At 47.0% G+C, this 47,764-nt stretch carries 57 protein-coding genes and 1 pseudogene; 46 read left to right on the top strand and 12 right to left on the bottom strand.

Annotated features, from left to right (window positions below):
• Window positions 1-632 precede the first annotated feature (632 nt).
• The 13 genes from HWW83_RS25005 (at window position 633) to mobP1 (ending at window position 7,726) form a co-directional block, all read left to right on the top strand.
• The gene (locus tag HWW83_RS25005) at window positions 633-1,325 is read left to right on the top strand and encodes a hypothetical protein (RefSeq protein ID WP_085337700.1); all 693 of its coding nucleotides are present in this window, start codon (window positions 633-635) and stop codon (window positions 1,323-1,325) included.
• Between the two features lie 69 nt (window positions 1,326-1,394).
• The gene (locus HWW83_RS25000) at window positions 1,395-1,646 is read left to right on the top strand and encodes a type II toxin-antitoxin system Phd/YefM family antitoxin (protein ID WP_085337699.1); all 252 of its coding nucleotides are present in this window, start codon (window positions 1,395-1,397) and stop codon (window positions 1,644-1,646) included.
• Window positions 1,636-1,917 (top strand): type II toxin-antitoxin system RelE family toxin, encoded by a 282-nt coding sequence (locus tag HWW83_RS24995; protein ID WP_074031970.1) that lies wholly within the window; start codon window positions 1,636-1,638, stop codon window positions 1,915-1,917. The genes HWW83_RS25000 and HWW83_RS24995 overlap by 11 nt, the downstream gene beginning before the upstream one ends.
• 41 nt (window positions 1,918-1,958) lie before the next feature.
• The gene (locus HWW83_RS24990; protein ID WP_176589721.1) at window positions 1,959-2,519 is read left to right on the top strand and encodes a hypothetical protein; all 561 of its coding nucleotides are present in this window, start codon (window positions 1,959-1,961) and stop codon (window positions 2,517-2,519) included.
• Window positions 2,512-2,781, top strand: coding sequence for a hypothetical protein (locus HWW83_RS24985; RefSeq protein WP_176589720.1), 270 nt, complete (start codon window positions 2,512-2,514; stop codon window positions 2,779-2,781). Before HWW83_RS24990 ends, HWW83_RS24985 begins: the two co-directional genes overlap by 8 nt.
• Window positions 2,778-3,209, top strand: a complete 432-nt coding sequence (locus HWW83_RS25755) for a helix-turn-helix domain-containing protein (protein WP_230298461.1) — start codon at window positions 2,778-2,780, stop codon at window positions 3,207-3,209. Before HWW83_RS24985 ends, HWW83_RS25755 begins: the two co-directional genes overlap by 4 nt.
• Window positions 3,210-3,691: 482 nt before the next feature.
• Window positions 3,692-3,898, top strand: coding sequence for a hypothetical protein (locus tag HWW83_RS24970; protein ID WP_176589719.1), 207 nt, complete (start codon window positions 3,692-3,694; stop codon window positions 3,896-3,898).
• Between the two features lie 122 nt (window positions 3,899-4,020).
• A complete protein-coding gene (locus HWW83_RS24965) occupies window positions 4,021-4,536 on the top strand; it encodes a J domain-containing protein (RefSeq protein ID WP_176589718.1) in 516 nt (171 codons plus the stop codon).
• A gap of 114 nt (window positions 4,537-4,650) precedes the next feature.
• Window positions 4,651-4,836: a hypothetical protein gene (locus tag HWW83_RS24960; RefSeq protein WP_139831044.1), complete on the top strand. Its 186-nt coding sequence runs from the start codon at window positions 4,651-4,653 to the stop codon at window positions 4,834-4,836.
• A 126-nt stretch (window positions 4,837-4,962) separates the two neighbouring features.
• Window positions 4,963-5,172 carry a hypothetical protein gene (locus HWW83_RS24955; RefSeq protein WP_085337717.1) on the top strand — a complete coding sequence of 70 codons (210 nt, stop codon included), beginning with the start codon at window positions 4,963-4,965 and terminating at the stop codon, window positions 5,170-5,172.
• A 195-nt stretch (window positions 5,173-5,367) separates the two neighbouring features.
• Window positions 5,368-5,571 (top strand): hypothetical protein, encoded by a 204-nt coding sequence (locus HWW83_RS24950; protein ID WP_085337694.1) that lies wholly within the window; start codon window positions 5,368-5,370, stop codon window positions 5,569-5,571.
• A gap of 462 nt (window positions 5,572-6,033) precedes the next feature.
• Window positions 6,034-6,591: a DNA distortion polypeptide 1 gene (gene ddp1 / locus HWW83_RS24945; RefSeq protein WP_085337693.1), complete on the top strand. Its 558-nt coding sequence runs from the start codon at window positions 6,034-6,036 to the stop codon at window positions 6,589-6,591.
• Window positions 6,581-7,726: a MobP1 family relaxase gene (gene mobP1, locus HWW83_RS24940; protein WP_176589717.1), complete on the top strand. Its 1,146-nt coding sequence runs from the start codon at window positions 6,581-6,583 to the stop codon at window positions 7,724-7,726. Before ddp1 ends, mobP1 begins: the two co-directional genes overlap by 11 nt.
• A 482-nt stretch (window positions 7,727-8,208) precedes the next feature.
• On the opposite strand, the gene HWW83_RS24935 is transcribed toward mobP1, so the two are convergent.
• Window positions 8,209-8,490: a helix-turn-helix domain-containing protein gene (locus HWW83_RS24935; RefSeq protein ID WP_072274604.1), complete on the bottom strand. Its 282-nt coding sequence runs from the start codon at window positions 8,488-8,490 to the stop codon at window positions 8,209-8,211.
• 221 nt (window positions 8,491-8,711) lie between these two features.
• On the opposite strand from HWW83_RS24935, the gene HWW83_RS24930 reads away from it, so the two are divergent.
• From HWW83_RS24930 to HWW83_RS24795, 28 genes are all read left to right on the top strand, one after another.
• A complete protein-coding gene (locus HWW83_RS24930) occupies window positions 8,712-9,179 on the top strand; it encodes a transcription termination/antitermination NusG family protein (RefSeq protein ID WP_060452212.1) in 468 nt (155 codons plus the stop codon).
• 82 nt (window positions 9,180-9,261) lie between these two features.
• A complete protein-coding gene (locus HWW83_RS24925; RefSeq protein WP_085337691.1) occupies window positions 9,262-9,501 on the top strand; it encodes a hypothetical protein in 240 nt (79 codons plus the stop codon).
• Window positions 9,485-9,634, top strand: coding sequence for a hypothetical protein (locus HWW83_RS24920; protein ID WP_176589716.1), 150 nt, complete (start codon window positions 9,485-9,487; stop codon window positions 9,632-9,634). Before HWW83_RS24925 ends, HWW83_RS24920 begins: the two co-directional genes overlap by 17 nt.
• A gap of 152 nt (window positions 9,635-9,786) precedes the next feature.
• On the top strand, window positions 9,787-10,419 hold the full coding sequence (locus HWW83_RS24915; RefSeq protein ID WP_085337690.1) for a lytic transglycosylase domain-containing protein: 633 nt from the start codon (window positions 9,787-9,789) through the stop codon (window positions 10,417-10,419).
• Window positions 10,420-10,429: 10 nt separating this feature from the next.
• On the top strand, window positions 10,430-10,720 hold the full coding sequence (locus HWW83_RS24910; RefSeq protein WP_176589715.1) for a TrbC/VirB2 family protein: 291 nt from the start codon (window positions 10,430-10,432) through the stop codon (window positions 10,718-10,720).
• Between the two features lie 17 nt (window positions 10,721-10,737).
• Window positions 10,738-13,482, top strand: coding sequence for a VirB4 family type IV secretion/conjugal transfer ATPase (locus tag HWW83_RS24905; protein ID WP_176589714.1), 2,745 nt, complete (start codon window positions 10,738-10,740; stop codon window positions 13,480-13,482).
• Window positions 13,483-13,494: 12 nt separating this feature from the next.
• On the top strand, window positions 13,495-14,220 hold the full coding sequence (locus tag HWW83_RS24900; protein ID WP_176589713.1) for a type IV secretion system protein: 726 nt from the start codon (window positions 13,495-13,497) through the stop codon (window positions 14,218-14,220).
• Window positions 14,217-14,471, top strand: a complete 255-nt coding sequence (locus HWW83_RS24895) for an EexN family lipoprotein (RefSeq protein WP_176589712.1) — start codon at window positions 14,217-14,219, stop codon at window positions 14,469-14,471. The genes HWW83_RS24900 and HWW83_RS24895 overlap by 4 nt, the downstream gene beginning before the upstream one ends.
• Window positions 14,472-14,516: 45 nt before the next feature.
• On the top strand, window positions 14,517-15,566 hold the full coding sequence (locus HWW83_RS24890) for a TrbL/VirB6 family protein (RefSeq protein ID WP_176589711.1): 1,050 nt from the start codon (window positions 14,517-14,519) through the stop codon (window positions 15,564-15,566).
• Window positions 15,567-15,737: 171 nt separating this feature from the next.
• Window positions 15,738-16,424, top strand: a complete 687-nt coding sequence (locus HWW83_RS24885; RefSeq protein WP_060452218.1) for a VirB8 family type IV secretion system protein — start codon at window positions 15,738-15,740, stop codon at window positions 16,422-16,424.
• Window positions 16,421-17,335, top strand: coding sequence for a P-type conjugative transfer protein VirB9 (virB9, locus tag HWW83_RS24880; RefSeq protein ID WP_255326682.1), 915 nt, complete (start codon window positions 16,421-16,423; stop codon window positions 17,333-17,335). Before HWW83_RS24885 ends, virB9 begins: the two co-directional genes overlap by 4 nt.
• Window positions 17,328-18,605, top strand: a complete 1,278-nt coding sequence (gene virB10, locus HWW83_RS24875; protein ID WP_176589710.1) for a VirB10/TraB/TrbI family type IV secretion system protein — start codon at window positions 17,328-17,330, stop codon at window positions 18,603-18,605. The genes virB9 and virB10 overlap by 8 nt, the downstream gene beginning before the upstream one ends.
• A gap of 1 nt (window position 18,606) precedes the next feature.
• Window positions 18,607-19,638 carry a P-type DNA transfer ATPase VirB11 gene (gene virB11 / locus HWW83_RS24870; protein ID WP_176589709.1) on the top strand — a complete coding sequence of 344 codons (1,032 nt, stop codon included), beginning with the start codon at window positions 18,607-18,609 and terminating at the stop codon, window positions 19,636-19,638.
• Window positions 19,625-21,448, top strand: coding sequence for a type IV secretory system conjugative DNA transfer family protein (locus tag HWW83_RS24865; RefSeq protein ID WP_176589708.1), 1,824 nt, complete (start codon window positions 19,625-19,627; stop codon window positions 21,446-21,448). The genes virB11 and HWW83_RS24865 overlap by 14 nt, the downstream gene beginning before the upstream one ends.
• 18 nt (window positions 21,449-21,466) lie before the next feature.
• The gene (locus HWW83_RS24860; RefSeq protein WP_218035874.1) at window positions 21,467-21,859 is read left to right on the top strand and encodes a cag pathogenicity island Cag12 family protein; all 393 of its coding nucleotides are present in this window, start codon (window positions 21,467-21,469) and stop codon (window positions 21,857-21,859) included.
• 35 nt (window positions 21,860-21,894) lie between these two features.
• Window positions 21,895-22,362 (top strand): conjugal transfer protein TraL, encoded by a 468-nt coding sequence (locus tag HWW83_RS24855; protein WP_176589707.1) that lies wholly within the window; start codon window positions 21,895-21,897, stop codon window positions 22,360-22,362.
• A gap of 169 nt (window positions 22,363-22,531) precedes the next feature.
• On the top strand, window positions 22,532-22,822 hold the full coding sequence (locus HWW83_RS24850; protein ID WP_176589706.1) for a hypothetical protein: 291 nt from the start codon (window positions 22,532-22,534) through the stop codon (window positions 22,820-22,822).
• A 107-nt stretch (window positions 22,823-22,929) separates the two neighbouring features.
• Window positions 22,930-23,460, top strand: a complete 531-nt coding sequence (locus HWW83_RS24845; protein WP_176589705.1) for a restriction endonuclease — start codon at window positions 22,930-22,932, stop codon at window positions 23,458-23,460.
• An 11-nt stretch (window positions 23,461-23,471) separates the two neighbouring features.
• Window positions 23,472-24,179 (top strand): hypothetical protein, encoded by a 708-nt coding sequence (locus HWW83_RS24840; protein WP_176589704.1) that lies wholly within the window; start codon window positions 23,472-23,474, stop codon window positions 24,177-24,179.
• A gap of 28 nt (window positions 24,180-24,207) precedes the next feature.
• On the top strand, window positions 24,208-24,573 hold the full coding sequence (locus HWW83_RS24835; protein WP_085337680.1) for a hypothetical protein: 366 nt from the start codon (window positions 24,208-24,210) through the stop codon (window positions 24,571-24,573).
• Window positions 24,574-24,597: 24 nt separating this feature from the next.
• Window positions 24,598-26,748, top strand: a complete 2,151-nt coding sequence (locus HWW83_RS24830; RefSeq protein ID WP_176589703.1) for a type IA DNA topoisomerase — start codon at window positions 24,598-24,600, stop codon at window positions 26,746-26,748.
• Window positions 26,748-27,185: an H-NS family histone-like protein gene (locus HWW83_RS24825; protein ID WP_176589702.1), complete on the top strand. Its 438-nt coding sequence runs from the start codon at window positions 26,748-26,750 to the stop codon at window positions 27,183-27,185. The genes HWW83_RS24830 and HWW83_RS24825 overlap by 1 nt, the downstream gene beginning before the upstream one ends.
• Window positions 27,186-27,256: 71 nt before the next feature.
• The gene (locus HWW83_RS24820; RefSeq protein WP_176589701.1) at window positions 27,257-27,460 is read left to right on the top strand and encodes an Hha/YmoA family nucleoid-associated regulatory protein; all 204 of its coding nucleotides are present in this window, start codon (window positions 27,257-27,259) and stop codon (window positions 27,458-27,460) included.
• A 280-nt stretch (window positions 27,461-27,740) separates the two neighbouring features.
• On the top strand, window positions 27,741-27,956 hold the full coding sequence (locus tag HWW83_RS24815) for a hypothetical protein (protein WP_176589700.1): 216 nt from the start codon (window positions 27,741-27,743) through the stop codon (window positions 27,954-27,956).
• Window positions 27,957-28,011: 55 nt separating this feature from the next.
• Window positions 28,012-28,263, top strand: a complete 252-nt coding sequence (locus tag HWW83_RS24810) for a hypothetical protein (RefSeq protein ID WP_097103362.1) — start codon at window positions 28,012-28,014, stop codon at window positions 28,261-28,263.
• A 12-nt stretch (window positions 28,264-28,275) separates the two neighbouring features.
• Window positions 28,276-28,563 (top strand): hypothetical protein, encoded by a 288-nt coding sequence (locus HWW83_RS24805; RefSeq protein WP_085337711.1) that lies wholly within the window; start codon window positions 28,276-28,278, stop codon window positions 28,561-28,563.
• Between the two features lies 1 nt (window position 28,564).
• Complete coding sequence (locus tag HWW83_RS24800) at window positions 28,565-28,723, top strand: hypothetical protein (protein WP_176222044.1); 159 nt, start codon at window positions 28,565-28,567, stop codon at window positions 28,721-28,723.
• 780 nt (window positions 28,724-29,503) lie between these two features.
• Complete coding sequence (locus tag HWW83_RS24795) at window positions 29,504-30,286, top strand: tyrosine-type recombinase/integrase (protein WP_255326681.1); 783 nt, start codon at window positions 29,504-29,506, stop codon at window positions 30,284-30,286.
• An 84-nt stretch (window positions 30,287-30,370) separates the two neighbouring features.
• On the opposite strand, the gene yjeJ is transcribed toward HWW83_RS24795, so the two are convergent.
• Both yjeJ and HWW83_RS24785 read right to left on the bottom strand, forming a co-directional pair.
• A complete protein-coding gene (yjeJ, locus tag HWW83_RS24790) occupies window positions 30,371-31,228 on the bottom strand; it encodes a YjeJ family protein (RefSeq protein ID WP_176589699.1) in 858 nt (285 codons plus the stop codon).
• A 421-nt stretch (window positions 31,229-31,649) separates the two neighbouring features.
• Window positions 31,650-31,955, bottom strand: a complete 306-nt coding sequence (locus tag HWW83_RS24785; RefSeq protein WP_176589698.1) for a hypothetical protein — start codon at window positions 31,953-31,955, stop codon at window positions 31,650-31,652.
• Between the two features lie 518 nt (window positions 31,956-32,473).
• On the opposite strand from HWW83_RS24785, the gene HWW83_RS24780 reads away from it, so the two are divergent.
• Complete coding sequence (locus HWW83_RS24780; RefSeq protein ID WP_176589697.1) at window positions 32,474-33,289, top strand: SprT-like domain-containing protein; 816 nt, start codon at window positions 32,474-32,476, stop codon at window positions 33,287-33,289.
• A 323-nt stretch (window positions 33,290-33,612) separates the two neighbouring features.
• Here the strand turns inward: HWW83_RS24780 and HWW83_RS24775 are convergent, their stop codons facing one another.
• The 5 genes from HWW83_RS24775 to HWW83_RS24755 all read right to left on the bottom strand — a co-directional run bounded on the left by HWW83_RS24775 (window position 33,613) and on the right by HWW83_RS24755 (window position 38,948).
• Complete coding sequence (locus HWW83_RS24775) at window positions 33,613-34,212, bottom strand: DUF1120 domain-containing protein (RefSeq protein WP_176589696.1); 600 nt, start codon at window positions 34,210-34,212, stop codon at window positions 33,613-33,615.
• Window positions 34,213-34,221: 9 nt separating this feature from the next.
• The gene (locus HWW83_RS24770; RefSeq protein WP_176589695.1) at window positions 34,222-36,657 is read right to left on the bottom strand and encodes a fimbria/pilus outer membrane usher protein; all 2,436 of its coding nucleotides are present in this window, start codon (window positions 36,655-36,657) and stop codon (window positions 34,222-34,224) included.
• A 16-nt stretch (window positions 36,658-36,673) separates the two neighbouring features.
• Complete coding sequence (locus HWW83_RS24765) at window positions 36,674-37,381, bottom strand: fimbria/pilus chaperone family protein (protein WP_176589694.1); 708 nt, start codon at window positions 37,379-37,381, stop codon at window positions 36,674-36,676.
• Window positions 37,382-37,472: 91 nt separating this feature from the next.
• Entirely contained in the window at window positions 37,473-38,162 is a 690-nt protein-coding gene (locus HWW83_RS24760; RefSeq protein WP_176589693.1) for a DUF1120 domain-containing protein, read from the bottom strand.
• A gap of 105 nt (window positions 38,163-38,267) precedes the next feature.
• A complete protein-coding gene (locus tag HWW83_RS24755; protein WP_176589692.1) occupies window positions 38,268-38,948 on the bottom strand; it encodes a helix-turn-helix transcriptional regulator in 681 nt (226 codons plus the stop codon).
• A gap of 823 nt (window positions 38,949-39,771) precedes the next feature.
• On the opposite strand from HWW83_RS24755, the gene HWW83_RS24750 reads away from it, so the two are divergent.
• The 4 genes and pseudogenes from HWW83_RS24750 to HWW83_RS24735 all read left to right on the top strand — a co-directional run bounded on the left by HWW83_RS24750 (window position 39,772) and on the right by HWW83_RS24735 (window position 43,935).
• A complete protein-coding gene (locus HWW83_RS24750; RefSeq protein ID WP_176589691.1) occupies window positions 39,772-40,476 on the top strand; it encodes an IS6 family transposase in 705 nt (234 codons plus the stop codon).
• Between the two features lie 41 nt (window positions 40,477-40,517).
• A pseudogene (locus tag HWW83_RS24745) lies at window positions 40,518-42,200 on the top strand (Tn3 family transposase); the annotation flags it as partial.
• A 597-nt stretch (window positions 42,201-42,797) separates the two neighbouring features.
• Window positions 42,798-43,445: an AAA family ATPase gene (locus HWW83_RS24740; RefSeq protein WP_158524131.1), complete on the top strand. Its 648-nt coding sequence runs from the start codon at window positions 42,798-42,800 to the stop codon at window positions 43,443-43,445.
• Between the two features lie 172 nt (window positions 43,446-43,617).
• Window positions 43,618-43,935 carry a hypothetical protein gene (locus tag HWW83_RS24735; RefSeq protein WP_176589690.1) on the top strand — a complete coding sequence of 106 codons (318 nt, stop codon included), beginning with the start codon at window positions 43,618-43,620 and terminating at the stop codon, window positions 43,933-43,935.
• Window positions 43,936-44,131: 196 nt separating this feature from the next.
• On the opposite strand, the gene HWW83_RS24730 is transcribed toward HWW83_RS24735, so the two are convergent.
• The 4 genes from HWW83_RS24730 to HWW83_RS24715 all read right to left on the bottom strand — a co-directional run bounded on the left by HWW83_RS24730 (window position 44,132) and on the right by HWW83_RS24715 (window position 46,961).
• Entirely contained in the window at window positions 44,132-44,953 is an 822-nt protein-coding gene (locus tag HWW83_RS24730) for a HEPN domain-containing protein (protein WP_176589689.1), read from the bottom strand.
• A 10-nt stretch (window positions 44,954-44,963) separates the two neighbouring features.
• Window positions 44,964-45,329: a DUF2726 domain-containing protein gene (locus tag HWW83_RS24725; protein ID WP_176589688.1), complete on the bottom strand. Its 366-nt coding sequence runs from the start codon at window positions 45,327-45,329 to the stop codon at window positions 44,964-44,966.
• Window positions 45,330-45,560: 231 nt separating this feature from the next.
• Window positions 45,561-46,013: a hypothetical protein gene (locus tag HWW83_RS24720; protein WP_176589687.1), complete on the bottom strand. Its 453-nt coding sequence runs from the start codon at window positions 46,011-46,013 to the stop codon at window positions 45,561-45,563.
• 9 nt (window positions 46,014-46,022) lie between these two features.
• Entirely contained in the window at window positions 46,023-46,961 is a 939-nt protein-coding gene (locus tag HWW83_RS24715) for a replication initiation protein (protein ID WP_176589686.1), read from the bottom strand.
• Window positions 46,962-47,764: the final 803 nt, after the last annotated feature.

Raw genomic sequence — 47,764 nt, 5'->3', positions numbered from 1 at the left:
CGGCATAGGCGTTCACCTTTAACGGCATAGGCGTTCACCTTTAACGGCATAGGCGTTCACCTTTGAAGCTTAGATGGCACCCTAAACAAACAATTACCCATTGAAAAATAAAGATATAAATATGTTAATAAAATGTTACTTAAGTCTATTAAGTTAAGATCAAGTTTAAGTAAGTTTTGAATTAAGTCTTTTAATAAGTAAAAAAAGATCAGTAATACAAACCCCTGTGGATAACCCGAAACCACAAAACCCACGGTCTGACCTCCTGATCGCCCCAATATGCTAAGGTGTGAGCGTGCTCTCATAACGTCCGGTAGCTATTCCGCTTCCTCGTTTTGACAGACTCCGGCGGCGCTTTGCTTGCCTCCGCTAGTCAAAACTGCGGCGAGCGGTGGGGAAGATCCTAAAAGGATCCTTTTGACTCTCTCTGTGAAGCTCTCAGAGGCGCTATACGACATTCTGTAATGCAACCCCTTCGCCAAACCGTCCAAAACGCTCAAAAGCCCGCTGAGAGCGTTTGAGCATTATCAGCATTGTCGCTTTGCTTTTGCTGGCCGGTCGCATAGGCTTACTGGTCGCCGAGCCTCCAGGTAGTTCGGCTGTACTTGTTTACATTGCAAGGATAATTATTAATGGCTGGAATCAATAACATACAGATGCATCGCATTGAGATGAGCATACTGTCACAGTGCGAGTTGTTGGACTTTGCGATCCTGGAAGCGATCAGCGCCGGTGATGTTGACTACTACGAGCAAACTCAGGAACAGACGATAATTGCCGATGAGCGGTTGTCTGAAAAAAACGCGTTAACTGATTTAGTCGAGTTTTGTAAAAGCCATTATGACCGTGATTTAGGGTTTCAATCAAAAATGGATGACGGCATTGATTGCTTTTATACCTGTTCAGTCCCTGCTGATAAATTTATTTCGTTTGCTCAAGTTTATCCTTCCTTCTCTGAATTCCTCGATAAAATTAAAGGGGAAAAAATAGATTTTATTGAGGTTAGCTTTCCAGAGAAAACAAAGAAAATTGTTCTTGAACAATTTGACTATGATGAAGATTCGCAAGCAACCATTTTTATGGAAAAGTTCAACGATAAAGAAGGGGGGAAGTTTTTAATTTACGCCCATTCAAAATACGGTTCAAATATAACAAAAATAACATACATGCTAGAACGCCTTTATGATTGCCAAATCGAAACGGCAGCTAAAACCAGCGCCGTCAAATTAATCTGCCAGCGATTGAAAGAAGATATAAAAGATAAAGTCGGTGTTAAATATATTAATGAATTAATGGAACCGTTTGAAGATGAGTTCCACAGCTAGAACACATTGAAAGGTGCTTTTAATGGTGCTAATATTGGTGTTCTAACTTGATTTAAAGGAGGGGTGCATATGGCTTACCAGATCTTAACCACTACGGCGGCGTCTATCACCGACCTGAAAAAAAATCCGATGGGAACCGTTGCTGACGGAGACGGTGAAGCGATCGCGATCCTCAATCGCAACGAACCAGCGTTCTACTGCGTTCCCCCTGAGCTTTTTGCATACTATCGCGAACTGGCCGAAGATGCGGAGCTCAATCAAATCGCTGATGAGCGCATGAAAGATGCCGAGTACGTGAGCGTTTCTCTCGATGACTTATAAACTCAAGTTTGAGAAGCGGGCGCTGAAAGAGTGGGAAAAGCTGGGGCATCCGATCAGGGAGCAGCTGAAAAAAAAGCTGGCCGAGCGATTAGAGAATCCACATGTCCCAGCGTCCCGACTCAGTGGCCGCCAGAACCGCTACAAAATCAAACTACGTTCGTCAGGCTATCGACTGGTTTACGAAGTCATCGACAACGAAATCGTCCTGCTGGTGATCGCTGTTGGCAAGCGGGCAGGGGATGAAGTCTATTTAACCGCCGACAAACGATAATATTAAACACGGTACGCCCCGATTGGCGATAGGAGTACAACATGAAAGAATTTTCAAATCAGCAAATTACCACCCTTGAACAAGTCTGCTTGCTACTTGGCAACGGGTGGCACATCGACCGCCTAAAGTCTGAACAATGGCGTCAAGTCTTGCGCTCTCCTGAATACCGGCATTACAGCATCATAATCACCTGCTCATATCATCAGTTTCACCTTCTGGCCGTCATCGACAACAGCAGCGACAACGTGATTAATATTTCCCACAGTAGAACACCAACGGCGATCAGTCGTGATATTCGCAAGCGGCTTTTGGACGGTGCCCAGGACAAGCTCGCTAAAGCGGTCAGCGATCGGGAAAGAGAGGCCGAACGGCAGCAGGTGAAGGGATGGTTTATCGATGCGCTGGGGCGCTTAGTCAGCGTAGAGCGGCCTCGTTACGGTCACAGTGACAGAGTCTGTGAATTGAATCACGAGGGGATCGGCGGTGAGGTTCAGCGCTACTGCTACGATAACTATAAAATTAACCTTAAAGGGTTAACGATGGATGAAATTATCCGGCTCGTTGGATTTATTAGTCAATTAAGAGGGCAAAGTAATGTCTAAGACCTGCGTCTATTATCATGCCGGTTCCAGCGGCATGAACACATTCAAAACAGAAGTTTTTAAATTGGATGACGGCAAGTTAGAGGCCGTATTCACACGGATTAAACGCAAGCGCTTTCCTGACGGTACGGAAAAAGAATTTGTGGATCAGGTTACTCAGTTTACCGCAAACAGTAAAAAAGAATTAAAAGGGATGGATTTACCTAAATTGCGCTCAACCAAAATTTTACTCGATTCTGAATTCTTTAAGGGCGAAGAATGATAGCTACCGGCACCGAAATTGCTAAGTTGAGAAATCAACTTGGCCTGACGCAAAAAGAATTGGCGGCCTTGTTCGGCGTGACGCTTGCAACGTGGCAGAAAAAGGAGTCTGAAACGTCAAAAGAGACGATCGGCATACGCCCCGGAGAGTTCCAGTTTCTGCTGTTGCTGGCCGGTGAACATCCGCAGCATGTTTTGACGCAGAAACAACCGGCATTGATGACGGTACAGCACAAACCGTCTGCTGATGAGGTTAAGCGGACACGGGAAGAGGCCGGATTGAGCGTCGAACAAGCCGCTGAACTATTTGGCTGCTTGCCGCGTAGCTGGCAGTCCAAAGAGAATCCAAACACGCGCGGAACCTTAACCGTAGGAGAGTATAACTACTTGCTCTTGCTGGCTGGTAAACACCCGTATCTGTCAATTTGACATCAAAATAGCGTCCTGCAGCTGGGCGCCAGGTGTAAAAAGACCATCATTTTTGGCGTTGGCGCCCAGGCGCCGGCGACAATTGTGATGGCATTCTTTCCCTTCTGTTCGTCCTCTGCATCTTCCCCCGTAACCGTCTGCGCAAGCGCAGCCGCTAACGCCTCGGAAATCACGCTCAAAACGTCGCTGCACGACGTTCTGACCGCTCACCGAGGGAAGGGGAAGTGTTACGCATTATCCGCCTGTGAGGCCGTATGGGCTTTGCAGGGAGGGGATGGGTGATGTTGCCTATGAAAAATCGTACCGCCCCAGGGCGGGCTTCAGCGGTTTAACCGCGGTGTAATATATAACTCTTTTATGCCGCTTTTCATGCGCTTACGCGCATAATAACATTGATTTAGACATCAAGCGATGTATAATGGATTTATCAAATCAGCAGTGATTTGAACGGTACGCCCCGAACGGCGATAGGATAATTAAATATGTATGAGATTCCCAAGTTAGAGGTTAAGTTTTATAGAAAAAAATGGCGGATAATGGTTGGAAAATCAAGCCTGTCCGCTTTTTCAAAAGAAGAAGATGCAATAAAAGAGCTTGCTGCAAAGCAAGGGTTTTATGAATATTGGGCTGGATCTGCATCAGTACAAGCGGAAAATACAGAACCAGTCATCGTTATAATAGATAAATAGAATTTATAGGCGGGGAAACCCGTCTTTTTTATTTACTTCTCGATATCAAACGATGTATAATAAATTTATCAAGTCAGAAGTGATTTGAACGGTACGCCCCGAACGGCGATAGGAACAAAATCATGAATATTCAAGAAGCCCTCAATGTTTTCGGTTTAACTGGTGAAGTTAATCAGGCAGAACTCAAAAAAGCGTTTAAACGCCTCGCTGTTAAGTATCATCCAGATAAAAAACCAATCGGCGCAGAGATGATGAAAATGGTCAATGCAGCGTATGAATTTCTCGTCAATAATTTAGAGAAGATCAAGCAATTTCAATCCGTGAATGAAGATGATATTTATAATTATGGAGAAGAAATTGAGAGTGTTTTAAAAACACTTGTGACAATGGAGGGGGTGATTTTCGAGGTTATTGGCAATTGGGTGTGGATTAGAGGGGAAACCCGAAACCATAAAGACATGCTCAAAGCGTTAAAATGCAAATGGGCACCAACCAAAAAAGAATGGTATTACAGACCGGAAGAGCATAAAAGCGTGTACAACAGGAAAACACATACAATTGAAGAGATCCGCGAAATGTATGGAACAAGCGGACAAAGAAAAGCAAGAGGTAAAAAACAGTTAGAAAAAACAAATTAATAAAAAGGCGGGGAAACCCGCCTTATTTTTGTCATCATATATTGAAATCGACATCAAACGATGTGTAATGGATTTGTCGAATAGATAATATTCACTACAGCAGAGGGCTACATAATGGAAAAGAAAACTAAAGAATTAGTGGTGGGTGATATGGTTCTAAATATATTAAACCGGTCTTATTATCCGTTAGAAGCCGTGGAAAAATCAGGCTCCGGGTATATCGTTACCCTGACCCCAGCAAATATAGACGGCAATCGATACTACGCAGAATATACAACCCGACATCAAATTAAAGTTTGACACACGCCATTAAATTTAAATTTATGAATATAAAAGTTTGCATCTGATATCAAACGATGTATAATGAATTTATTGAATCAAGAGCGATTCGATCGGCACACCCCGAAGGTGATTGGAGTTTACGTTATGAACAATATTACCCGCAACATTGACACCCTCCGCTTAACTCGTTTTGACGTGGTTTTCATTGCTGAGAATGTAAATGGTGAATTGGTTGAATGCCACTTTATCACCAATGCATTGAATCAATATGATGCCGCATATGTTTTCGGTCAGAACAACCCTCAACAAAAATATGTCATCAAAGAAGTGAATGAAGTGATCCAACCGTTCTAAAAATGAAAGCCGGGTTGCGCTAACAATCCGGCTCTCAGGCAAATCTAAGACTGTCGAGGAATTAAAGATGCCAATTGACATTATACAGCTAGCAAATCAGCTCGCAAGCGGTAAACAAACGCGCATACCGGCAATGAAAGCGCACGCATGGGACGACTTGCGTTGGTGGGTAGACTATCTGCGAGGGTATGCACTATGACCGACAAGCCGTTTTACATGAAGTCAATTCACTACTACAAGGCAGGCGTCAAACGGATTTTTGAGCATAAATACGGGGTGACGATGGAAGATGTGTCGTTAAGTGAGGATTTCATTCTACAGGCATTTGAGGCAAAAGAGACTCCGGCGCAATTAGTCGAATGGTATGGACGAAAATACGATTTGACGCAAATTCGATAAAGTTGGATTGAGGGGGCTTAGGCTCCCTCTTTTTATGCCCGAAAGGGCATGTCAGGGGGAAAAGAACGTCACAGAAGATCACCCTTGTTTCATTCCCCCGCAGCCGCCGAAGGCGTTACATACTTGCATAGCGCGAAACCCCTCCCTCCGCCCTGCTAAGCCTATAATTAATCTAAGCGACACAGTGCCATTTCTAACGCACCTGCAACGGTGAGCGGCCAGGTTGACGCATAGCGGCGACCTGGGCGTGATTTCCGTTGTCTTGATGGTTTCGCGTAGCGAAAACATCTAGATGCGTTAACTACTTGCTTTATCAGCGAATAATAAAATAAATCAGCAGTATGTGGGCGGTAAGCGGGCTTGCAAAGGATCACAACTCGATGCAAGATAGGCAAATTAGCCACATATGACGTCATTTCATTCCGTATATGTAGCCATTTTCCATGCTGCCGGAGGCTCTCGATGAAAGATGAAAGCAAAAAAATACAAATACGGTTAGACCGCGATGACGACGCAATTTTAAAATTAGAGGCGGCTAAGGCTGGATTAACCCCAGCCTCATTATTAAAAAAAATAGCCATGACAATTATAACCAATAATGAAGGGTTTAGCTATGAAGCAAAGGATTTTGACTTTGCTGATAACTCTGAAAAATTGAATATAAAGGTTAGCCAGGAACTTAAAGAGAAATTGCAGAGTGAAGCCATTAAAAATGGTTGGTCTTTGTCAAAGGAATCAAGGTTTAGGTTGGCTTCATCATTAAGTAGCGATCCGGCGCTTTACCCGGATGAGGTTGCAGAACTCCGGCGTGCGCGAAATGCTGTAGATGTAGTAGGAAGGAACCTTCACTACATCATTTCAAAAAAGCAAATGTTAACTATCAATGATGATGGTTTTTTAGAGGATGTGCAGCGGCTTAATGAAAATATTGAAGCGCTAAAAGCGCAGGTTGATAAGCTAACCACACTTGGAATTAATAGAAGCAATTACCGCAAGAGAGGTACACGAAATGGGCGTTAGCATTGATAAGGAGTATAAAATCAAGAAAGCCCGAAGTGAGCGGGCTGCTAAGAACCCTTTAGCGCATAAAGCCAGGAATGGCGGTGATGCTTATCAGAAAGGGGTAAAACAGCGTATCGCTTCTAAAGGGGCTAGTCGCGAAGTGATGGTGAAGATCACCGGTAACGCTAAAACCGCCAAGGGTATAAAAAACTCTATAAATTACATTAGCCGCGATGCCGATCTCAAGCTGAGGGATGATGAAGGTCGTGAGTATGAAGGTGGAAAGGATATGTCGGATGCCTACGACTATATGATCTCCCCCGAAGACCGGCTAAGAATTGATGATGATAAAAATCCAAATATTTCGCATAACATGATGTTTAACACTAATGCCGTTGTTGGTGTTTCCCAGGAAGATATGCTTGATTCGGTTCAGAGCGTCATTAAAGAAAAATATCCTGACAACCGCTTCATTATGGCTTATCACAAAGATACTGATAATCCTCACGTTCATGTGGTTTTGCGCATTCCCGATAATTCTGGTGTGAGAATTAATATCCGAAAAGCAGACTTGCGAGATTTGCGCTCTGGCTTCGCTCATAAATTGCAGGAAAAAGGCTATAACGTAAAAGCTACACATAAGCATGATTTTGCCTTGAAACATAAGTTAAAGTCTGAACCTGACCGCACCAGGAATCTGTATGAGGTTGTAGACTTTGGGAGGACTCATTTTAAAAATGACCCGAAAAACAAACGCCAGAACTATATTCAGTTGAAGACTATAAAGGGCGGCAAAGAGGTTACGATTTGGGGGACAAATCTTCCTGGGGAGCTATTGCGTGAGAAGGTGAATAAGGGAAGCGTTATCAAGATCAAGAAGGAAGGTGAGACAACGGTTAAAGTGCCTTTGTTCGATAAACAAGGCGAGGTTAAAGGTTACAAGGAGACTAAGCGCAACAATTGGGTGATAGAGAATAAAGGTGTCATGGGAATCGACCGCAGCGTTAACTTCAACAAGGTTGAAGTGCTGAATGATCCACAAAGAGCTATCAAGCAAGGCATGAGCATCAAGCAGTTCCAGGAAGCGAAGATGAGCCTCATGAAACAGGAGAAACAAAAAGTGGGCGTCAGAGTCGGCTTATTCAAATTCTAAGGTATGTCATCTGTTTATGTAGAATTGCTCTAAATGGTTTAGGAGATATATTTGATATATTCCATAGGATATATATTGGACATCTTAAGATATTTCTGTCTTTGTTCTGTTTTTAAAGGTGGGTTTGATGTACTTGCTGTTATCACCTTTGGTTGCAAGTTATTGATATTGATCGGTTAACCTTAGCGATAAAATGATGAAGTAAAAAAGTATTTTTGTTTGTGTTTTAGCCGCAAGCCGATCGATTGATCTAGATATGATTTTTCACATGGATGAAACGACTGGTTTAATGGTAATAAAGTGGCTTATTACACTGTCATATCTTTAAAATCTGGCATAGTGTAAATGATTTTTATACTTTCCTTGGCCGGAAGTTTTGATATTATATGAATGTAGTAGTGTATAGATAGATAACAACGTGATCGAGTCCTACCCGCTTCCCCTCCAATCTGGATCGGAAATGGCGTCAGCGTGGTAAAGCATCAATAGAATGCGCGCGGCGGCATAGCAGGGTTATACGTCTTGTCATACAGCGCTAAGACCTGGTTGGCGAACTCATCGTCATCAATGTAGAAGTAGCATGTAGGGACGTTTAAGACTCTGGCAAAGAGGCGTGTTTGCTCATAGGTAGGGCGGTTAACACCGTGTTCGTACCGTGAGATCCGTGCACGGGCAGACGCTTCATCGATGCCGCTAAGAACGCCTAGTTTTTCTTGGGATAACCCAGCGTATAATCTGGCAGTTCTCAATCTCTTCGGAACCATTGCAAACCTGATAAGTAATTGAAACAGAGGCTCACGTTTACCATCACTTATCATTTTTGATGTTACGAATTACGTAACACCAGGGAATCACCAAACACAACGACTGTTGCACATGTCATAGATTTACATAATACTGTATATGTATACAGTTATGACGTGGCGCGTATTGGGGATATCCACCTGGATCGCTCAGGGCGTCAGCGTGGAAAAGGAGGTTCTAAATGAAGGGTTGGTTTCTGCTTTACCACAGCCCGAAAGCGTACCAGCAAATCCTGGCTGGGTTCGAACGCTTGTCGGTCACACATTACACACCTAAGCTCACGGTCATTACGAAGAGAGCAGACAGTAAGACGAGCGTGAGAATCAATAAGCGTCCGTTGTTTCCTGCATATCTGTTTGTGTACTTCGATCCAGAGGTCGTCCACACCACCAAAATCACACAGCTGATCGGTGTGAATGAGTTTGTTAAGATTGGCGGCCAAGTGCGGCCTTTGCCGGAAGCTGTTATCGACGGCCTGCGCAACCTTGAGTTTGCGAAAGTTGATCAAAGTGACCAATCAGTTTCCTACAGTAATGTGCCTGATGACCTTATGGCGAAACTGGAAGAAATTAACGGGCAAAGCGAGCCTGTAAATCGAATGGCTTCTCTCATCAGCTTTCTGGACGGGTATGTAAGAAACGCCCACTAGTTTTTACTCCCATCACGTAATTTATTCATCACCGCTGACCACCATCAGCGGTGCTTTTTTTGCATCTATATCAGGAGTATCCATGTCATCGAATACAGGTCTTGAACGTATTAAAAAGCCATCCACGGCTTATGGCGTCGTTTATGTTGGCGCTGCCCGAAAACAGGTAGTAGAAAAACTGGCAATTGAAGTTTCATTTATGACCGGCAAGCAAATCACAACGGCTCAATTCTTCCAGTATCTAATCGATCTGCATGGGGAAAAGGCCAAGAACGATATCATCAAAGCGTTTGAGGGCGATCGCAATGGAAAACAAACCTAAAGCTATTATTTGTTTAGCTGTATCTTCGCCTGTTGATTTAACCCAGTGCAAGAGTATTGGCGGTAAGGCAATTGTCGATAACAATAAATTCAAGGTGGTTTATAAGCCTAGCATTAAAGATACGTCTAAATAATTAATGTAACTAATTTTCTATTTGAGAGGGTCTTTATGAATTCTCTAATTAGATACGCATGGCATTATACCTTACTTGGATGCGCCCTGTTTTGGCTCTCGGTTATCCTCATCTACGTTATTCAATAAAACGTCATATTTGGAGTTTCTAACGTGATTTCATCTACAACATTTATCGCGCTTGCGATGCAGTGCGCGGCCTCTGTGCACCCTGATACAGCGATGGATGTTGTCAGGGTGGAGTCAGGATTTAATCCGTATGCCATAGCGGAAATAATTCCTAAAAGCCAAAGATTGAAAGACGGGAAAAGCGTCATATCGCATATGCCGAGCAATAAATTCGATGCTTTATCTATCGTCAAGGCAATAGAGGAAAAGAAAAGACGTTACTCGGTCGGGCTTATGCAAATTACGAGCACTAACTTTAAGCAATTTAACGTTGATGCTGAGAAGCTATTCGACCCATGCACAAATCTTTCTGTTTTCGAGAAAATCATCACCGACTGCTACACCAGGGGAAAAACGCTCAAGAACGCTTTGAGCTGCTATTACACCGGCAATTTTGATGCTGGGAAAAAGAAAGAGTCTGAATTTAATCAGACGAGTTACGTTGAACGTATTGGTTATAAAAACTCACCAGGGAAAACTTTTGCTGTGCCTAGCACTAAGGAAGATAAGGGGGAAGTAAAGAAAGAGGAAGAAGCTAAAGAGTCACGTTCTAATTCACCAATCATCATTTATCCATCACGACTGATTCGTGGTGATATACAACTGTCTAAAAATTGAAGGAAATCCTATGTTTATTAAAAAACACCTGTCTGCTCTTAACACTGCTGTTCTGTTAGCCCTGGTTTCCGTGAGCGTCAATGCAAACGCGGCCAACGGTTTTCAAAAAGTAAACCAGATGCTGAATGCGATCATTGCGGGGTTACATACCATTGCTATCGCGACTGCAACCCTGGCTGGTCTTTGGGTTGGTTTTAAAGTGTTCTTTGATGGTCGTTCACTGATGGAAATGAAAAACGTCATCATTGGTGCCGGTATCGTGATTGGTATCTCCGAATTCGTGGCTTTGGTCATTTCCTAAATCGGCAAGGGGTAACTATGGCTACCGTTTTTAAAGCGCTAACCAGACCTCCGCTATTAATAGGGGTGCCTGTTGCCCCTGCTTTAATAGTTTTTTTTGTTCTCTTCATGGCTGGTCTGGTTTTTACTAAGTTCCTATGGGTACTGATCCCCATCGTTTTTATATACATGCGAAGAAAAACATCACAGGACGAGCATTTCTTCGACCTGATGCTTCTTTGGCTAAAAACCAAAGGGAACTCAGTCAATAATAATTTCTACGGTGTTTCAACGATCAGTTGCCAAAGTTATGATGCCGTGGACGTTACGGAGTTTATAGACGCTATGAAGTTAAACCAAAGAGCACCATTAGAAAAAATCATTCCCTATTCGTCACACATTGACAAAGCTATTATTAAAAATCGCGGTTCTGACTTAGTGGCAACGTGGGAAGTTGACGGTGAACCGTTTGAGTGCCAAACGCAAGATGTGTTGGATATGTTGGCTACTCAACTTAATAAAGGTATTGTCTCTTACTCGGGCGAGGCAGTGACTTTCTATGTACATAAACCACGTTGTAAATTTTATGATGACCTTGATTCGCCTTCGGGTAATCCATTTGCTGATAAAGTATCCTCTCTTTTTTATGGGGGCATAAAATCCAAACCCTTCTACAAGACCCGAATTTATGTAACCTTGTGCTTTATCCCTTTTAATAAGGAGGAAAAGGCAGAGAGAAAGACGAAGGGCGACAAATTCAAAAAGAAAACACAACAGGATGCGATACTACGCATGAACGAGTTACGTTCTTCTGTTGAAAGCATGTTGCAGCGCTATCGGCCTAAAGCGCTGGGACTTTTTGAAAAAAACAACCGAGTCTATTCTTCGCAACTTAGCTTTTACAACTATCTCATTACTGGTGCGTGGCAGGATGTTTTGGTCACTAACACACCCTTTTATGAGCTCCTTGGTAGTTCTGACGTATTTATTAGTTCTGACTCTGCACAAGTTAATAATTTCGACTCCCGTCGATATTTCCGCTCCATTGAAATTAAAGGTTTTACAAAATTAACTGAGCCGGGGTTATTGGATTCACTTATCTACGAGCCCATTGAGTATGTGCTAACTCAGTCGTTTACCAGCATGAGTAAGTCTGAGGCCAAAAAAGCCATCCATGATCAGGAAAAACGGCTGAGTAGTACGCAGGACGACGCTGTAGAAGAGAAGGAAGACCTTGAAATCGCCAAAAGTATGCTGACTTCTGGCGATATCAGTTTTGGGTTGTATCACTATTCTCTTTTGGTTTATGCCGATTCGCTTGAACAGTTGATTAAAGACACCAACCAGATCCGCTCTACGCTGACGGATATCGGCCTGATCGTGACGCTCTCAACGTTGTCGTTGCCAGCGGCTTTTTGCGCTCAATTGCCGGGTGTTTACCATTTACGGCCTCGTCTGGTGCCGGTGAGTAGTCAGAACTTCGTTGAGCTCACTTCGCTTCATTCTGTGCTGAGTGGTAAGCGGGATAAAACCCCGTGGGGTGAAGCGATTGTGATTGCTAAAACGAACAGCCAGGCACCGTATTATCTGAATGTTCATAACACGATGATGGGGCAGGATGATTTCAATAGGAAAACCTTAGGGAATACCAAGATCATCGGTACAGCCGGTTCAGGTAAAACCATGCTCCTATGTTTGTTGGCGTGTGCAATGCAGAAATACCGGGCACCAGAATCTTTCTCACCGCAGGCTAAAACGAAACGTCTTACCACCGTCTTCTTTGATAAAGACCGCGGGGCTGAACTAAACGTTCGTGCACTTGGGGGCGAATATTTCCGCGTCAAAGCAGGCGAGCCTACAGGATGGAACCCTTTTAAACTGGAGCCAACGAAGCGTAATCGGGTTTTTGTCAAAAACCTGATGAAGCTCATCGTCACCAGGCGTGGTGAGGTATTGACGGCCAGGCAGGAAATCGACTTATACCAGGCTGTCGATGATGTGATGGACTTGCCAAAGGAATTACGCTCTTATGGCATAACTCGCGTCCTCGAAACCCTGAACGAATCGACTACTGTGCAGGCACAAGAGAATGGATTGCGTATCCGTTTATCACAGTGGAAAAAAGGTGCCGATTTTGGTTGGGTTTTTGATAACGATGAAGATTCGTTTGATATTAGCCATATTGATAATTTCGGCATCGACGGTACAGAGTTCCTCGATGATGAAGATACACGCTCCCCGATCGCTTTCTATCTGCTTTACCGGGTGACAAGTTTGTTAGATGGCCGTCGTTTGGTTCTTATTCTCGATGAGTTCTGGAAGTGGCTGGCAAATGATGCGTTTGCTGATTTTGTTTATAACAAACTCAAAACCATTCGCAAGTTGAACGGTGTCGTGATTTTTGCAACGCAATCCTTAGATGAAGTGTTAAAGCATAAAATCTCTAAGGCGACGCTTGAGCAGACTTCCACTGATATTTATTTGGCAAACCCAAAAGCAGATTATGCCGAGTATGTTGAGGGTGCAAAAGTTGACCCCGCGCATTTTGAAATAATCAAGAATATAGACCCGGAGTCTCGCCAGTTTTTAATCGTTAAAACTGCGCTGCGTAAAGGTGATGTTCAGAAATTCGCGGCGTTGGTTTCTTTCGATTTATCTTGCCTTGGCGTTTATACAAAAGTCTTGAGCGGCAGCGAAGATAATCTCGAAATATTTGACTCTATTTTCAAACCGGGCATGAAGCCGGAGCAATGGCTCGATGCTTATCTTAACTTGGCTCTATAGAAGGTGATTAAAATGGCTACGCGTAAATTACTCGCTGGTTTTGTTATGGCTGCTTTATTGAGTAGTTCTATACCTGCGATTGCAGGTATACCTGTTATGGTTGATGCTGATCCGCTACGTGAGGCTGAATGGGTTAAGGAAGCCAAGCGGTGGATGGATACCGCGCAGCATTACCGCTCTCAAATCCAGGCTTATAAAGACCAGCTGATGACGGCAACCGGGTTAAGGGATATTCAGGCGCTTGTGGCGCAGGGGCAAAGTCTTAAAAACGATATCGTCAACCTTCAAAAGCAGGGTATCAGTCTCAATGATCTGCTGACTTCGAACAGCGCCCCGGCTGGGGCTTTGGACAGTCTTTATAATAAGTATAAAGACTTCGATATTTGTGACGTGAAGCAGGCGCAGAGCTACATCAATATCTGCAAGCAAGAAACGGTCAATAAGGCGTGGGCGATTGAACAGACCACTGAGGTGCAGGGGCAGATCAACACGGCACTGAATGATATCGCCTTGCTTTCAAGCCGCATCGCCGGTTCGAAGGATTCGAAAGAATCGCAAGACCTGGCTAATGCCATCCAGGCAAAAAGCGTTCAGCTCAACGTGCTATCAAATCAGTGGGAAATGAACATGAAGGCATCGGAGCAGCGTGATAAGCTGTTGCAACAGAAACGCGAGAAAGCGTTTCGGCAGCAGCAAATAAATGCACCGTTACCAAAATTCGGAGATTTGGGTTCATGAAAAAAATTATTACTGTAGGAATTGTATCTATAGCGGTTGGTTTTTTATCGGGATGTAAAGACGAACCAAAATCGGAAAGTTGGTATAAAGACCATCCAGAAGAAACCTTCAATGTCTATAAGAAGTGCATTGATTCTGGCGAGGCAAGTCAAAACTGTGAGAACGCAAGAAAAGCTGCTATCAGTTTTGCTCGTTCTGGGGATGCCGAATTAGAAAGCAAGTTCCTACCACTAATGCGTAAGTCGGCGTAACAATCTAGCCCTGATTATTCAGGGCTGATTTTTTAGGAGGCACTCATGCCTGGTGAAGCCACAGATTTTTTCCAATCTATGGATAAGCTTGTCATGAATACGATTGAAAGCTCAACACAAGGTAAAATGGCCTTTTATGCTGGGCTTTTTTCTACATTGATTCAAGCATCAATAACAATTTACATGCTTGTTCAAGGGTATCGTATTATGGCGGGCAAACTTCAACGACCTGTTGAAGATACTGTTTTCGAAGTTGGTAAGATGAGCATTATTATAGCATTCTTACAGAATGGAGGCGGATATTTAGATTTGGCTATCAGCGCACTTGACGGCCTGAAAACAGGTTTGTCTGGTTCTGATAACGTTTGGCTCTATCTTGATCAACTTTGGTTCAAAGCTCAACAAATTAGTGGGACTTTGTTAGATCTAGATTCTTCTACCTATGTTAAAATGGAAGGTGGTATAGGTTCTATCTTAGTGTGGGCTGGGGTACTGGTAGCCCTATTATTGACAACCATTGTTTTCTTAAGTGCTGAGATTACAATTCTTCTTTTAACTGTTACAGCTCCAGTGTTTATTTTTTGTTTGATGTTCGGTTTCTTAAGGACAATGTTTAATAACTGGCTTCAATCTATTTTCTCTTCCATTCTAACGCTGATGTTTGCGACCCTAGTTCTATCTTCCGGTATAAAATATCTAAATGGCGTTCTAGAAACTATAAAAGCCTCAGCAAATGAGTCCAATTTAATTACTATGGGAGCTATGGCCGGTGCTGCTGGCGTTATATGTGCTTTTGTCGTCTGGTTATCATCGAAGTTTGCCGCACAACTAGCAGGCGTTGGTCTTGAGGGCGCTGTTCAAGGTATGGCGGCAGTAGGGCTGTCTATTGGCGGTTTTGGAGCTGCTAAAGCCGCTGGCGGTGTTATGCGGGGAACTGTCAACGCTGGGCGCGGCACTATCGAAGGGGCTAAAGGTACTTCCTGGAAGCAAAGAGAGTCCTCCGGCCTTTCTGCCGGTACGGGTTATGGTGCTGGCCGCGTTGGTCGTGCTGTCGTACAAAAGGTTATTGCGCGGAACAACTCACGCGCGTCTTGATATTCATTCATCAGTTTCACAGCAATTCCCATTCTAATTAGGTAATTCACATGAATAAACTCATTGTCATGGCGCTTATCTGCGTCTTAGCTGGCTGTGCTTCAAATTCACCGTTGCCACCTTCGGCATCGGGTGAATTGGTTCCTGTTAATTCGGCGGAGGTAATCAATAATGTCTAATATCGAAAAGACAATAAAAGCCGCTCAGGGTTTTGAGAAAAAAAACATGGAGCGGGATGAGCGTGATAAAAAAGTAGGCTTTTTTATCGGCGCTGTCGGTGTGCTTATCGCCATTTTGTCGATAGTCGCCATTCTTATCCTGCTGCCGCTGAAAGAGACTAAAGTCAGCCTTTACGTTTTGGATAAGGCAGCAGGAACCATTAGTAAGGTGAGCGAATTTACCGAAGAGAGTATCTCCGGGGATTTGGCAACCAATAAAGTGAACGCCGAAAATTATATCGAACTTCGGGAGCGGTATAACTACTTCTCTTTGCAAGACGACTATAACCGTGTTCAAGCTTATAACTCGGATGATGTGAATAAGGAGTATCTCGCCGTATTTAATGGCAAGAACGCTCCTGATGTGATTTATCACAATGCTGATAACACAGTTCGAATCAATGTGATTTCAGATTTTATCACCGAAGCGACAAAACCTGATCTGCTGGCAACCATCCGATTTAAGAAAACCATCCGTAACATTAAATCCGGTATGGAGCGCGAAGAATATTGGGTTGCGCGTATCACTTTCCGCTATGTGCCGACCAAGGATCTCACTGAGGAACAGCGTGAAATCAACAAGCTCGGCTTTGTTGTGACCAGCTATGAAGCCGAAAAAGAGAACGGGGTGACGCCATGATGAAGTATGGAACCATCGCGCTTGTGCTGAGTAGTGTCTTGCTGATGCAAACGGCCGGGGCGGCTGTTTCGCCAAGCAGTCGAGGCTATGACAGCAGAATGCAGCAGGTCAGCTATAACGCGTCTAACACGACGGTGATCACTGCCGGTGTCGGATATCTTTCTACCCTGGTGTTTGACGATGAAGAGACGGTGCTTGATGCCCGTCCAGGCATGGAAAAAGGCTGGGATATTAAGCATGACGCTAATCGCGTCTATATCCGGGCTGTTCCGATCGCCCAGCCGGTTCCTGGCGAGAACGGCCAGCAGGTTAACCAGGTGTTTGAGCCGACGAGTAAGGATTGGGTGACGAACCTCTTTATCGTCACGACCAAACGATACTACAGCGTCGAGCTGCATGTTCAGGAGGCCGGTAAGCCATCGGGAACGATCTCCTATGTGGTCAGCTATACCTACCCACAGGAAACCCGCGCTAAAGCCGCAAAAATGGAAGCTGCGCGGTTAAAAGAGTTGCAGCAGCAACAAGAGAACCAGCGCATAGAGAAAGCCCTGGCTAACGCCCAGGCACCGCGCAATTGGGAATACTACATGCAGGTTGGTAAAGACAGCGGCATGATCACGCCTGATTTTGCCTATGACGATGGTCGGTTTACCTATATCGGTTTTTCGCCGGTGAAAAAGCTGCCTGCCGCGTTTATGTATTCCAATGGGAAAGAAATTGCGACCAACCCAGGGATTAAACAAAAGGGGAATTACAAAGTCATCGTTATCCCGCAAACCAATCCATCTTTTGTCTTGCGTTATGGCAATGCAGTTATTGGATTGGTCAATAAAGGCTTTGGGAAGGTTACGGTGAGTGATGGTTCGACGGTTTCACCAAATGTCGAGCGCGTGGAGGTTGACAATGAGTAACGAAAATAAAACGCCTGATGAAATCGAACAAGAATTAAGGGAAAGAGAAGAAAAAGCGAAGGTTGATAACTCACCAACGCAACAGCGAGAAAAAACCGTCGCCGAAATAGAGCAGGAGTTACGCGAGCGACAGGAAAGAGAAGCGCGGGAAAACGATGTTGAAGAAGAGGTGTTAACTCACCAGCCGGAAGTTATTAAGCTCAAAAAAAGCAAAAAAGACCGGGTATTAAAAGGGCTGATTTTCATCACATTGGCGCTGATAATTGCCACGGTCGTCGGCCTTAAAATCTATTCAAAATACAAGTCGCCGGATAATACGGATAAACCAGAAACCGTAAAATCCACGGAAAGCAGCGTTAACCGGCGTAGCGATCTCGGTCAGGGTGTTGACCCCTTCAAGCAAGAAGAGCCGCCGAAAGCGGAGTCGGTAGAAAGCACACCTGGTGCTGAAGCCACTGCCGCTACACCTGGCGCACCGGCACCTATTACATTCTCCAGGGCGTTGGCGGTCGTCAGTGATAACACCTCATCAAGTCAATCGAGTGGCTCTAGCCGCAAGCAGGAGACGCAAGAGGACGCCGAGAAAGCTGAGGCTGTACCGTCTAAAGGCGCAGACACTAACGCGGCATCTGAGGGCGATGAGGGGGCTTTAGAGGCGGTACGGCGCATACCGTATAACCCAGACCTTTACTTACCGGAGAACACCTCGCTGCCGTGTGCGTTGACTCGCCGCTTTATTTCGGACGTCGCCGGTAAACTGCAATGTCAGCTGACGGAAGATGTGTATAGCGCCAGTAAGAACACCAAGCTGCTCGATAAAGGCACTGTGGCGACATTGGTCTACAAGACGGGAACGCTTCGCCACGGCCAGGCGCGCGCGTTCGTCATCGCTACCAAGCTGAGAACCCAACAGAAGCCGTTCCTGGATATCCCGCTGGTTGATACAGCGGCGGCCGGTGAGCTCGGCGAAGCGGGTATGGACGGCTGGGTTGATACACATTTCTATGATCGGTTTGTTGGGGCGATGATGCTGGGGATCATCCCTGATATTGCGAATGCCGCGACAGACAGCGCCGGTAAAAAAGACCGCAATACCGATTACACGGAAAACAGCCGTCAGGCGTTTGCCGATATGGCGAAAACCGCGTTTGAAAACAGCGTCAATATCCCACCGACGATTTACAAAAATCAGGGTGAGATCATCACGCTGGTCACTGGCCGGGATATCGACTTCTCAAAAATCTACCGATTGCAGTATAAGCGGGGATAACATGGCAAAAAATGAGAGCCTTGAGTATCAGAGAAACAAAATGTTTGGCGATTTTCTAGACCTTCCAGGGTTGACAGAAATCGCTGTTAATCGTCCCAATGAACTATTTACAAAAATCGCCGGTAAATGGAACCGACATGAAGTTAAATTGCCGCTTGATGATTGCGAAAAGTTTGCACGTCAATTAGCTAACTTTCATAAAGATGAAATTAGCAATCTAAAGCCGATTCTTTCCGCGACGTTAGAATCAGGTGAACGTGGTCAGGTGATATTTAATCCCGCTTGCGAGCGGGATACAGTCTCCATTACGCTTCGAAAACCATCGTATGTCCAAATCCCTCATCAACAATACATTGATTCAGGTTTCTACAACCGAATATCTGGAAAGGAACAGCAAAGCAGTCGTAATGCTGAGTTATTGCAATTGTATTTGGATAAAGACTTTCCTGTTTTTATGGAAAAGTGTATCGAATACGGCAAGACGATGGTGTTTGTGGGGGAAACCGGCTCGGGGAAAACAACCTATTTAAAAACGTTGGTTGATTACATTCCTCTCGACCTACGTATCACTACGTTGGAAGATAACCCGGAGGTTAAGTTCACAAAGCATAAAAACTACGTTCATCTGTTTTATCCGAGTGAGTCGGGTAATGGTGAAAATGAAATCGTCACATCCAGTTCGTTATTACGCGCCAACTACCGTATGAACCCCGATCGCATCCTGCAAACAGAGGTGCGCGGCGGCGAGGCATGGGATTTTTTGAAAATCGTTACCTCGGGGCATGAGGGAGCAATTACGAGTCTCCATGCCGGGAGCCCTTACGAGGCGATCATGGGGTTAATCGAGCGCTGCTATCAGAACAGCGAATGCCGGATGTTGCCGTACAGCGTCATTCTCAGCAAGGTTTTGAACTGTATTGACGTGATAGCCAGCATCCAGGTTGAGGGGGATGTTCGGCGGATCGGGGAAATTTACTTCAAGGACGCCGATAAAGAGGCGTATCAGAAGAGGTTCCGAGATGAAATCTTTTAACAAACAGCCGTGGATATTTTTAATCGTTGTTTCACTGCCGATTGTCTGGATGATAGCTACCGTTGCCGTTTACCCGTTAAACGGCATCGGGGTTAAAGGAATATTTAAATCCTATCGATTTGGCATGTTATGGCAGGTGTTGACCGGTGATAATATTCGCTTTGATATTCGATTAAGCGCAATTAAGGCATTGGGGATCGGGTTTCTTGGTTCAATCATTCTTTTTGCTGTTGCGCTATTGTCCGGGAATAAAACCAAGAGCAATTTATACGGTGATGCAAAGTTTGCCTCAGAGTCTGATATTCGTCGCTCGAAGGTTGTGACCTGGGGGGACGAGTCAAAAGGCGGCGTTATCATCGGCAGATACAAAGGCAAACTCATTAGATACATTGCCCCTGATTTTATCTCGATGGGCGCAGGTACACGCGCCGGTAAGGGGGCGGCTGTTGTAATACCGAACCTATTGAGCTGGCTTCACTCGATGATTGTGCTGGATCCGAAGCAAGAATGTTACATGATAACCAGCAAGTTCCGGCAACGTGTGCTGGGTCACTCAGTCTACCTGCTTGACCCGTTCAGCAGTAAAACCCACGGATTTAACCCGCTTTTTTATATAGATCTCGCATCGGAGAAAGGAGCGGGCTATTTAAAGAACCTCGCGGAAACATGTTGGCCGTCAATCGGATTGACCGGGCCTGAAGCCCACTTTAACAGTGCCGCGAGCCGGGTATTTGTAGGGTTTACAGAGTTGCTCTACTTCCTTATCAAGTATGATAAAAAGTACCTTGAAAACATCGGTGTAAAACCCGTGTTTTCAATCGGTACGGTTCTTGATCTCTACTATGCCGTAGACCAGGAGGCGCTACTGAGCGATCGGGAAGAACTGGTTACGCTTGCTGATGGAAACATGAACGATACCTACGTCATCACCGACGCACTCAACAAAATAAAAAAATTGTTTGAGGCTGAGGGGGAAGCAAAATCCAGTACAGAGGAGACGTTCCAGAAAAAACTCGATTCGTTTACGTTACCGCTTTTTCGTGCAGCTACCGATCGCAACGATTTTGATTTGCGCGAACTGCGCAAAAAGAAAATCACTATCTATATCGGTGTTAACGCGGACGATGCAAAGATTGCGGACTCATTCTTAAATCTGTTTTTTAACTTTGCAATCGACGTGAGTATGCGAGAAAACCCCGACTTTGTACCGGAAAACAAAAACGATGTTTTGTTTTTACTCGATGAGTTCCCTTCAATTGGTGCGATGCATTACATCAAAAAAGCGTCCGGCTTTATTGCGGGTTTCAAATTGAAGCTGTTGACCATTTATCAAAATATCGCCCAGCTCATAGAGATTTATGGTTTGTATGGCGCGAAGTCGTTGATGGCTAACCACCCGTGCCGTGTGATTTATGCGGTCAGTGAAAAAGAAGATGCCGATGAGGTGTCCGCAAAGCTGGGTTATACCACGGTAAAAAACAAAGGGAAAAGCCGGAGCATGGCGAAAAGTTCGACTACCCGAGGGGAATCAGAATCAGATGCGCAACGTGCATTGGTATTGCCACAAGAGCTGGGTACATTGAAGTTTGAAGAAGAATTTATACTTCTTAAAGGTGAAAACCCGATTAAGTGTGATAAGGCCTTCTACTTCAACGATCACTACTTTATGGATAAGTTAGTATCTGTTTCTCCTAAACTTGAAAACGAAGTGAAAAAAAGGAACAAAGGCGTGGCCTTTGGTAAAGGCCTCGACTACCCATCAAAAGAAGTCATGCTCTCATTAGGCGAACTGGAAGCAGAGCTGTTTTAAATTAAGTGAGGAATAATCATGAAGCTGATTAAATTGATATTGGTGTCGGGGCTGCTCGCTGGGTGTTCTTCTCCGCCGCCTCCGACGCCTGTTGATTGGGATAAGACACCGACAGCGATGAACGGAACGCTGCCGGAATGGCGTGAAAATTATGTTGTTAACCCGGCACCACATGTAGACGGGAAATGGTCGCGTGTTATACGAAATTTTTCCACCGATACGCCGTATGGCGTAGACGTCTATTATGCAGTGGTTCATTCGCCGTTTGTTATGGTGACGGCCAATAATGCCGATGATTTTTTTAATGCGAAATCGTGGCTGCGCACGCACGGTGCTAAGGGGGTAATCAGATATCAAAAGAGCGAATACAGTTGGTCTGGTCGAAATACGGATATTTATCTCTCTCGCTAAATACCTTTCAGTAGTAATCATATCTAGAGGTGAAAATGAAAACTTTGCTTGCAGGGTTGGCTTTGTCCGCCCTTTTTTTGATGTCTGGATTTACGCCTAAAGTCGCTTATGCGGCATCACAAGATGAATGCGCTATTTGGCTTTGCCTACCTGGTGGTTTTCCTGATGGGTGTGGCGGTGCGCATTCAGCGATGTTAAAGCGGCTCAAGAAGGGTAAGTCTCCGCTGCCGAGTTTTTCTTCCTGTGCGGTGGATAGTGGGAGCAGCGGCGACGCCAGTATGGGTAAAGGCGCATGGCTTCCAGAACGTAAAGAGTGTGTCCGCTGGGCGCATGGTCACGGTGATGAATGGTGTACCAAGTACGAAACCAAGCCCGCCGAATTCAAACGGGATCAGCTGTGCATAATCAATAACGGGAACCACTACCCACCAGGGTGCCGGAGCAAAAACTACGTCGATATTTATATCGACGGGAAGAAGGTCGGCGAAACGTACTACTGGTGATGCACCGCGTTAACCAACGAACTCCACAATCGCCCCTGATAGCCTTGCACCGGCTATCAGGGCGCTCCCGTTCGCGGAGGTGGCTGGTTGGCTTCTCCGCTTCACTGGCTTCGCTCATGTGGATTTGTGGATAACGCTATGTTGCTTTTCTCTATAGAGGGCTATTTTTGTGGCAAAAATCCAATGCAGGAATTTTCCAGATCATTTATTCGAACAGTTGATGACGGATGCTCAAAAAAATGAGCGTTCTCTAGAAGGACATGTCCGGTTTCTTCTCACTGATGTTCTAAATAACCCCACGTTAAACGAAGGAACCGAGTTACCTGAGTGGATGCTTAACGCATTGCACGAATCGGCAAAGAAGGGTTTCCGAAGTCTCAGGTATGAAATTATCAAGCGTCTAACCGAATCGCTTGCCGCCGAGCATGTTTATGCTCCAGACGCAAGTGATAAGGCATGATTTGATAGCAAACCTTTCTCAGCTGCAGCTGACCAGGCAAAGAAAATACTGTCATTTTCGCGTTGGCCATCGCGCCGGCGCCGCCACTTTTGATAGCGAATGCAACGATGAATTTTCACTTACTCCATGCCATAGCCTTTATGGCTGTGTTGCTGTTTTTCACCTGGTTGTCCTGGCGGCGCAGAACGCGGCGGCATCGCCGCAAGATCCGCCAGGCTGGCCGGGTATTGGCGAAACTCAGCGAGATACCGCATCCAGGGCAGCGCCTGGCGTATCTGCGAAAGATTGACCCGTATACGTTTGAGGAATTGTTACTCGAAGTCTTTGAACGGCGTGGCTTCAAGATCCAGCGCAACAAACGCTACTCCGGTGATGGCGGTATTGACGGCAAAGTTTGGCACGATGGCGAGCTCTATTTCATCCAGGCCAAGCGTTATAGCAATCAAATCAACAAGCGCCATGTAGAGGACTTTATCGAGCTGATCGAGGTGTTTCAGTGCAGGGGTATTTTCTGCCACACAGGACGAACGTCGAGCGGTTCTAAAAGCCTTGTTAACAACCACCCTAAAATCTTGATGCTCTCCGGTAGCCGATTGCTGGACTTCATCGATTTAGATATCCCCTTTTCGATTACTTAAGTGAGGTCGTTATGGAACTGGATCGCCGAATGCTTAAAAGGTTGAACCGTCAATCCGAAGCAAGCGTTAGATTAGGTCGAAGCGGTTTTGAATTAATTCGCTATTTGGTTAGAAACGAATTGGGGTTGGATATTACAACCGTTAATAAGGCGGTTCTGATCGTATCAGAAGCCCTTCATAACCTCCCGTCTGTGGGTAATGATATTACTGCTGGCTTAACAGTAAAAAGGGTACGCAATGCAGTAGTTGAATTGTCTAAAATCGTGCCAATGGTAAATATTAACGGTTTGAATGCCAGTTTTAACGCGTTTGAGCTGGAATGCATGAAGTCGTCGTTTTTGAAATGCATTTGTGAGCATGTTGTCAGTATCGATGAGCGATTGTGGAATAAATTCATCAAGAAAACGATGACAGGGGCAACTGTCTCTTTTGGCATAGATATGAAAACGGGGGAGGTTGTTGATCCAGAAGACTTGCGGCATGAAATCGTTTCACTGTCTCGTGTTGAAATTGTTGAAAAGAATCTTATGGATTCACATGAGCCGGACTTTTATGTCGATGAGTTGAAAAAGGGTGCTGACCAGATAGGCGAAATTGACGGCTCCCCTATCTGGTTTCATACATCGGGATACTACTTTTATTGGGATTCAGAATCGGAGAGATTTCTGGAAAGTTGGCTAACGTTCCCTGTGTGTCCCTATAAATTGACTTTTAAATAAAGATAAACATCATTTTTTGAGGTGTTACATGCAATATGAAAACGTAAATTTTAACGGTAAGTGTTATGTGAGTTTGTTGATCGGTGAATATGGAGAGGTAGGCGGGATGGCTTTCACCGATAAAGATTCTCTTTCAATTCTCGCTGGTCTTTTCAAAAACTCTCATGATTTCCAGTCAATATTTAATGATCGCGACACTTCTTATCTTACAGGGTTTATTGACCCAGGGGATAAGGTATTCCAGAAGTTTATGCTGGACAACGTAAAGATCACCAGGGAGCGGGATGAGGAACTTTACGCGATCGACGGATTTTACCATCAGTCGAGTGATTTTTGGGACGTGTGGGAAGATAACGATATTGAAGAAGTAAGAGTTTCATTCCCTGTCATTTAAACGATTATAATCTAGGAATAACAAATGAGACTTTTTATTGCAGAAAAACCAGCTGTAGCTAAAGACATTGCCGCCGCCCTGGGCGGAGGTAGCCATAAAGGCGCATATATTGATTGCGGTAACGATAAAGTGTCCTGGTTGTTCGGTCATGTTTTACAAACGGTGCAGCCGGAAGTGTATAACCCGGCGTATAAACAATGGAACAAAGAAGATTTACCTTTAAAACTTTACCCCCCGCAATATGAAATTGCGCCGGATAAGGTTGAGCATGTAACCAAAGTGCTCGACTTGATTAAACAAGCTGACGTCATCGTTCACGCTGGCGACCCGGACGACGAAGGGCAACTATTAGTTGATGAGCTGTTGATTTATAGCGGCTGCGATAAGCCGGTAAAGCGCGTGTTGATTAACGACAACACCGATAAAGGCGTTAAAAAAGCGTTGGCTGATTTGCGTGACAACAAAGAGTTTCACGGTGATTACCTCAAGGCGCTTTCCCGCAGCGTCGGGGATGAGATTTACGGTTTAAGTTCAACCCGTGCATACAGTATCGAGGCGCAATCCCAGGGTTATCGTGGTGTGCTGTCGGTTGGTCGTGTCCAAACGCCAACCCTGGGGCTCATCGTTCGGCGCTGGCGTGCTAATAAGGCGCACAGTAAGTCCTATTACTACATGCTCGATGGCTCGTTTACATTCGGTGCCGGTAGCCTGACTGCGCGCCTGCAATTCCCGGAAGACGCCCCGGTTGATGAAAAAGGGCATGTACTCCAGAAAAGCTATGTGGACGAGCTGGCCGCAGCGGTGAACGGTAAAGCGGCGCGAGTGGTTGACGCATCGGTTAAGGACAAAGAAACCGCGCCAAAGCTGCCGTTTAATCTGAGCAAGCTACAGCAGAAAATGAACCGCGATCACGGCATGTCTGCCGCTCGAACGCTTGAAGTCACGCAGGGATTACGTGAGAAATTCAAGGCGATCACCTATAACCGCTCTGATTGCGCCTATTTGTCCGATGAGCAGTTTACCGAAGCCCCGGACGTGGTGGCCGCATTGAAAGCCAGTCCCGCTTTTGCTGATGCTGATGTAGACACCACCCGCAAGAGCAAGGCGTTTAACAGTAGCAAGGTCACAGCACATACGGCAATCATTCCGACTGATAACGTCCCTGACCTGGACAAACTGAGCGTCGATGAGCGGCATGTTTATACGGCCATAGCCAAGCAGTACCTTATTCAATTCATGCCGCCTAAGCGCTTCCAGGAGGCTACAGGGCGCATTGAAGCTAACGGCCATACCTTCACCTACCGAGCGATTAAGGACGTGCATCCGGGCTTTGAGGCGTATTTGAAAGAGCCGAAAGAAGTGGGAGAGGACGACACGGTTGAAACGGCTTTTGAAACCGTCAGCCAATTGCAGGTCGGCCAGGATGGGAATTGCGATTCAACTGCTGTTCAGCAGAAAGAAACCACACCGCCAAAACTTTTTGATGAAGCCAGTTTAATCTCGGCGATGACACGCATCGCTGATTTTGTTGATAATCCCGAGATTAAGAAGCTGCTTAAAGAAAAGGACAAGGACAACGATCAGGCTCACGGTTCTATCGGTACTGAGGCAACCCGCGCCACGATTATTGAGACGTTGAAGAAACGCAACTTTATCACTGTTGAAAAAGGGAAGTTGATCCCCACCGACACCGGTTTGGCGCTTTTCGATGCGTTGCCGGAAGTGGCAACGCAGCCTGATATGACCGCACTTTGGTTTGAGCAACAATTGCAGATTGCTGAGGGTTCCTTAACTGTTGATCAGTTCGTAAACGATTTATATGAATTTTTGACTGAGCAACTTAAAGACGTTAATGTAGGCGAAATTAAAGGCGAGAAAAGGGAAGAAGGTAAAATCCCTCGACTCACCGAGAAATGCCCGAACTGCGATAACGAGATCATGGTTCGCCCAAAACTCTTTGCCTGTACGGGGTGTGATTTTAAAATCTGGTCAACGGTAGCTCAGAAAAAGTTGACAACAAATCAGGTTGAAACCATCCTCAAGAAAGGCAAATCAAGCGAGATTAAAGGTTTCACCAGTAGTGCGGGTAAAAAGTTCGACGCCATTCTGGTGTTGCAGGATAAAGCTACAGGTAAGCTGGGCTTCGAGTTTTCTAAAAAATCTAAGGGGAAGTGATGAGCGAGAATGACACTTACACCAAAGTTAGAGGTCTTTTGTCTAACATCCGTTCAGTACGCGCGTTTGCACGTGAAACTGACTTCGATCTGTTGATCGAAATGCAAGAAAAACTGAACATTGTAATCGACGAACGACGTGAAGATGCTGAGCGTGAAAAGAAAGAGCGCGCAGAGCGTGAAACGAAACGCCTTGAACTGCTTCAGCTGATCCAATCAGAAGGTTTTGACCCTAGTGAGCTGTTGGGTATTGAATCATCAGGCAGTTCGAGCAAGAAATCAAAAACCGGCGTAAAACGCGCACCTAAATATCAATATGAGCAAGACGGTGCAATGCATTACTGGTCAGGCGTTGGCCGTAAACCGCGACCAATTCAAGATGCCTTGGATCAGGGTAAGTCGCTGGACAGCTTCTTGATCCCATTACAAAATCAGTGATAACTCGATAATATATGTAATGATATATATCCGACACATCCCGGTGTGTCGGATTTTTTTTTGGTGAGCATATGGGAAAACAATCCTTTCTCTTCAAGTTCCGCAAGGCAAGTAACATCGATACGTTAGAGCGCATGTATGAACATATGCGGGATAAGGTCGATGATAATGATGTGGCGTTTTTCCTCGGGGCGTATGATCACCGCAAAGCAGAACTGGCGGTTGGACGCATATTCGATAAAGTCCCGGCGTCTGCCTGGAAGTACGTGAAGTAGCCCCACTTTACTATCATCCTATCGGCGGCCGACCAGCGGTCGAACCCTTTTTTGATACCATTTTTACGCCTGGTCAGCAGCTGCAGCCAGCTTAAATGCTATCACCACCTGTTATCCACAAATCCACATGAGCGAAGCCAGTGAAGCGGAGAGGCCAACCAGCCACCTCCGCGAACGGGAGCGCCCTGATAGCCGGTGCAAGGCTATCAGGGGCGATTGTGGAGTTCGTGGGTAACAGAAAGCCGCCTGGCGGCTACATCCCATAATCCCGGTACCTTCTATGACAAGACTAACCCTAGACACGGCTCAATTCGCAGCGCTCTTAGGCGTTGACGAAGGAGAATTGGTTTTTGCTTTCAAAAGTGATGGTGTTTTTGAAGGGCTTCAACTCCCCCTCTGTATCCATAATGCTGCATGGCGCAAAAGGAAGTTTTGCTATAATGAAGTTGTCAAATTCAAAGAGAAATTTGATGATATGCATAAAGGAATAAGTTGAATCAAGATATCAAACGATGTATCATCATCTTTGTGATTCGAAAAAGGAGGTTTTTATGTTTTTGTCTCGACTTATTTTTCTGGGGGCTCTTATTGTAGCGGTTCCCTGGATATGGTTCACGTTCTGGCGTGAAAGCTTTAACATGTACGCAGCTATGTTTATCGCTTACTTGATTTTGACGCTAGAAGCCATCATTTCTAGAGATGTATATGATGAGCCTCCGATCTATTGGATCTCTTTATATGGGTTTATGTTCGGAGTCACGGCGATTTATGTTTTTGGTGTAAACTATTTGTTTGCTTCCTAAAGGGAATTGACGATGCAAATACAACAATTTTTTTCTCAGGCAGTCGTTTTATCAGTGCCTATCCTGTTCGTGCTTTACCTAATCACTATTCTTTATCTAAAGCGTAATGCCGCATCATTTTTATGTTTCCTTTCTTACCTTGTATTGTCCGCTATGTCATCAGTCGGTATCTATCATGATCAAGAGCTGTGGAGCGGAAATCCGCAGCTAGCTTTGGCGATTGTATATGGTTCAACACTCGCCGCCTTGTTTATGCTGTTTATATGTATGTTGATATTTGCTATGAGAGAAAGGAATTAACATGGAAAACATTGATATGTGGATTTTACCGGTGTTTTTGTTTTTAATGCCTTTGGTGTATATTGTGTACTTGTTGCTGCAAAGAAAAGTTAGCAACAAAACAAAGAACCTTGAACAAGAGAGAAGAACGCAAGACAAGCATTATCCAATAAAAAGATAGTGTTACATAAGGAAGAGGTTTAACTATGAGCTATACGGCACTGATTTTTTTACTTTTTATGTTCTTGTTAATGACACTTCGTGCATTGTACTTATCTGAACCTTATAATTTTTTTATTGCTGGTCTTGGGATTGTTTCAGTTATATTGATTGTTTGCATGATTATTATGAAAACACTCGTCTCTAAGTTAAAGTGAGTTTTACAACGGCTATATTACTGGATAAGATGATGAATATTGGAAATGGTATTAACACGGTTGTGTTTAATGGTGAAGTTAAACACATAACCGATCTCGATGATATAACGTTATGTTCCGAATGGGAAAAGATCATAAAAGAACGAAATAAACTTTATAAGATAAACCAGCAGGCTAACAAAGGGTGGCGTGGCCTTATCCTTCGGCTGATTGGTGTATCACTCCCCTCACAGGGCGATCCCTTTTGATAGTGCCGCGCCAATTGGGCTTTACCGGCAAAGAGCCCAATCGCTCCCCTCCCCTGGCCTTACGCGTTATAATCCCTGTGGTATCAAGTGCCTGCACACCGCTGATACTGCCGGGCAACGGCGACGGGCGTCCCGTTCGCCCGGCTTCCCTCCTGGCTATATTGGGTTTTTCTGGCATATGTCAGGAAACTCCCCAAATCCCATTCTGACCGATCACCGAATTTTTCCCATCGCCCTACTCCCGTCCTTCTGCCACAATTAACCCACACCAGCGACCGGCAATCGATTTTGATGACCGGGTGATGCAATAGTGACCAGATTGCGGAGATTGAAAAATTGAGTATTCTACCCCCCGCCGTTTTGCAGAATTCGCGTAGCGCAATCACCCCGATGTGGGGGTTTGAGCACGCCGTTCGCTTACGCGAAGTGGCGATCGCCGCCGGTCTGGATCTGCCGCTCTATCTGCTCGCCCCGGAAGTGGCCGTTCTGCTTTCCTATCTTCCCGACATGCATCAGCGGCTTTTCTTCGAGACGTTGTGGAACACCGGCGCACGTCCGAACGAAGCCGCTGCGCTGACCCCGAACGATTTTTTCTTCCACGATCAGCTGATGCCCTTTGTTCGCTTGCGCACCCTCAAGCAGCGCCAGGCACCCCGGCGGCGTGTTGGCCGCCCTTCCCTGGAAAGCCAGAAAGAGGAAGAGAAGCTGCCACCGCTGCGCGCGGTGCCGTTGCCGGATGTGGCCTATGTCCGGCGGGTGCAGGAGTATATTGCGACGTTCAAGCTGATGACGCGGCGAGCAACGCCGATCTGGGGATTCAAGAGCAGTGAAACCCCGCGTAACTGGTTAAAGGCGGCTGTTGGTCGTGCTGAGCGTGACGGGGTAACTTTCTCGGTACGCCCTATCGTGCCGAAGACGTTCCGGCACAGCTACGCGGTGCATCTGTTGCTGAACGGCGTTCATATCAAGAAGGTGCAGGCGCTGATGGGACATCAGCGTATCGAGAGTACGGAAGTCTATACCAAGATATTTGCCCTGGATGTGACGCGCGACCTGGGGTTGACGTTCTCGATGCAGCCGGAAGACGCGATGGCGCTGATGAGCATCAAAGATATATAACACATATTATCTAGGTGATGTATCGGATATATTTTGAATGGAATATATCCGATGTATGTCAATAGTAATATATCAGATATATGCTTAAGCGTTACCTGCGGAGGCATGACGAAGGTATAACCGCGACAACACATCAAGCGCCGCGTCCAGCTCCATCGGTTGATCGGATGGATTATGTAGGAGGTGGGTGTGAATGGTGTCGAATTTGTGTTGGTATGCGGCTAGGCGAGGGTGCGCGTCTGAGACGCGTTTAGCCATATCGAGCGTTTCCGGCGTCCCGCTTGGTATGGACGTCTTCACGATGGCCGCACATTTGACTTCCTGCCTGGTGCCGTTCTTGACGGTATACAAGATCGCCATGTGGTGCTTCAGTGCGCTCATCTGCCACGGATCTTGATTGTAAAATTCGTAGTCCAGCTCCCCGTTCGAGCCGTATTCCACCGAGTAAAGCCCCATGAAGTCCAGGTTTGAGATAGCGTGCGACATAAGTGCATCGCCGCCAGCGGCTTTTAGCGTATGCAGGATATAGCCAGTAAAGATTTCAATGGCGGCATCAGGAATAGCGAAGCTGACACGTTGGCCGTCTATGCGTGCGATATCCAGAGTGATAAACCCCTCTCCGGGTAACGTTGAAATCGACACTACCCCTTTCTGGGCGTCGGGTGTGCTAAGTTCCTCGTCGGTGAACGTCATGGCCTGCTGGCGATACCGGGCTTGCTCCTGATCGGTTTCCTGGCTGGTCTGTGCCGTGTTAAAGGTGCCGCTTTCTTGCATCAAGCCCAGTTTGGTTTGCAGGGTAAACAACAGACCTTTAAGTTTCGGGAATGCAAAGTACAACACCTCATCCCTTCCATCTTCGAGACGCACTTTTGTTGCCAGTGCCAGGAATTGCCCTTCACTCTTGATAGCGCCAGTGATTAACCCAATCACTCTGTTTTCCATGCTCTTTTCCTTATCGGTTAACGTTGACCAATGGTAGCACCTGGGGGAGCAAAAATGCAGCAACTGTTAAGACAAGTAAAAGATATATCCGATATATCAATATATCAGACATATTCCGTGCATATTGATGTGTGCGCGTTGTTATTGCCGATGTTTTTTTGTACATTCAGGCTTCGTGTGTTTTTAACGAACTGAGGAACCTATGGATAATATCTTTGCGAGAATCGCCCTGTATTCCATCTATGGATGGCTTTTCTTTATCTCCCTGTTTTCATCTTATCCCGATAAGTGGGTAGGGGTTGGGATCTCATTGTTGTTCTTGTTCTTGAGCCATCGAGCAACAAAGGCGAAGCCAGCCCCTTCAAGCAAGGTAGCTCTCGATTGACTATATATCAGATATATCAATATGTCTGATATATATCTAAAAGGGGAGTTCATGCTGATGAACAAAATCCCCTTCCTTCTCGTGAAGTATCCGCATGTAGTGCTGCTGGGAAAGAAATGTCAGCCCTTCCATGACTGTGATGGGCTTTTCGAGCTCAAACCAAAACAGCTCAGGCCATACCCGCCCCATCCAGAACAGGCCGTCGAGGCGTTGAAAGAAAATTAAAGCACCGGGTTCTATACGTTCCAGAAACGCGCCCAGGTAGACAACCTGGATCATCTCATCGCAGTGCCGGAAGAAGTTGATGCCGGTCGTTTGAAAAGGGTTGTAGCCGTCTTTCATGATAATGATAACCACTGTATGCATGTACAGCTAAATCATAGCACAAGCTCATAAAGACAGAACAACCTTAGATATGAGATATGTCCGACGTATATCGGATATATCCCTGACTTGCGATCGGTGTACCCAAAATAACAAAACCCACCTTGAGGTGGGTTTCGCCAGAGCGTTCTCTGGTATTCAGAATCGCCTTTACCGGACTTGGCCTGACCAACGGAAGCTGGTAGCGGGATGACAGGGTAAATCTGTCTGCTTCATCCAGCTGAGTAAGCTCAGCTCCAATAGAATAACGCAAATCAAAATGTAGTCAAATGGGATAGGTTAGAGGGCATTACATAATGAAATGCTCCTTTAAAGCTATCAAATCAACTCGCTGCAGCGCCTCGATGCACATAATAATGATAGTAAATCAACACCCAGCCCAGGGCGTAAGCTTTAATAATGATAGCAAAATGTATTGTACAAAACATTACTCTGTGTCATTATCTGTTTTGTACATTACAAAAAAGGACGCATCGATGGAGAGAGCTAGCCGCGCTACGGAACGTGCCTATGCTGAACTGCAACAGGCGTATGACTTCTACAACCAACGGCTATTTGACGGCCAGTTGCCGGATTGCCTCATCACGTTCCAGCGAGGGAAGAACACGATGGGCTATTTCAGCCGTAACCGGTTTGTGTCACCGGCGGACGGTACACAGATAGATGAGATTGCTCTCAACCCAGAGTATTTCCCGGTCTACCCGCTGATCGAGGTCATGCAAACGTTAGTGCATGAGCAGTGCCACATGTGGCAGTTCCATTTTGGCAACCCGTCAAGAAAGGGTTATCACAATGCGCAGTGGGCGGCAAAAATGGAGCTGGTCGGCCTTATGCCGTCTTCAACCGGCCAGCCTGGGGGGAATAAAGTCGGGCAATCGATGAACGACTACCCTATCCCCGGCGGCCGCTTCATGAAAGAAACGCTTGAGCTGTTTCGTTCCGGTTTTGCGCTCAGCTGGTTTGATCGGTTCCCGGTTAAGGTCGAACAGCCCAAAGACCTAACGCCGATTATTGAGCAGTGGCGAGAAACGCTGGCGCAGGCTGTTCAAGATCACCCCGTTTCAGACGGACAAGCTGGAGTTGAGCGTCTCTTAACGTTGGCGTTAGTGCCGTCAGTGCAGAGCCATGATGAAGAGGATGGGGGCGAGGTCGCGGGTGTCGTTCTGCAACCCAAGCCAAAGACGCGACACAAGCACGTTTGCCCGGAATGTGGGGCGGCGGCTTGGGGCAAGCCTGGGCTAAACCTCTTGTGCGGTGATTGTAATATCGCATTCATAGACGTCGATCAGTAGATTTGCTATCAAAAGTGGCGGCGCCGGCGCGATGGCCAACGAAATAATGACGGCAATATCGCCACCCGGAACCAGGCGCCGACCGCCAGAATACTATCAAAGGAGATTAAGATGGGGTTCTACGCCGGAACCGCCGAAATTTCCGTTACCCCAGTTTTATAGACGGGGAGGGGCAATCCTCCAAAGCCATATCGCACAGGTAATGTCATGTACCTTAACCGTCTCACCTGTAATCGGCCGATGCATTCATAAAGGAAAGGCAGGTATCTTGCGATACCTGCCTTGACAAGAACATCACTTTGACTGCCGGGCCTTTACTTATACTAGTCGTCCAGTGTCAGCGTCAGCATCGTTTCGCTGCGCTGCCGACTGCTGACGCGCGCATCGTCCTCCGCCAGTACCGGCTGTATATCCAGCCGGGCAGTCAACATCTTGCCTTCCGCCAGTCTTCCCTGCATCACGGGCGCCAACCGCTGTCCAGCATTCAGCTCTAGTCTTTGCCCGCCGCTCTCCGTGATAACACCGGCCGGCGTTATCGTGCGCAGCTCCACCGCATTGCCGTCCAGCTGCGCATCCAACAGGCGTATGCGTGTGGTGCCATGCTCACCGTAGCGCAATCCGCCGTCATGGTCCTCGCCCTCGACCCGCAGGCTCAATGTTCGCGAGTAGGGGCAGACCACGCTCACGGTCAGCGAGCGTGTCCCCGGCGAGACGCGGCCGGCCCCGATATCTTCCAATTGCCAGCGTGACATCATTCCGTAATCGACCACCGGATTGCTGACCGACAGTCTGCAGCGCGTATCCGGCGGTAATGTCGGCATCGGGCTTGCTTCCAGGCCAGGGGGTATGATGGGGTCGGCAGCACTGGCACCCGTGACGCCCATCAACAGGGCCAGCAGCCACCGCCTCCAAAACATGTTCATCGTTTCTCCTTAACGGCAGGTCGCCGTGGCATTTTCATAAAGGCCTGTGGTGTCTGCCTTCTCCGGCAGGTCGAGTTGCATCGTGCACACCGTCTTGCCGGAACTCTGCACCTCCAGGCGCATCCCCGGCGTCGCATCCGGCACGAAGACCGTGCCGTCGTCGCCCACCACCGTCACCAGTTCACCCGACGCGCTGAACACGCTGGCGCCATGCGGCAGACGTTTGTCATCAGCCATTGCCGTGCCGACCAGCACGCGCCGGGTGCGAAGCACATCGAAGTCCACCCGGCCGATGGCGCCCCGGGCCATCTCGCTCTCCTGCCAGGCGTTGCCGATGTCGACATTTTTCGCCAGGCTGCGGGTATCAACCTGAATGGCCGACCGCCGGTAGCCGTTCAGCGTCGGTATCACGGCATATCCGCGCCAGTCGGTCCATACCGGCCCCGCCGGCGTATCCAGCCGAACGCCGGACTCTTTCCCCACCCGCGCAATACCAAAGGTGTCAGCCACGCGGTAGGGAGACAGGGTAATACCGTTTTCATGCAATACAATGGCGCCGCCGGCACGCGTCGACCAGCTGGTATAGTTATCGCTGTCATGACTGACGCTGGCGTTCAACTGACTGACCGGCGTCACGAAGTCCAGGTTGCCACTGACCGACGTACGGTTATTGCGCAGGTCGCGGTCGGTGGCAATGCTCCAGCCCCGGTCCTGACTGGTGCGGTCGCTGTAGCGAACGCCGGCACGGGCGCTGCGTTTGGCGGTGTTCAGGTAACTGTTGATGTCACGCCCTTCGCCCAGCGGCATGCTGAATGACACGTACAGGCGGTCATCCGCCTGACCGCTGAGGGTGCCGGTGTTGTGTTCAAGGCTGACGCCCAGGTAAGCACGGCCAAACTGCCGACTCCAGCCGCCGCGCAGGTAATCGGTGTTGTTGCCGGCAAAGGTGGTACTACGTGCCCACGACAGTGACAGGTTTCCCAGCCTCTCTGCCGACCAGTTGACGCCGCTGCCCCACTGATACCGGCTGCGGCTTTGGCTGTTGGGGTTGTCCTGGTCGGCCCGTTGCAGCGCATCACTCAGCTCACGATAGCCCGTGGTTTGCTGGCGCCCGTTGACGTTGACGCTCAGGCGCTCACTCAGGCTGTGGCTGAGCAGAGCAGACAGCAGGGTGCCGGTATTGCCGTGGTCCGCATCCTGTGCCAGGGTGCTTTGCAGACTGAGGCGGGTCGGTTCCCACAGCTGGGTATCCAGGTTCAGCGAACCGGCTCGGTAAGGCGCTGACCCCAGTACGCCGGCATTCAGGCTGGTAAATGGCGTAAGCTGCCAGCCGGAGGCCACCGTGCCCAGCAGTGGCGCCTTGCCGTCCTGCTGCTCGAGTCGGCCGGCGCCGAACGACAGCCCCGGAGAGACCAGCGGCGCACGCGCCAGCAAGGTGGCGGCCGGAACAATGAACTTTCGTATCTCGCCGTTGCTGCCGGTCAGGGTAACCTCCAGGTCGGTGCGGGTGTTCAGCAGGGAGAACCCCTGTAACCGGAAAGGCCCGGCCGGCACGGCGGTGCTGTAAACCAGCACGCCAGACTGACGCACCTCGACCACGGACTGCGTCTGTGCGACCCCTTCGACCAGTCCGGCCCCACCCTGACCCGATGTCAGCGCCGACTCGGGAAACAATTGAAAGCCCAGCACCTGGCCGGTGCCGAACAGCGAGTTGGAGAGACTGACCTGACCGGCCTGCAGCACCTTTTTAATGCCGACGAAGCTGCGCTGCGCATAGGCGGCCTGATGATTGATGCGGTCATCACCGTTGAAGCGGGTAAAGGTCTGGCGGCTTCGAACTATCCAGTCACCGGCGTTGAATCCGGCTTCGGTACCCAGCTGACCAAAGTTGAGCCCGCCGGCGCCGCCGGAGGAACTCAGATACTGCGCGTCATAGTTGAGCATGCCGGCCACGCCGCCGTGCTGCCAGTTACCGTCTCCTGTATCGGGTGCACTGAGCGCTTCGGACGGGACAACCAGAATAACCTTGCCTTCACCCGGTTCGGGCTGTATCTCGGCCTGCGGCCAGGCGCGGCGCAGGTCAAAGCAGGCCGCGCCGTCAGCATAACCTGGGGGGGATACCAGCCCCGCGGCACGCTGAAAGGCGCGGTCGGCGCAAAGCACACCCGCCTCATCAAATTTCACCCGCACCCGCCCGCGAGCATTGCCGTTGACGGAGAGTGACACGGTGTTTTCACCGGGCAGAAAGCGCGGAGCCTGACCAAACAGGGCGGCAATGGCAGGGTCAATACCGCGACCGCTCAGCACGCCGGTATCGAAGGTCAGGTTATCGTGGTTCTGAAGCTCATCTGCTGCCTCGACATGGCCGGCGCAGAGTGCGGCAATCAACAGCGGAAGCAGACGTCGAAGCGGCCGGCAACGAGAGTCGTGTATCGCGTGCAACATCCTGTCACCCCTCTTTTTACGGCGCCAGTGGCGCTTCATAACTGTCGACGGTAAAGCCCCAGGTTGTGGCCGGCGAGATACGTACTTTACCGGCCGCGCCGGTGTTGGCGTCATCGCGTTTCGCCTGGCGAGTCAGCGTCAGTTGCTGGCCCGGCAATACATAGGTGTGCGGCAGCATCCAGGTCGCCTGGTCAGGCAGCGTGGTCACCGCCTGGCCCAGGCGCACGACATACGCAGACGGGTTGTTGACGCTCAGGACCCCGCCCTTGAGTGACCATATCAGACGTTTCCAGGGCGCTTCATCCCGTGCGAGGTCGGCAGGGCGAATGATGACCGGCAGGTTCTGGCGTACCGTCATGCGTACCACGTTCTTGTCTTTTTCCTGTGGGGGCACGCCTTCAAACACCACGCGCTTGAGACGCTCTGTTTTGAGCGGCGTTTTGGCGGTCAGCATGAAGCGGACGCGCTGGGTCTTGCCGGGTTCAACGCGGGCCGCCGGTGGCGTCACGAGCAGCAATTTTTCGGTGTCCTGTTCGATATCCTGCAGGGTGGTCAGCAGCAGAACGGGAAAGCTGTCGGTGTTTTGCAGGTTGATGGCACCTTCACCATCGCCTTCCTCAACGATAACCACCGACGACTCGGGCAGCACGCCCGTCGCCTGGGCGCAGGCCGAGAACAACCACAGGGCGGCCGCGGAGGCCGCACAAAAAGCAGAGAGGTTCATGCGAGAAATCATCCGTGTCGGTAAGCGAAAAGAAAAAATGGCCGGTCACGACCGAAAAAAGACCGGGCGCGAGGCCCGGTCAACAGGTGAATTACAGGTAGACCAGCTCCAGGGTGGTCAGGCCGTCCAGTTTGACGGGCTTGGTGAGGTCAAGCTCGGAGGCCTTGTTGATGTAGGCCTGGGCGCCCAGTGTGCCAGCCAAAGTAGTGAAGGCGACTGGGTTCGTCGAATTGGATTTGGACCAGGAATAGGTCGTCTGGGTGGGTCTCCACTGCATCATCAAATCCCAATTAGAGTTATTCCAGCTGGTCTGATCGTCATTTTTATATATAGTTTTAACTTTTTCTCCATCGGCTTTTGCCGATGTTATGTTGAAAGAATAGCCACCGATTCTTTTATTATTATCCAAACCTAATCCGTAACTCGGAGGGTTTTTTCTGCCAAGCAATTCAACTGGAGCATTACCATAATTATCATCATTACTAACTCCAGCTAATGTACTAGGCCGATTATTAATTGATCTAAGCCCTACTTTAGCCGGCGCATCACAGGTGATGGCGAAATCGATTTGTTTTTCTGCCAGAACGGTAAAATCGTCCCTTTTCAGCGTGTTAGGATTAATGGTGCCGTAATCGATGGTACCGCCTCCGCTCAGGGTGGGTTTACAGGCCGTCGGGGTGATGGTACCGATGACCTTCACATCAATGCTCTCGGCCATGACGGCGGTTGAGGTGGCCAGCACCGCGAGGGCGCAGGCGGTTTTCTTGACTGCATTCATCATGATGTATCCCTTTCATGTGGATTTATGGGTAAAGCCGGCAGAAAATTCCTGGCCGGCAGGCACGGTGAGAAACTTTCCTCTCCGCGGTCAACGACCTCGCGTTATTTAACGACGAGGCATGATAAAAAATTCATTGAGCCCCTGGAGTTCCATTTTTCTTAGGGCGTTAAGCTTGTGCGTACTGACAGTCTTGACCGAAACAAACCGCTTTCTAGCTATCTGCCAGGGTGATATGCCCTGAAGTAAATCCAGGATGATTTCCGTTTCCGTTGGTGTTAAATATTGAACACCAACGAAAGCGTCCCATTCCGCAGCCCAGACGGGAGCTGGCTGAATCGCCTTGATAACAGCATGCAAGTCCGCGCTCATATAACGCACTATCGAAGAGTCCTGAAGAAGCTTATCAATATTACTCAATGAGTCACGCAGTGAAACAATAAAAAAAAGACCCATAGCACGAAGCAATTTCAGAGTAGGTACATGTGCATTATCCACCAAGACAATGATTCGTGGCGGCGAGCGTAACGTTATAAATTTTTGTATTAATCCCAACTCCGCACTTGCATTCGTGCGTACATGGATAAATACATCATCAAACTCAACATTGCTGTCAAAGTTTGAATAAATTGCCAGGTATTCATGATTTTTAAATAAGGACGTCACATGCTTGTGTGTAACATAAGTCATCCCGTAAAGGGTGAAATTGCAAGGGCTAGAGATTGCAACTCTCCTCGTAACTGACTTACATGTCTCTCTGGCTTTCATTGGATTTCCAATGCGGTTCATACCTCCACCATCACAGGAGAAGCGTTGTGTTCGACACGTATAATACAGATCAATGCACTATTCTGTCTAGTTATCTCGATATTTTAGATCGTTATTTTTGTTTATTTAGGATAAAATCCTGTTAAACTCTAAATTACACAATATCAGATCGTTAAATAACGATATTCTCATATTTTACAGTCATTTATTGGTAAACGAATTTTAAACGCGGTTTCTTATTTCTAATATGGGGAGCGCGACAAGTCGTTAACAAGGTAATGGTTTTTGACGTTACTTTTTTTTCATTTTCGTCTGTGGAGAGATACTTCACGCGTCTTTCGTTATCTTTTAGTAAAATAAAAAAGTATCTCTGAAAATGATTGTGTTGAGTCATGTGGCATAACCTCTATACGAAAATTCTCCAGGTTATGAGCTTTTCAGCTATTTCCCTATCACGGTTAATGGTTGTTTTTTACCTTTCTATAAATGAGTCTAGCCAGTATGCATTAAATATCAGAACATACACCGGTAAAACATTAGGGATTTGTTCCCTACTGTTGATAAGGTTTTAATCTTTGGTTTCCTGAAAGAAGGTAAACCGGTTAAGGAATTCGCTGTGTTTTCTTTTAAGAATGATGTCACCCTCAAAGCTGTCCGACGATAATAAATAATCTGATAAAGCAGCCAGCTGACGGGGCTGCTTTCTTCGGTTTTAAATTTCCAAAATTGGCTTATGCCGCGAAAGTGTTCGGTAAACCGTTGGGCGTGAAACAGAAAATAGGGCTCTGTTGCAAAAATCTGGAGGTGATAAACTCATCGTCATCTTTTGCTGACGGAGCAGCACATGAACCCATTCAAAGGCCGCCATTTTCAGCGTGACATCATCCTGTGGGCGGTACGCTGGTACTGTAAATACGGCATCAGCTATCGTGAACTACAGGAGATGCTGGCCGAACGCGGTGTCAACGTTGATCACTCCACGATTTACCGCTGGGTTCAGCGTTATGCGCCTGAAATGGAAAAACGACTGCGCTGGTACTGGCGTAATCCTTCCGACCTGAACCCATGGCACGTTGACGAAACGTACGTGAAGGTGAATGGCCGGTGGGCTTATCTGTATCGTGCCGTCGACAACAGGGGGCGCACCGTCGATTTTTATCTCTCCCCACGTCGTAATAGCAAAGCCGCATACCGGTTTCTGGGTAAAATCCTCAACAACGTGAAGACGTGGCAGATCCCGCGGTTTATCAACACGGATAAAGCCCCCACCTATGGCCGTGCGCTCGTTCTACTTAAACGCGAAGGACGATGTCCTTCTGATGTTGAGCACCGACAGATTAAATACCGGAATAACGTCATTGAATGCGATCATGGCAAGCTGAAAAGGATAATCGGCGCCACGCTGGGATTTAAATCCATGAAGACCGCTTACGCCACAATCAAAGGTATTGAGGTGATGCGTGCACTGCGCAAAGGCCAGGCTTCAGCGTTTTATTATGGTGATCCCCTGGGCGAGATGCACCTGGTGAGCAGAGTTTTTGAAATGTAAGGCCTTTAAATAAGATAAAAGGCTACCTCGTCACGAACTTTGCAACAGTACCGCTGCGCCCATATCTGCTGGAGTTCGGCGAGGATGGCGAGCCCACAGGCCTGAACGCCGGGCGCTATGAGTTCTGGCTCTACCGCCAGATAAGAAAGCGTTTTCAGGCGGGGGAATTCCACCTCAATGACAGTCTACGCCACCGGCATCTTTCTGATGAACTGGTACCGGAAGGGGAACAGGCCGCTGTACTGGCTGAAATGAATATCCCGTTTTTGCAAAAGCCGGTTAAATCGCAGCTCAGGGCGCTGGAGTCCGAACTGCATCGGCAGTGGAAAGCCTTCAACCGCGAGCTGAAGCAGGGGAAGCGGAAACATCTGGAATACGATAAAGAAACGCAGAAACTGACCTGGCATAAGTCCGTGGTCAGCCGTCATAAGACGCAGGAGAAGCGATTTTATGAGCAGTTGCCATTCTGCGATGTGACCGACGTCTTCCGGTTTGTTAACAGCCAGTGCCGGTTTCTTCATGCCATGAAGCCACTGCAGCCCCGCTATGCCAAAAAGAATGCCGATGCAGACAGCCTGATGGCAGTCATCGTTGCCCAGGCAATGAATCACGGTAATCCTGTGATGGCACGAACCAGCGATATACCGTTCCATGTGCTGGAAACCACGTACGAACAGTACCTCCGTCTGGCGTCACTGGTAACGGCCAATGACTGCATCACCGATGCCATAGAGGCACTGCCGATTTTCCCGTACTATTCGTTTGATCCGGAAACGCTTTATGGTGCCGTTGACGGGCAGAAGTTTGGCGTTGAGCGACCGACGGTAAAGGCCCGGCATTCGCGTAAATACTTCGGCCGTGGTAAAGGCATGGTGGCCTACACGCTGCTGTGTAACCACATCCCGATCAACGGTTACCTGATTGGCACAAACGACTATGAAGCTCACCATGTCTTTGATATCTGGTACCGCAATACCTCAGAGGTGAAACCCACGGCCATCACCGGCGACATGCACAGCATCAACAAGGCCAACTTTGCAATCCTGCACTGGTTTGGCCTGCGCTTTGAACCCCATTTTACGGACCTGAACAGGCAGTTGCAGGAGCTGTACAGCATCCGAGACCCGGCGGCCTATAAAAAATGCCTGATCCAGCCCGCCGGCCAGATTGACCGGGACCTTATTATCCGCGAGAAAAGCAATCTCGATCGCATCGTCGCCACGCTGGGGCTGAAAGAAATGACGCAGGGGACGCTGGTCCGCAAACTGTGTACGTACACCACAACCAATCCGACCCGGCAGGCACTATTTGAATATGACCGGCTGGTCCGCAGTATCTACACGCTGAAGTATCTGCGCGATCCGCAGTTGGAACGCAACATCCGGCGTTCCCAGAATCGGATTGAATCTTATCACCAGCTGCGTGCCGCCGTGGCCAAAGTCGGCGGAAAGAAGGAGTTAACCGGGAAAAATGACATTGAAACAGACATCAGTAACCAGTGCGGGCGGCTGATTTCCAACGCGATCGTGTATTACAACTCGGCGATCCTGTCGCGATTGCTGGAACGACTGGAAGCGGAAGGCAATGCCAAAGGCATTGAGGCTTTGGCGCGGATATCACCGGTGGCCTGGCAACACATTTTGCTGAACGGGCATTATACCTTCCAGAGCAGCGATGGAATTATTGACCTGGATGCGCTGGTTGCCGGGCTGAAACTGGGGTAACGGAAATTTCGGCGGTTCCGGCGTAGAACCCCAAGATGGGGACATTAACGATCAGGACACAGCCAGAGCATGATACAGCCCTAGAGGCAGTTGGGAAGCGGCTAGGGGAGAAAACCGCTTCACAGACACTGCTCAAGTCATTGATGACGTATGAGCGCCACAGTGACGAGATAGAACGACTCAGACGAGAGCTAAGCGCAATGACTTGGGAGCGCGACGAGTTACGCCGAAAGATAGATGACTACAAACGAGCCCATAGCAGCCTGATGGATCTATAAAAGATAGTAGGGGGCAACGCCCCCTTATCTGCAATCTATTTTAGTTACATCATTCATAGCTATTTTACCATCATCACCTAACCCCCTCTAATGCCATCACTTACGCCAGCTTATCAGTGACAAGGGGCTCAACCTCAGAGCCTGCTGGTAACACCTGACCTGAAACAGATTTCTTCGCACCGTAAGTGAAGCACAAGCTAACCCCGTAGTGAATATATTGAAGATATATTGTTGATAATATATCTGACATATTGGTGTTGACATATATCTGATAAATGCTAATCTGCATATGTCGAATATATTACTAACGAGTGAGGTCATGATGATTGTTCTGATTGGTAGTCACAAAGGCGGCGTAGGGAAATCAACAAAAGCGGCCAATATTGCCGTAGCGGTTCGTCACATGACGAAGAAAACCATCGCTATGGTGGGCTCCGATAAGCTGGGATGCCTGAAAAGCTGGTATGCACGTCGCCAGGATGCCGGTTTGCCATCCTTCACGTTCGTAGAAGCCTACGGCGATCTGCGTAAAGAGCTCACAGAGCTGAACAAGCGCTACGATATCGTCCTGGTTGATACTGCCGGTCACGATAGCCAGGAATTCCGCTCAGCGCTAACAGTGAGCGATATTTTACTCTCGCCGGTAAAGCCGTCCTCGCAATCGGAGATCGACTCCATCGCAGCCCTCACGGAAACCGTCAGAACGGCGCAGGAAAAGCACAACCCTTCGTTGAAAGCGCACCTGGTCTTTAACCGTTGTTCAACGCGCAGCGGGAATACTGACGCCACCGATTTAGCTAATATGCTTAAGAGCGATGAGTATTGGTTACAGCCGACAAAACAGCGCATCGGCGAGCGTACCGTGTACGTCAAAACCTTTAACGCAGGGCAGGGCGTGCATGAAGCAAAAGACGGCCAAGCTAAGGGTGAGATTGAATTACTGTGCCATGAAGTCGGGATATTTTGATATTGAGAAAGGATGATAAATGCTCGCTATCATATCGGTGATCACAGCAGTTGCATACGCGGTACTCGCGTTACTGAAATTCAGTGATGGAGTGATGCTTACCGGTTACATGTACACTCTCATAAGTCTTATTTTTTTATGTTTATTTGTCAAAAGTAAATAGGTGATAATTATGTCAACAAAACCAAAAGTACAATTACCAATGCGTAAGCCTGCCTCAGAATCCGAGGCAGTAGATAAGAATGAGCAGGTAACATCGTTTATCAGAGAAGGGGATAAGCGCCCTGAGACGCGTAAGAAAGTTAAACCTACGCTGTTTACTTTGACCGAAGGAGAAAAGGATTTCGTAGAAAACACCGCCAAGAGAACCGGTGCGACAAAAACCAACGTTATTCGTGCTGCGTTAAAAACCCTGGCTAAATTAGATGATAACGACCTACTAATGCTGCTAGGCGAAATTAGTTTGCGAAGCCCAGGGCGTTGGAACTGACAGAGAAAAGGGGGGGTTACATGGACTTAGTAAACCACATAATCGAAATTCTTCAAAAAACATCATGGTCTGAAATGCTGTTTTATGCAGCATACATCACTTTGTATCTTGTCTTTGCTATCGTAATCATTGGGAAAGGAATACCAGCGATTTGTAAATGGATGCTTGGTAAGTAAAGCCCCGAAAGGGGCATTACTCAAAATGGCGGAATTTCTTTTAAACGTTGCTGTTCTATTTTCTGATGCCGTTCATCAACAGCTGATGTAATGTATTGACTGACACCAGTCAAAAATTCACTAACTAGTTTCACTGAGGCATTTACATCTGTTTCTGATAGAGACATTTTAACTCCATCTACAGATTTTCCATCACGATGAACTATGTCATGACGAAGTGATGTAAGTTTTATCACTTCACTAAGTTGGAGCCCTTTGGGTTTAGGAGCGTTTAAAACTGCCTGGTAAGTATTTAACACTTTTGGAATGTTGTGATAAAGCAACTCAGATAGATGGTTCATTACCCGCTTTTCGATGATATTACTTTCTTTAAGTACCTCTTTCAAAGAAACAGTAGAGTTCTGTAAATCCTTTACGTTGGTAACGGCATTTTCTAAAAATTCCCTGGATGACAAAACAACGGACTTAAGCATCTCACTGAGGCAAGATTCTAAAATAGTGACGCAGTAGGCCACTTGCATTTTCAAAAGCGCTTCATTCCCCTGGATGGAGTTTAAAGAGAGAACGGAATTCAAGGAGCGTAAATATTGATTGTAAATGGTTAGATGTGGATTACGCTTCAACCATGCGATTTCTCGTTCTTGCTCTTGCTCCAGTTCAAATTGATACCAAGCTTCATCAGCTAGATGATCTTGAAGCTCTTGATACTGATACTCAGCCTCAAGATAATCGGTGGATAACTCATCGAGCTCATCGTCTTCATCAAGCCCCATGTAATCACGTATCCAATCATCTTTCCTTTCTTCCTGCATGTCGTCTAATTGACTCTTAACTAAACCCATAGCACCCTCATTAAAAAATATCGATTAAATAGGCTTCCGCAACACTCTCTACACAAATATATTTTACTGATAACTGGTCAAAAACAGAAGTAAGGAATGTTTTCCGTTCTTCATTTGCAGCTCTATTACCTTGAAAATCAATAACTGCAACGGTATAATTTCTATTCAAATCATAAACAGCAAAATCCAGAGTATGACTCAGGATTTTCTTTACATCATCGTAAAACTTATCAGTTCCAGATTCAGCCGTTGGCTTTACAACTTCAGCGAGCTTAATCTTGCTGAAAATTACCGTTCCTGGGGGGCAAAGCTGCACCAGGTTAACATAGAATTCTTTCTCTGCATCAGTTAGTAGGTTGCGCTGTTGGTAATCCATCTTCATATCCTTTTGTTGCGTAGCAACTCCGAGAGCCACCGGCAGGGTTGGCAAAGTGGAAACGGTTGACGGAATGAAATGACGTCAAACGGGAACACTTTGCCAATCTTGCATCGTTCTTTAAACATGCACGTACAGAGCTGTCATCAAACCCCATTCTTCCAGGGATAGAGGCCACGAATAGGCAACGGCTTTGAGCTAAATCAGCTACATAAAAACTGAGAGATACGCTCATAGTTCCTCACTACTCACACGTTTGTGATCGCTGGTTCCTTTCGTATCGTTAACTCGAAACAGCCGTAAAAAGGGTTGGTATCGAATCATCAAAAAATTGAGCCCCAAACCCGATTGCGCGATGATAACAAGCCCGATGCAAAAGAGCAGGGTAAAATCATTCCCTTTATAAAAATGATGCTCGTAAGTTGTGTAGTAGAGGATCAGCCCAAGAACTACCGTCAGAAACGTGAGAACCTTTCTAAAAGAATACAGGAGGTTTATCACGAAGAGAACGGCGGTTGTCATTGCAAAAGCGACACAAAGCCGAGAGTAGAACCACGCAGCCGCTACCCAGGAAAAGAGCGTATTTTTTGCTTCCGATCGTTTTCGTTCGTTCCTGGCATGTTTAACAGCCGATTTAAACCGCTGTCGGTCTTTGCCTTGCGGGAACTGATAGATATTAGACATACATTCTCCTTAACCTCTAAACCCCGGCGGGATCTGAGTATCCGGTTCGGAAATCTCATTGATATCACGTTTTGAATGCGGGCGATTAGATTTTAATTCTTCTTTTGCAACGGTGTCCTGCACTTCGTCAGAAAAATCATCATCCGATTCACTTTCTTTGCTTACTGAGTAAGTAAAACGAAGCTTTGATGCCTTACGCGCAACCTTTTCTATAATTGAAAAATCAAGGTCTTTTATCTCAGTCACTTCATTAATCAAAGCTACATTCTTTTTCAAAAAAGCTCGATTGAAAATTTTGAAGTCTGGATAGAAGTATGATTTTTCATCATCCTCAATCTTAAAAAGATTCAACTCATCCTTCAACTCATCAACCTCTATATCAAAATAGCTTCTCTTACCAATGCTAATATTCTTTCTAATAAGCTGGTAGAGCGAACTAGCATTCGTCTCTGAAAGCCTAACTGTTGATAGAAGCACTTGGGTTGTATAATTATCTTTCAGACGGCAAATGTAAGGTTCAATGAACCGAGTAAAACTAAGTTCAATAGATGATTCACTTTCTGCGTAGTCACAATATTCAGTCAAATTTAAGGATCGTATAGTATCAGCTGGTGACTTTTTGCCTTTTTTTGGTAACAAAGGTTCCCCAGCTCTCGCGAATGGCTCTAAAAGCTGACTCTTTGGAATGCTAATGATACTGGTCTGCAATTCACTAGCACCTTCTTTAAGCTGTTTATATGCAACAGATATGTCCACGTCAGCTATCACTGAATACTCTTTTGCAGTAATTTTAAACGTTTGTCCTTGTTCAAGCATCTTTTTTGAATCTAGTTGCGCAATAGCCATAAACAAGATTCTACGGGCTGATAAGGGAAGCATAGAGAACGTTGAGTTGATTTCATTCCGATGTCTGATCTTTGTTTTTGGCGTCACATTTTGAAGTTTCATCCGTACAAACCTGTTTTGTTCTATTCGATAAAACTACAATAACACTAAAGGTGAACTTTGCAAGAAAAACAAGTTCACCTTTAGGTGGGTGGCTAAAGGTGGGCTTCCCACCTTTAGCATTTCACCTATTACGGCACAGTTCCCCACCTTTAACACTTCACCTGGAACGGCACGGCTCCTCACCTTTAACACTTCACCTGGAACGGCATGGCTCCTCACCTTTAACACTTCACCTGGAACGGCATGGCTCCTCACCTTTAACACTTCACCTGGAACGGCATGGCTCCTCACCTTTAACACTTCACCTGGAACGGCATGGCTCCTCACCTTTAACGCTTCGCCTGCTACGGCATAGGCGTTCACCTTTTCATTGGATCCTGAGCAGAACAAACGGCATAGACGTTCACCTTTCAATAAAAATACTTTATAAACAAAGCAATACATCTATTATGAGCAAGCTTATCGCCCTTACAGGTAACTAACCCACAAACCGATCTGCTAGATTGATATATATATCAGATTATTATGCGACCAATGCAGTTCAAAAATCGGCCTGGAAACTGGCTATAACCGGTATTTCATACGCTCGCTATTTCAAACGGCATAGGTGTTCACCTCTTGCGGCATAGGCGTTCACCTTTAACGGCATAGGCGTTCACCTTAACGGCATAGGCGTTCACCCTTAACGGCATAGGCGTTCACCTTTAACGGCATAGGCGTTCACCTTTAACGGCATAGGCGTTCACCTTTAACGGCATAGGCGTTCACCTTTGAAGCTTAGATGGCACCCTAAACAAACAATT

The organism is Serratia ureilytica (genome assembly GCF_013375155.1).
Taxonomy (GTDB): Bacteria; Pseudomonadota; Gammaproteobacteria; order Enterobacterales; family Enterobacteriaceae; genus Serratia; species Serratia ureilytica.
The sequence above is the reverse complement of the archived record's forward strand: the minus strand, read 5'-3'. Positions and strand labels throughout refer to the sequence as shown.

What these genes read in the sequence shown, in the direction of transcription:
- HWW83_RS25005 (WP_085337700.1), top strand. Translation starts at nt 633, where the DNA reads ATGGCTGGAATCAATAACATACAGATGCATCGCATTGAGATGAGCATA.
- HWW83_RS25000 (WP_085337699.1), top strand. Translation starts at nt 1,395, where the DNA reads ATGGCTTACCAGATCTTAACCACTACGGCGGCGTCTATCACCGACCTG.
- HWW83_RS24995 (WP_074031970.1), top strand. Translation starts at nt 1,636, where the DNA reads ATGACTTATAAACTCAAGTTTGAGAAGCGGGCGCTGAAAGAGTGGGAA.
- HWW83_RS24990 (WP_176589721.1), top strand. Translation starts at nt 1,959, where the DNA reads ATGAAAGAATTTTCAAATCAGCAAATTACCACCCTTGAACAAGTCTGC.
- HWW83_RS24985 (WP_176589720.1), top strand. Translation starts at nt 2,512, where the DNA reads ATGTCTAAGACCTGCGTCTATTATCATGCCGGTTCCAGCGGCATGAAC.
- HWW83_RS25755 (WP_230298461.1), top strand. Translation starts at nt 2,778, where the DNA reads ATGATAGCTACCGGCACCGAAATTGCTAAGTTGAGAAATCAACTTGGC.
- HWW83_RS24970 (WP_176589719.1), top strand. Translation starts at nt 3,692, where the DNA reads ATGTATGAGATTCCCAAGTTAGAGGTTAAGTTTTATAGAAAAAAATGG.
- HWW83_RS24965 (WP_176589718.1), top strand. Translation starts at nt 4,021, where the DNA reads ATGAATATTCAAGAAGCCCTCAATGTTTTCGGTTTAACTGGTGAAGTT.
- HWW83_RS24960 (WP_139831044.1), top strand. Translation starts at nt 4,651, where the DNA reads ATGGAAAAGAAAACTAAAGAATTAGTGGTGGGTGATATGGTTCTAAAT.
- HWW83_RS24955 (WP_085337717.1), top strand. Translation starts at nt 4,963, where the DNA reads ATGAACAATATTACCCGCAACATTGACACCCTCCGCTTAACTCGTTTT.
- HWW83_RS24950 (WP_085337694.1), top strand. Translation starts at nt 5,368, where the DNA reads ATGACCGACAAGCCGTTTTACATGAAGTCAATTCACTACTACAAGGCA.
- ddp1 (WP_085337693.1), top strand. Translation starts at nt 6,034, where the DNA reads ATGAAAGATGAAAGCAAAAAAATACAAATACGGTTAGACCGCGATGAC.
- mobP1 (WP_176589717.1), top strand. Translation starts at nt 6,581, where the DNA reads ATGGGCGTTAGCATTGATAAGGAGTATAAAATCAAGAAAGCCCGAAGT.
- HWW83_RS24935 (WP_072274604.1), bottom strand. Translation starts at nt 8,490, where the DNA reads ATGGTTCCGAAGAGATTGAGAACTGCCAGATTATACGCTGGGTTATCC.
- HWW83_RS24930 (WP_060452212.1), top strand. Translation starts at nt 8,712, where the DNA reads ATGAAGGGTTGGTTTCTGCTTTACCACAGCCCGAAAGCGTACCAGCAA.
- HWW83_RS24925 (WP_085337691.1), top strand. Translation starts at nt 9,262, where the DNA reads ATGTCATCGAATACAGGTCTTGAACGTATTAAAAAGCCATCCACGGCT.
- HWW83_RS24920 (WP_176589716.1), top strand. Translation starts at nt 9,485, where the DNA reads ATGGAAAACAAACCTAAAGCTATTATTTGTTTAGCTGTATCTTCGCCT.
- HWW83_RS24910 (WP_176589715.1), top strand. Translation starts at nt 10,430, where the DNA reads ATGTTTATTAAAAAACACCTGTCTGCTCTTAACACTGCTGTTCTGTTA.
- HWW83_RS24905 (WP_176589714.1), top strand. Translation starts at nt 10,738, where the DNA reads ATGGCTACCGTTTTTAAAGCGCTAACCAGACCTCCGCTATTAATAGGG.
- HWW83_RS24900 (WP_176589713.1), top strand. Translation starts at nt 13,495, where the DNA reads ATGGCTACGCGTAAATTACTCGCTGGTTTTGTTATGGCTGCTTTATTG.
- HWW83_RS24895 (WP_176589712.1), top strand. Translation starts at nt 14,217, where the DNA reads ATGAAAAAAATTATTACTGTAGGAATTGTATCTATAGCGGTTGGTTTT.
- HWW83_RS24890 (WP_176589711.1), top strand. Translation starts at nt 14,517, where the DNA reads ATGCCTGGTGAAGCCACAGATTTTTTCCAATCTATGGATAAGCTTGTC.
- HWW83_RS24885 (WP_060452218.1), top strand. Translation starts at nt 15,738, where the DNA reads ATGTCTAATATCGAAAAGACAATAAAAGCCGCTCAGGGTTTTGAGAAA.
- virB9 (WP_255326682.1), top strand. Translation starts at nt 16,421, where the DNA reads ATGATGAAGTATGGAACCATCGCGCTTGTGCTGAGTAGTGTCTTGCTG.
- virB10 (WP_176589710.1), top strand. Translation starts at nt 17,328, where the DNA reads ATGAGTAACGAAAATAAAACGCCTGATGAAATCGAACAAGAATTAAGG.
- virB11 (WP_176589709.1), top strand. Translation starts at nt 18,607, where the DNA reads ATGGCAAAAAATGAGAGCCTTGAGTATCAGAGAAACAAAATGTTTGGC.
- HWW83_RS24865 (WP_176589708.1), top strand. Translation starts at nt 19,625, where the DNA reads ATGAAATCTTTTAACAAACAGCCGTGGATATTTTTAATCGTTGTTTCA.
- HWW83_RS24860 (WP_218035874.1), top strand. Translation starts at nt 21,467, where the DNA reads ATGAAGCTGATTAAATTGATATTGGTGTCGGGGCTGCTCGCTGGGTGT.
- HWW83_RS24855 (WP_176589707.1), top strand. Translation starts at nt 21,895, where the DNA reads ATGAAAACTTTGCTTGCAGGGTTGGCTTTGTCCGCCCTTTTTTTGATG.
- HWW83_RS24845 (WP_176589705.1), top strand. Translation starts at nt 22,930, where the DNA reads ATGAATTTTCACTTACTCCATGCCATAGCCTTTATGGCTGTGTTGCTG.
- HWW83_RS24840 (WP_176589704.1), top strand. Translation starts at nt 23,472, where the DNA reads ATGGAACTGGATCGCCGAATGCTTAAAAGGTTGAACCGTCAATCCGAA.
- HWW83_RS24835 (WP_085337680.1), top strand. Translation starts at nt 24,208, where the DNA reads ATGCAATATGAAAACGTAAATTTTAACGGTAAGTGTTATGTGAGTTTG.
- HWW83_RS24830 (WP_176589703.1), top strand. Translation starts at nt 24,598, where the DNA reads ATGAGACTTTTTATTGCAGAAAAACCAGCTGTAGCTAAAGACATTGCC.
- HWW83_RS24825 (WP_176589702.1), top strand. Translation starts at nt 26,748, where the DNA reads ATGAGCGAGAATGACACTTACACCAAAGTTAGAGGTCTTTTGTCTAAC.
- HWW83_RS24820 (WP_176589701.1), top strand. Translation starts at nt 27,257, where the DNA reads ATGGGAAAACAATCCTTTCTCTTCAAGTTCCGCAAGGCAAGTAACATC.
- HWW83_RS24815 (WP_176589700.1), top strand. Translation starts at nt 27,741, where the DNA reads ATGACAAGACTAACCCTAGACACGGCTCAATTCGCAGCGCTCTTAGGC.
- HWW83_RS24810 (WP_097103362.1), top strand. Translation starts at nt 28,012, where the DNA reads ATGTTTTTGTCTCGACTTATTTTTCTGGGGGCTCTTATTGTAGCGGTT.
- HWW83_RS24805 (WP_085337711.1), top strand. Translation starts at nt 28,276, where the DNA reads ATGCAAATACAACAATTTTTTTCTCAGGCAGTCGTTTTATCAGTGCCT.
- HWW83_RS24800 (WP_176222044.1), top strand. Translation starts at nt 28,565, where the DNA reads ATGGAAAACATTGATATGTGGATTTTACCGGTGTTTTTGTTTTTAATG.
- yjeJ (WP_176589699.1), bottom strand. Translation starts at nt 31,228, where the DNA reads ATGGAAAACAGAGTGATTGGGTTAATCACTGGCGCTATCAAGAGTGAA.
- HWW83_RS24785 (WP_176589698.1), bottom strand. Translation starts at nt 31,955, where the DNA reads ATGAAAGACGGCTACAACCCTTTTCAAACGACCGGCATCAACTTCTTC.
- HWW83_RS24780 (WP_176589697.1), top strand. Translation starts at nt 32,474, where the DNA reads ATGGAGAGAGCTAGCCGCGCTACGGAACGTGCCTATGCTGAACTGCAA.
- HWW83_RS24775 (WP_176589696.1), bottom strand. Translation starts at nt 34,212, where the DNA reads ATGAACATGTTTTGGAGGCGGTGGCTGCTGGCCCTGTTGATGGGCGTC.
- HWW83_RS24770 (WP_176589695.1), bottom strand. Translation starts at nt 36,657, where the DNA reads ATGTTGCACGCGATACACGACTCTCGTTGCCGGCCGCTTCGACGTCTG.
- HWW83_RS24765 (WP_176589694.1), bottom strand. Translation starts at nt 37,381, where the DNA reads ATGAACCTCTCTGCTTTTTGTGCGGCCTCCGCGGCCGCCCTGTGGTTG.
- HWW83_RS24760 (WP_176589693.1), bottom strand. Translation starts at nt 38,162, where the DNA reads ATGATGAATGCAGTCAAGAAAACCGCCTGCGCCCTCGCGGTGCTGGCC.
- HWW83_RS24755 (WP_176589692.1), bottom strand. Translation starts at nt 38,948, where the DNA reads ATGAACCGCATTGGAAATCCAATGAAAGCCAGAGAGACATGTAAGTCA.
- HWW83_RS24750 (WP_176589691.1), top strand. Translation starts at nt 39,772, where the DNA reads ATGAACCCATTCAAAGGCCGCCATTTTCAGCGTGACATCATCCTGTGG.
- HWW83_RS24740 (WP_158524131.1), top strand. Translation starts at nt 42,798, where the DNA reads ATGATGATTGTTCTGATTGGTAGTCACAAAGGCGGCGTAGGGAAATCA.
- HWW83_RS24735 (WP_176589690.1), top strand. Translation starts at nt 43,618, where the DNA reads ATGTCAACAAAACCAAAAGTACAATTACCAATGCGTAAGCCTGCCTCA.
- HWW83_RS24730 (WP_176589689.1), bottom strand. Translation starts at nt 44,953, where the DNA reads ATGGGTTTAGTTAAGAGTCAATTAGACGACATGCAGGAAGAAAGGAAA.
- HWW83_RS24725 (WP_176589688.1), bottom strand. Translation starts at nt 45,329, where the DNA reads ATGGATTACCAACAGCGCAACCTACTAACTGATGCAGAGAAAGAATTC.
- HWW83_RS24720 (WP_176589687.1), bottom strand. Translation starts at nt 46,013, where the DNA reads ATGTCTAATATCTATCAGTTCCCGCAAGGCAAAGACCGACAGCGGTTT.
- HWW83_RS24715 (WP_176589686.1), bottom strand. Translation starts at nt 46,961, where the DNA reads ATGAAACTTCAAAATGTGACGCCAAAAACAAAGATCAGACATCGGAAT.